Source organism: Thauera terpenica 58Eu (assembly GCF_000443165.1).
In the GTDB taxonomy this organism is placed as follows: Bacteria; Pseudomonadota; Gammaproteobacteria; order Burkholderiales; family Rhodocyclaceae; genus Thauera; species Thauera terpenica.
Window position 1 is genome coordinate 57672 of record NZ_ATJV01000081.1, and the last position, 57671, is coordinate 115342.

Here is a 57671-nt window from a genome sequence, read left to right on the forward strand (position 1 = left end):
CGGGTCGACGGTGGCGAGCAGCAGCGCGCTTTGCAGGTGCGCCTGACCGTGCAGAGCACAGAATGGGAAAGCCGGCACGGTGCGGCTGTCGGTGAGGGCTGGGTTTGAGCTCATCGCTTGCCTCCAGTGTGCGCTCCGTCTTTGCGCTCGATCGCGGGTAGACGCAGACGTAAGGGCTGAGAAGAATCCGGGGCGGGAACTGGTGTGCGCATCAGCGTTTCTCCAGGCTTTGTTCGGCTGCGAGCAGGTGCTGTTCGATGCGGTCGCGATAGTCGCCAGGCGATTGCCACAGCCCGCGCTGCATCGCTTCGAGCAGGCGTTCACACATTTCGAACAAGGCATCGGGGTTGTGGCGCTGGAGAAAGGCGCGGGTGTCAGCGTCTTCCAGATAGGCATCGGCGACACGTGCGTACTGGTCGTCGCGTACCACGCGTGCAGTGGCATCGAAGGCGAACAGGTAATCGACGGTAGCGGCCATCTCGAACGCGCCCTTGTAGCCATGACGCTTGATGCCGGCAATCCACTTCGGGTTCACCACGCGGGAGCGCACGACGCGGCTGATCTCTTCTTGTAGCGAGCGCACCACCGGTGACTGCGGGTTGGCATGGTCACCGAACAGCAGCGCAGGTTGTGTGCCGGACAGATGACGCACAGCTGCCGCCATGCCACCTTGAAACTGGTAGTAGTCGTCGGAGTCGAGCAGGTCGTGTTCGCGGTTGTCCTGGTTGTGCATCACCAGGTCGATACCCGCCAGGCGGCGCGCGAAGGTGTCGCGTGCGTCGCTGCCGTAGTCGTGCTGGCCGTAGGCGTGGCCGCCCCAGTTGAGGTAGGCCGTGGCGAGGTCGGCGTCCTCATTCCAGTTGCGACCGTCGATCAGGCCTTGCAGTCCGGCGCCGTAGGCCCCGGCGCGGGCGCCGAAAATGCGGTGTCCGGCGTTGCGGCGTGCGGCTTCGACCGCCATGCCTTCGGCGACAAGTGCCGCGGTTTCGCGCCCGATGCGGGCGCGAATCGGGTTTACGTCCTCGGCCTCGTCAAGCTCGGAAACAGCTTGCACGGCGGCATCAAACAGGCGAATGACGTTGGAGAAGGCGTCGCGGAAGAAACCGGAAACACGCAGCGTGACGTCGATGCGCGGGCGGTCGAGCAGTGACATCGGCAGAATCTCGAAATCGGCAACACGATGGCTGCCGTCTGCCCACTTCGGTCGTACGCCAAGGAGGGCAAAAGCCTGGGCGATGTCATCGCCGCCAGTGCGCATGGTGGCAGTACCCCACACCGAAAGCCCGATTGCGCGCGGGTAGTCGCCGTGGTCCTGCAGGTAGCGCTCAAGCATCAACGCAGCGGACTTGAGACCCAGCGTCCAGCTTGTTTGTGTGGGAATGGCGCGCGTGTCTACCGAATAGAAGTTGCGTCCGGTCGGCAGCACGTCGGGACGGCCGCGCGAGGGTGCACCGCTCGGCCCGGCAGGCACGAAGCGCCCCGCCAGCCCGCGCGAAAGTTGCAGCAACTCCTGTTCGCCACAGGCCAGCAGCCGTGGGCGCAGGTCGCTCTCGATACGTGCCAGCACGGCGCGGGTAGCGGACCAGTCGTAGCCCGACGGCAGGCCGGATTCAAGCACTTGCAGGGCGAGCAGTTCGAGGCGTTCACGGGTGTCACCCAGATTGCGCCAGCTACCTTCGCCGAGCGTGGCAAGGACGGGCGGCCGTGCGCCTTGCCACGGCAGGCTCCAGTCGGCTGCCAGCGGGTTGAAGTCCGCGCCCAGTTGCAGGTCGGCGGCGAGTGCGTGCACCACGCCGGTCTTGCTGCCGCGGCCATCGCCGACCGGGTGGCGCGCAAGCGCGAGCAAGGTATCGCGCTCCAGACGACCCTGTGGCGACTGGCCGAAGATGTGCAGACCGTCGCGGATCTGCGCTTCTTTCAGTTCGCACAGATAGGCGTCGGTGGAGTTGAGCAGGCGCTGTTCTTCTTCTGCTGTGCGCGGGCGTTCGAAGCCCAGATCGAGATGCAGGTCGTGGCGCAGGATGTGGTCGAGGATCTGACGGCGCAGCAGTTCGGCGCGGCGCGGGTCGAGCATCAAGGCTTCGTAGTATTCATCCACCTGGCGTTCGAGATCGCGGGTGGCGCCATAGCTTTCGGCGCGCGTCAGCGGTGGCATGAGGTGGTCGACGATCACCGCCTGGGTACGGCGCTTGGCCTGGGTGCCTTCACCCGGGTCGTTGACGATGAAGGGGTAGAGATTGGGCATCGGGCCGAGCGCCACATCCGGCCAGCACTCCTCGGACAGCGCCACGCTCTTGCCCGGTAGCCATTCGAGGTTGCCGTGCTTACCGACATGAACGATGGCGTCACAGCGCCAGACCTCGCGCAGCCAGCAGTAGAAAGCGAGATAGTGGTGCGGCGGCACCAGCTCAGGGTCGTGGTAGCTCGCCTGGGCGTCGAGCTCGTAGCCGCGTGCGGGCTGGATGCCAACGAAGGCGCGACCGCAACGGAGGCCGGCGATCATGAATCGGCCTGCGCGCAGCATCGGGTCGGCATCGGGTGTGCCCCAACGCGCGCTGATGGCGGCGCGGTTGGCCTGAGGCAGGCGGTCGAAGAAGCGGAGGTAATCGGCCAGCGCCAGGCTTTGGTAGGCGGGGCGCAATGCCCACTGTGTAGGGTCGTTGGTGATGCCTTGCTTCAGTTGCGTCATCAGCGCGTCGCCGTCAGGCGGGATGGCGTCGATGGCATGGCCGTCGTCGCGCAGGCGCTCGAGGATGGCGATCACCGAGGCGGGGGTGTCCAGCCCCACGCCATTGCCCAGCCGGCCTTCACGCGTCGGATAGTTGGCGAGGATGAGCGCGAGGCGCTTGTCGGTGTTGGCAAGCGTGCGCAGGCGGCACCAGCGCCGTGCCAGCTCGGCGACGAAATCGATGCGCTCGGCGTGGGCCTGGTAGTGCACGACGTCGCACTGGGTATGTGCGCAGCGATGGCCCAGGCCCTTGAAGCTGATGGCGCGGGTGATGATGCGGCCATCGACTTCGGGCATGGCGATGTGCATGGCGATGTCGCGTGGCGCCAGCCCGTGCGGATCGGCACGCCAGTTTTCCTCGTTGCCGCCGGACAACACCAGCTGTAGCACCGGGATGTCGCCGGCGAGGGCGTGGTCGCCCGGCTCATCCAGAGCCGATTGCGAAAATGCGGTGGTGTTGAGGATGAGTGCCACCTCATGCTCGGCGCACAGCTGGTGCAGCGTCTCCACGCACGCCGCATCCTTCAGCGACAGCAGGGCCAGCGGCAGCGGGTTCAGGCCCTTCGAGCGCAGTGTTTCGCATAGATGAGCGAACACGGCGGTGTTACCGGCCTGCAGGTGAGCACGGTAGAACAGCAGCACCACGCAGGGCGCGCCGGCTTGCCAGTCCTTGCGCCAGGCCTCGATCGGGGTGAGCTCATCGGCAGCGGGTTCATGCTGCGGGTGAAAGACGGCTGCGGCAGGCAGGGGCTGTGGTGCTGGCGCTTGCAGGGGCAGCGCGAAGAAGCATGCGCCGATGTAGCGGTAGAAGCTGCGCGCGTTGGTTGTGCCACCTTCGCGCAGATAGCGCCACAGGGCCCGGCAGCTGTCGACGTCCACCGTGCTTTTCATCAGCAGATTGCTGTCTTCAAGGGTGTCGCCGGAAAACATGATGAGGGCAATGCCGCGCGCGCGGCACAGCACGCCGATGCGTTCGGTGCCGTAGGGCCAGTAACTCTCGCCGCCGAGGTGGTCGATGATGATGACGCGGGCGTGCTGCAACACTTCATCGACGTACAGGTCGACCGCGGCCGGCTGACGCAGATACATCAGGTTGGCCAGACGCACCGACGGAAAGCCGTCCGCGTCGCCGCCTGCAGCCGGGCAGGCAGCGGCAAGCAGGGCCAGCGTGGTGTCGGCGGCGCTGAGGATGATGATGTCGGCCGGGTCTTGCGCCATGTGCGTGATGACGCTGCTGTCATCGACGAAGCCACCGGGCTGGGCGGCGAGCAGGTGCATCAGAGGGCTCCGCTGGGGGCCGCCAGGGCGGCGGCTTCAATCGCAGCGGGCGCAAGGGCGGCGCGCAAGGTGTCGGCGCACAGATCGTGGCCGATCAGCACGAGGTGGGTGCGCGGGGTCTCGTCAGCGCGCCAGCGACGGTCGAAATAGCTGTCGAAGCGCCGCCCCACGCCGTGCACGACCAGCCGCATCGGCTTGTCGGGCAGCGCCACGAAGCCCTTGATACGGTAGATGGCATGTTCGCCGGCCAGTGTGTGCAGACGCTCGAGTAGTTGTTCCCGATCCATCAGCCCGAGCTCGATCACCACCGAATCGAACTGCTCGTGATCGTGCTCGTGTTCCTCGCCGTCCTCATTGTCGTGGTGGCTGTGGCGCAGATGGATGCCCTCTTCCGACGCAGCGCCGATGCCAAGCAACAGGTCGAGATCGAGCTGGCCGTGCTCTGCCTTCACCACCTTGACCTGCAGCGGCAGTTCCGCACGCACCAGGGCTTCGACCCGTATGCAGGCGGCGGCATCGACAAGGTCGGTCTTGGACAGCACGACCAGATCAGCGGCCAGCAACTGATCTTCGAACAGCGCGTGCAGCGGCGATTCATGGTCCAGATTGGGGTCGGAACGGCGCTGCGCATCCACTGCCTGTGGGTTGGCGGCGAACTGGCCGGCGGCGGTGGCGGGTACGTCGACGACGGTGATGACTGCGTCCACCGTGCACGCATTGCGAATTTCGGGCCAGTTGAAGGCCTGTACCAGCGGTTTGGGCAGAGCCAGTCCGGAAGTCTCGATCAGGATGTGGTCGATCTCGGCCCGACGCTCGATGAGCTCGCGCATCACCGGGTAGAACTCTTCCTGCACCGTGCAACACAGGCAGCCGTTGGCCAGTTCATAGAGCTGCCCCGGGCGCTCGCTGCCGTCCTCGTCGCAACCGATGCCGCAGCTGCGCAGAATTTCGCCATCGATGCCGAGCTCGCCGAACTCATTGACGATGACGGCGATACGCCGGCCGCCGGCATTGGCGAGAATGTGGCGCAACAGCGTGGTCTTGCCGCTGCCGAGGAAGCCGGTAACGATGGTGGCAGGGATGCGGGATGTGGCCGACATGGTTTCTCCTGGGAAGGCGTTCATTCGATTGGGGCGAGGCGGGTGAGGCGCGCAGCGGGAGCGGGCTGGCCGGGGGGTGGTGTCGTTGGTGAGCTCGAGGTCGGCTCGGGTCGGCAACGCCAGGGCAACACGTAGCGCTGCTGTTCGTGTTCGCCCAACATGGCCTGCACCTGGTAGATGCGCTGCAGATTGGCGGCGGTGAGTACCTTGCGGGTCGTGCCGCAGGCCACCGTTCGGCCGTGCTCGAGGAGCAGCACGCGGTCGCAGAAACGGCTCGCCAGGGTCAGGTCGTGCAGCACCACGACAACGGTCCGACCCAGTTCGCACTGGGCGCGCAGCAGTTCCATCACGCTCAGTTGGTGAAAGGGGTCAAGCGAGGCCACCGGCTCGTCGGCCAGCAGCAGCGGGGCCTCGACGGCGAGTGCACGTGCCAGCCGTGCGCGGGCGCGCTCGCCGCCGGAAAGCTGATCGAGGCGGCGGTGTTGCAATGTCTCGAGGCCCATGTGGCGTATTGCGCCCGACACCGCGTCATCATCAGAGGCGGTGCCGCGCCAGCGCGCACGGTGCGGAAAGCGGCCGAGGGCAACGAAATCGCGCACCGTCAATGGCCACACGGCATGGTCGCCCTGGGCCAGATAGGCCAGCCGGGTGGCGCGCTGACGCGGCGTCAGGCTACCCAGTGCCACACCGTCGAGATGGATCGTGCCTTGATAGGGCAGCAATTGTGCAATCGCGCGCAGCAGGCTGCTCTTGCCCGCGCCATTGGGGCCGATGAGGCCGAAGAGTTCGCCCGCACCCGGACCGTGGTCCTCTCCGACTGTGGCCGACACCTCGTCCACCAGGGTGCTGCGGCCATGGCGTACCTGCACGCGCTCGAGAATCAGTCGTGTCATGCCATCCCCATGCGCTGGCGCAGCACCAGCGCGAAGAAGAACGGTGCGCCGATAAGCGCGGTGACGACGCCGAGCATGAGTTCGAAGCCGCCGCTCACCATGCGCAGCACGATGTCGGCTGCGAGCACGAGCACGGCGCCACCGAGCGCGCTCGATACGAGCAGGCGCGCGGGGTGAAAGCCCACGGCGCGGCGCAGCATGTGTGGCACGACGAGACCGACAAAGCCGATTGCACCGGTTACTGCGACACTGGCGCCGACGCACAGTGCGGTGCCGACGATGATCTGCGCGCGCAGACGAGCGAGATTCACCCCCAGGCTGGCGGCTTCGTCCTCGCCTGCGGACAGGGCGTCGAGCTCGCGCCCGCAAGCGCCAAGCAATGCCAGGCCGGCGATGACGAAGGGCAGGCAGAGGCGGATGTCGTCGAAGCTACGATCAGCCAGTGAGCCCAGCAACCACAGCACGATGTCCTGTACGTCGGTCGGGTTGGGGGCGAGATTGATCGCCAATGAAGTCAGCGCGCTGGCCAGTGCCGAGAGCGCTACGCCGGCGAGAATGAGAGTCAGGTTGCCCGCGCCGCGGCGCGCGATCAGATACAGCACCAGGGTGGCGAGCGCGGCGCAGCCCATCGCTGTAGCCGGCAGCAGCCAGGGGTTGAGCTGTGCGATGCCAAAGTACAGGCACAGCACCGCACCCAGACTGGCGCTGGAACTTACCCCCAGTAGCCCGGGTTCGGCCAGTGGGTTGCGCAGCAGGCCTTGCAGTGCAGCGCCCGACATGCCGAGCGACATGCCTACCAGGATGGCGAGCAGCACACGCGGCAGGCGGATTTCGGCGACGATGGCGCGCTGGCGGACGAGCACATCGCTCAGTCCGGCAGCGCTCGACCCCGCCTCCTTGCCCGGTAGCAAGGCCGCCGCGACTTCGCTCACAGCCAGCTCCACTGGACCGATGGTCAACGACACCAGCGCAAGGGTCAGCAGGATCAGCGCCAGCGCTCCGTTCAGCGCCAGCGCGCGGATACCTGCGGCGCTCATGGCCGCAGTCGCCCGAGTTGGGCTGCGATCTCTTCCGCGGCCTCGATCAGTTGCCAGTTGCTGCAGCCCCAGTCGTTGCCGTCCATGCGTATGAGCGGGCGTTCGGCAAGCAAGGTCTGCATCAGCGCATGGCGGGAAAAGCTGGAGCGGGCGTAAGCGCTGTCGTTGACCATGTTGCTCAGCACGAACACCTCGGGCGGGTCGGCGATCAGGCTCTCCAGCGCCACCCGACCCCAGCCGCTGTGGCCTGCTTCGGCCGCATGGTTGCGCATGCCCGCGGCCTGGAATACGACATCGACGTAAGTCCCTGCCCCCGCGCTGCCACCGTTGGGGCGTAGATACAACGCCCGTGCGTGATGTGGGTTGGTCTGCAGACGGGCAATGCGGGCCTGCACGTCAGCCACCAGCGCATCACCGGCCTCGGCGCGGCCGAGCTGCGCCGCAATGTGTCGCGTGCTGGAAAAGATGCCTTCCCAATCGTTCGGAAACGGCACGGTGAGCACCTCGATGCCGTGGCGTTCGAACAGGCTCGCCTGATGGCGTGCCTGCCAGCGTCGCGACACGAGCACGATGTCCGGCCGCTGCGCGATGACTTCCTCGGCACCGCCATTGTTGCTTGCAAAGCCCTGCGCCAGCGCGTGCAGCGAGGTGCGCCGCGCATCCTGACTCTTGCGCGACACCGAAACGATCTGCGATGGATCGGCCAGGCTCAGTACGAGCACATCAGCGCACAGATTGGTCGACATCACGCGCGGCAAGGCGCGCACGGTGCCATCGACGGACGTAGCCGCGCATGTTGTGGCTGGGAAGAGGAGTGCCAGCAGCACGCCGCCGGTTTTGAAACCTGCTGCCGCGACTCGCCCCAGGCGCGAAATAGCGCTGCCGCCTGAACGCAGGCGGGCACGCAGACAGGCCCGCATGTCAGAAATCGATGCCGGCCTGCGCTTTCACGCCCGCCTTGTAGGCGTGCTTGCGGTCGGCGATCTCGCTGACGGTGTCCGCCAGCTCAAGCAACTCCGGACGGGCTGCACGGCCGGTGACGATCACCGTCTGCAGCGGCGGACGGGCCTGGATGGTGGCTATGACCTGCGCCGTGTCGAGGTAGTTGAACTTGAGCATGTAGGTCAGCTCGTCGAGCACGACCAGGTTCAGCTCAGGGTCCTGCAACATCCCGGCGGCCACTGCCCAGGCTTGGTCGGCTGCGCGTTTGTCAGCGTCCCAGTCCTGGGTGTCCCAGGTGAAACCGGTGGCCATGGCGTGGTATTGAACGGCGCTGTCCAGTCCGTGCTGCTGCAGGAAGATCACCTCGCCGGTGGACTGCATGCCCTTGATGAACTGCACCACGCCGGCGCGATGGCCGTGGCCCAGCGCTCGAAACAGTGTGCCGAACGCCGAGGTGCTCTTGCCCTTGCCATTGCCGGTGATGACGATGACGATGCCGCGCTCGTCCTGCGCGCGCTCGATGGCGCCGTCGACAACGGCCTTCTTGCGCAGCATGCGCTCGTTGTGGTTCTGCTTCTTTTCCTGATCCATGGCTGTGGCTCCGCAAGCGCGACGACGGTGAACATGTGCGGGGAGCGGGTACACGGCGTAGACCGGTGACAAGCGGCAGAAACAGGAATGCCCGGACCGGATCGGACGGCGATCGCCCACACCCCGGGGCATTGACCTTCAATCGACCAGGCCGGTCTTCTGGCTCTCCTTCAAGCGGATTCCGCAGCCTTCCCGGGCAATGCCCAGTGGCGTAGTGCGGATCCGTCAGGATTACAGCAGCGGGGGCTGCGTCGGAATGGCCGTTTGCGCATTGCAGACGGCGTCACCGAACTTCCCGTTTCACCCTGGTTTGCGGTTGCAGCGCAGGGCACCTGGATCGAATGCCCGCGCAGCTTAAGGGACGGTCGAGGGCTTTGCAAGCCGCTCCGTCGGATGGGGCTTTCTAAGCGTGTCTGTTCGGAACGGCTACGTTTACTGCGGAATTTCCATGTTCATCGGTCCATGAAAGCAAAAAACCCAGCCTATGAGCTGGGTTTTTCAAGGTGTTCAGCGCGCCTTGGGAATTGCGGCCGGGAGCAGCTTCTGGCGCTGGCGGCGGCACCGGCCTGCAGTCTTCAGCTCAGCACCTGCCCATGTTCGCGCGTGGCGTGGAAGGTGACCTGCGGCCATTTTTCTGCGGTGACGGCGAGGTTGTAGCGGCTGCTGGCGAGATACACCGGGTTGCCGTCGATGTCCTTGCCCATGCGCATCGCCTGTTCGTACTCGAAGTTGCGCCGCGTGAGCTCGTCCGGATAGCTCAGCCAGCGCGCGGTGTGGATGTCGGCTGACTCGAAGATGGCGTCGACCTTGTATTCGTCCTTCAGGCGCTGGGCGACGATCTCGAACTGCAGCACGCCGACGGCACCGAGCAGCATCTGACCGCCTTCGAGTTCGAACACCTGGATCGCGCCTTCCTCGCCCAGTTCCTGCAGACCTTTCTGCAACTGCTTGGACTTGAGCGGATCGCGCAGACGGGCGACACGGAACATCTCCGGCGAGAAGTACGGAATGCCCTTGAAGCTGAGGCTTTCGCCTTCGGTCAGGGTGTCGCCGATCTGCAGCTGGCCGTGGTTGTGAATGCCGACGATATCGCCAGCAACACCATCGTCCATGATCACGCGTTCATTGGCCATGAATGTGAGCACATTGGCGAGCTTCATGTCGCGCCCCGCGCGCACGTGGCGGACTTTCATGCCGGCACTGTAGCGACCCGAGCAGATGCGAAAGAAGGCGATGCGGTCACGGTGTTTCGGGTCCATGTTGGCCTGGATCTTGAACACGAAGCCGGTGAATGCCGGTTCGGCGGGCTGCACCATGCGCGCGGTGGCGTCGCGCGCTTGCGGTGGCGGCGCCCAGTCGATCAGGGACTGCAGGATTTCCTGTACGCCGAAGTTGTTGATGCCCGAGCCGAAAAACACCGGACTTTGCTGTCCGGCAAGAAAGGCATCGAGGTCGAACGGGGGTGATGCGCCCTCGATGAGCTCCACATCGTCGCGCAATTGGCGGATCTCGAGCGGGAAGCGCTGGTCCAGTTCGGGATTTGCGATGCCCTTGATGATGCCGGCGTGGCTGCGTTTTTCTTCGCCCGGCACGAAGCTCAGGACCTGATCCTGCAGCAGGTGATACACGCCGCGGAAGGTCTTGCCCATGCCGATCGGCCAGGTCACCGGCGCGCAGCTGATCTTGAGCACGTCCTCGATTTCGGCCATGAGCTCGAAGGGGTCACGCACCTCGCGGTCCATCTTGTTGACGAAAGTGATGATCGGCGTATTGCGCAGGCGGCACACATTGAGCAGCTTGATGGTCTGCACTTCAACGCCCTTGGCAGCGTCGATCACCATCACCGCCGCGTCCACTGCGGTCAGCACGCGGTAGGTGTCTTCGGAGAAGTCCTCGTGGCCCGGGGTGTCGAGCAGGTTGATGGTGTGGCCCTGGTACTCGAACTGCATCACCGAGCTGGTCACCGAGATGCCGCGCTGCTTTTCCACTTCCATCCAGTCGGAGGTCGCATGGCGCGCCGACTTGCGCGCCTTCACCGTGCCGGCGAGCTGGATCGCGCCCCCGAACAGCAGCAGCTTTTCGGTCAGCGTGGTCTTGCCGGCGTCGGGGTGGGAAATGATGGCGAAGGTGCGGCGCTTCTCGACGTCACGCAACAATTCGGGCGGGTAGGGGGTGGTCGTCATCAGGACTCGTCAGCGAAAAGAAAACCGCCTGCGCAGGAGTGGGCAAGGCGGGACAAGCGCAATTCTATCAAGGAACTAGCAGGCGGCCGTGCAGCCATTTTCCTTGCACTGCACGCGCAGCTTGTCTCTTGTGCGCTGGCAATGCCGGGGTGTGAACGCGAAGCGGGGCATCGAGGCCGTTTCCGGCCTCGATGCCCCGCTTTCGGGCGGCGCTGATCAGCCTTACTTCTGCTTGCCGATCTGGTCGCCGATGACGCCACCAATGGCTGCACCACCAACGGTACCGAGGATGCCACCGTCAGTGATGACGGCGCCAGCGACTCCGCCGACGGCAGCGCCGGTGGTGGCGCTCTTCTGGCGTGAGGACATGCCGTCCCACGTCGCACAACCGCTTGCGGCGAGGGTGAGCAGGATGGCGGGGATGAGGATCGTTGTTTTCATGTCGTTCTCCTTGATGCCGGACCACAGGGTGCGGGAGCGCCGAGGCGCCGCGCAATGCCTTGATTATGGACAGAATCAGGTGGGAAAGGTCCGGCGCACGGTGACGAGTTGTTTCGCGCCGCAGCTGCAGGCGTGTGTGCCGTGCCGGCTGAAGGTGCACGCCCTTCAGTCGTCCTCGAAGCGGCGGCAGGCGAGCGCCGCAACGACCAGCCGGTTACCGCTGTGGGTGTAGTACAGCGACGCGATGGCGCGTGCGTTCTGCCAGGTTTCGTGCAGCATGAGCGAGCCGCGCAGACCTTCCAGTTCCAGTGCATCAGGTTCAAGCACGGCGAAATCCACGATCCGCAACACCCCCTCCGCATCCCTGGTGGTGTGGATGGCCACCGTGTCGAGCTGCGCCAGATCAGGTGACACATCGCTCCGTGCGGCGTCAAAGCGCCTGGTTTCGGGCTGACCAGGAGTGGACCAGATGAATTCGGGCGTCACGATTTCCAGGTGGCTGATGCGCAGATCTGCGTACCGGTCTCCTCCATGTGCTGCGCTTGCGCCGTCCTCCACCTCCAGTACGGCGCGTGTGAGCTCTGCATCGTCCAGCGCCGAACACACGATCAGCGTGCGCGCGCCCGCGGCCGGGCTGGCTGCAAGCAGTGCGATGCAAGTGAAAACCGCCGCGATTCTGCCCTGTGAGCGGGATCTCATGCGTGCGTGCCTCCCGGGTGCGTCGTGAATGGATGCATTATGCGCGTCCGGCCCCCCAGCCTCCCAGCGTCGCTGTCCGACCAGCGGGTGGCGGCTTGAATTGCACCCTGTGCTGAGCTTAATTGAAGGGGTGCGGACGCTTGCGATGTGCGCTTTCTGAGGGGATGTCACATGTTGATCACACGCGAGGTGCTCACCCGCATGGGTGCGACTGCTGCCAATGCGGATCACTACATCGAGACGCTCAATGCGGCGATGGCCTTGCATGGCATCGACACCACACCGCGCATCACCCACTTCCTCGCGCAGTTGATGCACGAGTCCGGCTGTCTGCGGCTCAGCGTGGAGAATCTCAACTACTCGGTGGACGGCTTGCTGAAGGTCTTCCCGCGCTACTTTCGCTCCCGCGCTGAGGCCGAGGCCTGTGCGCGCAAGCCCGAGCGCATCGGCAATCGCGTCTATGGCGCACGCATGGGCAATGGGCCCGAGGCGAGCGGCGATGGCTATCGCTACCGTGGCCGCGGCCTCATCCAGCTCACCGGCAAGGACAACTATCGTGCCTTTGCGCAATGGTGCGGCGAGGACGTGGTGGCCGATCCTGATCGCGTCGCCACCGAGCTGGCGGTGCATTCGGCGGTGTTCTTCTGGGAGCGCAACAATCTCAATGCTCTCGCCGACATCGACGACCTGAGCGCGATCACGCGCCGCATCAATGGCGGGCTGAACGGCTTTGCCGACCGTCGCGAGCTGCTGGAAAAGGCGCGTCATGCCATGCGTGTGCTTGGCCTTGCCGGCACTTTCGCGCCGCTGGCGGTGGCCTTCGTGCCCACGCACACGGTGCTGCCGCTGCAGCTCAATCTACGCTCTGCGCCGCGGGTGGCATCCTCAACCCTGCTCGCCGCGCTGATGCAGGGCAGCGCAGTCGAAGTCCAGGGCCCTGCGGCTGTTGCGGGCTGGCTGCGGGTGCGGGTGTTGCTGAACGGCGTCCTCCGCGAAGGCGTGGTGGCGGAGCAATACCTTGCACCGCTTGCCCCTCGCCCGCGTACTCGCGCCCGCGCCGCACCGCGCGCGCTGGCCGGTGGCGAAACGCCCCTGCCGGCCTTGCCCGAGGCTCATCTGCAGGGCGAGCGTGCCGACGTCACCCGCGCCCGTGATGGCGGTCGCGCTTACCCACTGGGCGAGGCCGACCGCCCCACACGCACGGCACGTGACGCACCAGGCCGCGCCGCAGCGCTGGGGAAGATCGTCGATTATCTGGGTGTTGCCGATCCCGCGCATCTGCGTTACCAGGCCCGCGCCGGGATGACTTTTTGCAACATCTACGCCACCGACTACGCCTTTCTCGCCAGCGCCTACCTGCCACGGGTGTGGTGGACGGATACCGCGTTGCGGCGTCTGACGCTGGGCGAGACGCTTGAGGCGGTGTATGGGCAGACAGTGCGCGAGCTCAATGCCAACGCGCTGCACGACTGGCTCGATGAGCACGGGGTGGCCTTCGGCTGGGTACGCGAGCTGGATCTCAGCCTGTTGCAGACCGCAGCCAATGGCGGCGAGGTCTGCCTCATCATCGCCCAACGCCGCGACCTCAACCGTTCCGGCCATATCAGCGTGGTCGTACCCGAACAGGGCGCACATCAGGCCCGTCGCAGCGCCGAGGGCGAAGTGCTGCGCCCGCTTGAATCCCAGGCCGGCACGCGCAACTTCGCCCGCGAAGTGTCGGCCAGCGCATGGTGGGCGAGTGAGCGCTTCCAGTCCTTCGCCTTCTGGCGCCACCCCTGAGCAATCGAGGGCAGCGCACCGTGCGCTGGAACGCTGCGCCGCCGATGTTGCGCGCCCATGACAAGATGCACCCTGGCCAAGGTCTGGTTCACCGTGGCCTATCGACGAGGAGAGCAAGATGGCCAAGCCCCGAGGCCCCGCACGCCAGGATCCTGAGCGTCCTGAGTCCCAAGCTTCTGCGTCGCGCCCTGACCAAGTTCGCGCACCCGGCTTGAAGCTGCCGCTGCAGGCCACAGCCTCGTCTGCGACCGCCCTGCCCGCAGCGCTGCGAACCCTGGCCAGCCGCGCCGATGGCAGTGACAGCGCAGCGCTGCTGCCCAACCTGAAAGTGCGACGCACGCTGGAACTGGCGCCTGCCAGCCGCAGCGCCGATGCCCCGGCACAGGAAGTGCTCGGCGCCCGCTCCGGTCTGCTGGCGCTGGAAGCGGCTGACGGCACGACCATCTTCATGCGCGCAGATGCGCTCTCCGAGCAGCTTGCACGCGCGCGCCCGGAACTGATCGATGGCGATGGCCTGATCGACCTCGCCGGCTTTCGCGACAGCCGTGACACCACCCGTGGCGCGCTGGGCTGGATCTGGCGTCGCGTCATCGAGCTCGATCTGGTCGACGATGAACTCACCGCCGCCGCCAAGGACAGGGCGCGCGAGGTGCTGGGCGACAAGGCCGAGGACTGGGCCGCCGCCTGGGCCTCGCGCAAGGGCGCGCAAGCGCTGATGCAGACCATAGAGAGCCGTCTCGGCGGCGCTCCCGGACTCTACCGCTGGAACGGGACCGTGCTGCAGGACAGCGAGTGCTGCACCGCCGACGACCCGCGCCTGAGCAGCGCGGCGCAGGCGGGTGCGCTGCTGGTGTTCATTCACGGTACCGGATCGCACACCCTGGGCGGCTTCGGTGACCTCCCCGCCAGCAGCGCCTGGGGCGTGCTGCAGGCCAGTTTTGGAGAACGCATCTTCGGTTTCGAGCACCGGACCTTCTCTGAGAGTCCGATCGACAACGCCCTGAGCCTGGCCGAGACCCTGCCCGCGGGCGCGCGCCTGTGCCTGGTCACGCATTCGCGTGGCGGCCTGGTCGGTGATCTGATGTGTCTCGACCCGGACGACGCCCTGCTCGAAGAACTCATCGACGCCTGGCGCCCGGCGCCGCGCTTCGACGAGCAGGCGCTGCGCCCCAGCGCGCGCGAACTCGACACGCTGGCCGCCGCCGAGCAGGCCAAGCTGCGCCGCCTGATAGGCCTGCTGCGCGACAAGAAGCTGCGCGTAGAACGCTATGTGCGGGTGGCTGCGCCTGCGCGCGGCACGGCGCTGCTGTCGGACAATCTCGATGTGTTTCTGTCGACCTTGCTCAATCTGGTGCGCCGCTTCGGTGCCTGGGGTGCGGGCGCGGTGGCCGGGGCGCTCGCGTCGCCGCTGGCGGCTGCGGCGGCGCGCAAGCTCGCCAACCGCAGCCTCGCCTTTCTCTCGCGCGTGGTGCTGGAGATCGCCGACAAGCGTTTGCAGCCCGACCTCGTGCCCGGCATCGAGGCCATGCTGCCCGAGTCGCCGATGGGCATGCTGCTCGGGCGGGCTGCGCTTGCGCCTCAGGTGCGCATGGCAATCATCGCCGGCGATATCGAGGGTGGCGGCGCAGGGCTGGTGCAGCGCATCGGCGTGATGTTTGTGGACTGGGCGTTTTTCGAGCGTGCGTGCAACGACCTGGTGGTGGACACTGCCTCCATGTACGGCGGCCTCATCGTCCGCGCCGCGGCGGCGCCCGAGGCAGCACATCGGGTGATCTACGTGCAGGGGCCGGAAGTCAGCCATTTCCGCTACTTCCGCGATGATGTGAAGAGCGCCGGCATCCCGCTGCCCAGTGCGCTGGGCGCGTGGCTGACGCGCGAGGCCCCGGAACACAGCGCACCCTGGCAGCCGCTCGCACTGCCCGCGCTGGAACCCGCCGCCAGCGGCCGCGCCAGCCGTGGCGAGGCCGAAGCTGCCGACAACACGCTGCCGGTGCTGGTTTACCTGCCGGGCATCATGGGCAGCCATCTCGCGGCGGACGGGAACCGCATCTGGCTCGATGCCTTCGATCTCGCCCGCGGTCGCCTGGCGCGCATTGCCATGGACAGCCACAAGACGGTGCGCGAGGACGGTCTCGTCGGCCTCGCCTACGGCAGGCTCGCCGACCACCTCGAAACCAGCCACCGCGTGATTCGCCATGACTACGACTGGCGCCAGCCGATCCAGACCCTGGGCGCTGAGCTCGCCCTGGTGCTGCGCGCAGCCCTGAACACCCACCCCGACCAGCCGCTGCGCATCCTCGCCCACAGCATGGGCGGTCTGCTGGTGCGCGCCGCCTTTGCCGCCGACAAGACGCTGTGGGCCGATATCGTCGCCCGCCCGGGCGGACGCTTGCTGATGCTGGGCACGCCCAATCATGGCTCGCACCTCTTCGTCGAGACCCTGCTTGGCCAGTCGGACACCATCCGCATGCTGGCGCGTCTGGACCTGAGGCAGGGCATGCAGGCCGTGCTCGACATCGTTGCCGGCTTTCCGGGTGCGCTGCATCTGCTGCCCGCGCCCGGTTTCGAGGACGCGGGGGGGCTGGCGGACAAGGACTACTACCGCGCCGAGGCGTGGACCGAGCTGGCGGCGATCAACAACGACTTCTGGTTTGGCAAGACGCTCGCTGGCAAGCCCACCCAGGCCTTGCTCGACCAAGCGCGCGACTTCTGGGGCGCGCTGGCCGATACGCGCTGGGTGGATCTTGCCCCCGAGCGCGTCGCCTACGTTTTTGGTCAGGCGGAGAACACCCCTTGCGGCATCCTGCTGCAGACCGAGGACGGCAAGCCAAAGAGCATCATGATGCGCGGCACGCCCCATGGTGACGGCTCGGTGACCTGGAAGTCGGGGCGCATCCCCAATCTGCCCGATGAGCGCTGCTGGACCATGCCGGCCGACCATATGGGCCTGACCAGCACCGCCAGGTATTTTGCCGATATCGAGGCCTTGCTCAGCCGCGGCGTGCCGCTGCGTCTCGGCCGCCTGCCGGTGAGTCGCGGCGAGCAGGAACGCGCACCTTTGCTGAGCTATCGCGCCGGCCCGCCGCCGGCGTATCCCAGTGACGAGGAAATCGCCTGTCTCGCACTGGGCGGGCGCCTGCGGCCGCTGCCACGACGCAAGCGCGCCACGCTGGCGGTGGCGGTGAAGGCAATGGACTTGCGCTTCGTCCAGGTGCCACTGCTGTGTGGCCACTACCGTGGTGACCCGATTGCCGGCGCGGAAGGTGTGATCGACCGCTGGCTGGTCGGCGGCGCACTCAGCCAGCGCCAGCGCCTGGGCGTGCATTCCGGCGAGCTTGGCCATGCCACCGTGGTGCTCATGCCGCGCAGGCGCGAGGAGCGCCTGCGCGGCAGCGGGCGTGGGGCGGTGGTCGTCGGCCTGGGCGAGATGGGGCACCTGGGCCCAGAAGGCGTGACCGAGGCGGTGCGCGCCGGGGCGCTGCGCTATCTGCTCCATGCCTGTGATCGTGAGAGTGAGGAGGCATGCAAGGCGGCAGACGAGCACGGGCTGCCGCTGCGCCTCGCGAGCTTGCTGGTCGGCACCAATTCGGCCGCGCAGCTCGACGTCGACGACGCGGTAAGGGCGATCGTGCTCGGGGTGCTGCTCGCCAACCGCGACTTCGCCCTGGGTTCGGGCACGGGCGGGCACAAGGGGCCGCGCGGGCGCATCGTCGCGCTCGATCTCATCGAGCTCTACCGCGACACGGCCATCTCGGCCGCCTATGCCGTCAGCGCGCTGGAGCGCACGCTGGCGACCGAGCTCGCACAGCTCGACGCCGAGCTGGAGTTGCCCACTGAACTGCAGCACGGCGAAGGCGTACGCCAGCGCCTGACGGTGACCCCCTTCTCCGATTACTGGCCGCGGCTGGCGGTCACCGACGCCGACCGCGAAGACAGCGACTGTGGCGCCGAATGCTGGACTCCGCGCCTGCACAACCCGATCCCGCCGCAAGCCATGCGCCGTTTGCTGACGCTGTATGGCCATGGCCATGCGGCTGCGGCCGACGCCGTGCCGCTGGTGCAGGGTCTGGACAGCGCCCCCCTGCTGCGTCACGCCGAGCGCCTGCGCTTCACCTACATGGGCGAGAAGGCGCGCGCCGAGGCCGTGGTCCAGCAGCGCCAGCCCGGTCTGATCGAAAAGCTCGCCGCCGAGGCCTTGAATGGCCCCAGCGCCACGCGCTATGCCTCGGGCGAGCACGCGCTCGGGCACATGGTGTTTCAGTTGCTGCTGCCGCTGGAATTCAAGGCGGCGGCGCGCAAGGCACACAATCTGGTGCTCATGGTCGATGAGAGCACCGCCAACCTGCCGTGGGAGTTGCTCGAGGCCGATGGCGAGCCCTTGGTGCGCACGACGCGCATGGTGCGCCAGTTCATGACCAGCCGTTTCCGCCGCGAGATCGTGCGCACCGATGCCTTGAGCGCCTGCGTCATCGCCAACCCCAGCACTGAAGGCTATTTTGCGCAGTTCGGCGGCGCGGGCTGGACGCCACAGCTCGATGCGCAGGGTCAACCACGCCCTGATCGCCTGCCCAGCCTGGATGGTGCTGCGCGCGAAGGCGATGCCGTGGTGCGCATTCTCGAAGGCGCGGGCTACGCTGTCAGCCATTCCCCACCCGATGCGCTCGCCGGCGATGTGTTTGCGCGCCTGTTCGCACGGCCGTGCCGCATCCTGGTCATCGCGGCTCACGGCATCCATGCCAAACGCGCGGCGGACGGACGTTATCGCAGCGGAGTCGTGCTGTCCGACGGGCTGTTGCTGTCGGCGGCCGAGATCGGCCTCATGGAGACGGTGCCCGATCTGGTCTTCCTCAGCTGTTGTCACCTCGGCAAGATCGGCTCCGGCTCCGACGACCAGCGTCTGGCCGCCAGCCTGGCGCGCGAGCTGATCGACATGGGCGTGCGTTGCGTGGTCGCCGCAGGTTGGGAGGTGCGTGACGATGCGGCGCTGAGTTTCTCCGAAACCTTCTTCACCCACATGACGGTGCACGGCGCACACTTTGCCGACGCCATTTTTCTTGCCCGCCGCGCCGCGCTCGACGCTCACCCCGACTGCAACACCTGGGGCGCCTACCAGGCTTATGGCGATCCTGCCTTCCAGCTCCGCCTCAATGCGGGTGCGACCCGCGACGAGGCCCCGCTGCTGGCTGCAGAGGAGTTGCTGGACTGGCTCGAGCAGCTGCGCCTCGACACCCGCCTGCCGGGTGCGAGCAAGGCCGAACGTGACTTTGACGCGCTCAATAAGCGCATCCGTCGCCGTCTCGGGCGCCTGCCACCAAACTGGGCCGAGCGCACCGACGTGCTGCAGGCGCTGGGGCGGCTGTACGCGGAATATGGCGCGGCCGGCTTCGATGCGGCGCGCCTGGCACTGCTGCGCGCGATCGCCGAAGACTCGTCGCAGGGCCTGGTGCCGATCAGCGCGATCGAGCAGCTCATCAATATGGAGGCACGCCAGGCGGAGCGTCTCAGCGTGCCGGGAACGGGACAGGACCTGGCAGCCGCCACAGTGCTGATCGACGATGCACTGGCGCGGGTGCAGGCTCTGAGCACGCTGTCCGGATTGCACCCTGCGGTCAATGCCGCACCGATCGATGCCTTGCGTGCTGACGCTTTGCGCCCGAATACCGAGCGCCAGTCCATCATCGGTTCGGCGTGGAAGCGCAAGGCCTTGATTCTGTTGCGCAGCCCGGAGCCGGAGAAGGACGCGGTGCGCGAGGCCCTGCTGCGTGCGCGTGACGCCTACGCACGTGGCGAGGCCGACGCGCGCGCCACCGACTGGAATCCCTATGCCCGCATCAATCGTCTGCAGCTCGACGCCGTGCTCGGTGAGACGCCAGCGGGTGAGGTCGATGCCAGTGCCTGCGCCGCGGCGGCGCGGGCACGCTTCGAGCAGCGCTTCGAGTTCTGGGATGCGGTGATGGCGGCCGATGCGACGCTGGCCGGCTGGCTGGGTGGAGCTGAGCTGCCGGAAGGGCGTGGCGCTGTCGAGGTGCTGAGCCAGGCCTATCGTGACACCCTTGAAACCGTCGCCGCCTCGCCGCGTGAGCTGGATTCGGCCTTCGCCCAGATCGGCTTGCTGGCGGACTTCCTGCTTCTTCAGGGTGGAAAGGAGCAGCTTGCGCAGGCGAAGGTGTTGAAGGAGGTCATTGCCGTGTTGCAAGCGCCGGCGGAGTGAGCGTCCAGGAGAGTCTGAAGGCCGTCCGGGCGGGCGCAGGTCAGGTGCAGGAGGGCGGCCGCGCCCCTCGCGGGCGCTGCTTGTTGCATGATGAAACATCGCCGTGGTGGAATTTTTGCCCGGCGCGTGCCTCTGACCCCTATCCTGCCGCCTTTGTCGGTATTGCCAGCCACGCCATCTTTCAGGACACTTCCATGTATCGAGATCCGAAGTATTCCGGCCTTTTCAAGCAGTTCGGTGCCCGTGACGGGACGCCACCGACGGTGTTGCAGAAGGTCCTGACCACGCTTGTCACCATTGCGGTGTTCGGCGTGGCGCTGATGTTCTCGGTGGTCTTCTTTGCCGTGATCGTCACTGTCGGTGCCGTGGCCTGGGGCTATCTGTGGTGGAAGACGCGTGCGCTGCGCAAGCACATGCGTGAGCAGGCGTCGATGGGCCAGGGGCAGCGCCAGGGAGAGGGTCGGAGTGGTGCTCAGGGCCTGATCATCGAAGGCGAAGTGATCCGCGAGGTCGACATCGACGAGCGTCCGTCGCGCTGAGTTGTGCGCTCCCGTCCGCGCGCTTGGTGTAGTCTGTCCGTCCGCTGACCGGTGCCCTGCAGAGGCCGGCGGTATAACCCGATTTCAGACTGAGGACAGAACCCATGAGCAATGTGACCCTTGGCGGTAACCCGATCGACGTCGCCGGACGCTTCCCGCAAGCGGGTGATGCCGCCCCCGCCTTCAAGCTGGCAGGCGCTGATCTGGCCGATGTCGGCCTTGACGCCTTTGCCGGCAAGCGCAAGGTATTGAGCATCGTTCCCAGCCTTGACACGCCGGTGTGCGCGGCCTCGGCGCGCAAGTTCAATACCGATGCCAGCGCCCTGGCCGACACCGTGGTGCTGGTCATTTCTGCCGACCTGCCTTTCGCCGCCAAGCGCTTCTGCGAGGCCGAAGGCCTGCAGAATGTGAACACGCTGTCGACCTTCCGTAACCCGGCCTTTGCCCAGGACTACGGTGTCGCCATCACCTCCGGCCCGCTCGCCGGTGTCACCGCACGTGCGGTGGTGGTGCTCGATGCGAACGACAAGGTGCTGTATTCGCAGCTCGTGCCCGAGATCAAGGAAGAGCCCGACTACGCCGCTGCGCTCGCCGCATTGAAGTAATCCCACCTGGAGTGGCGCAAGCGCCGCCCCAGTATTGAAAACGCCCCGTCACGCTTGCGTGCGGGGCGTTTTCAATTGCTTCGTGCAGGGCGTCGGAGGCGTGCTGTGGGCTCAGGCGGGCGATTCGCCATTGTCATTGCTGCCCGCTTCGGCTTCTTCCGGCACCGGGCTGGCCAGCACCTTGTCGATGCGCTTGCCGTCGAGATCGACCACCTCGAAGCGCCAGCCCTCCCATACCGCGATGTCGCCGGTGCTGGGCAGGCGGCCGAGCAGCCACATCATCATGCCGGACAAGGTGTGGTAGCGCCCCTTGTCCTCTTCCGGCACCGCCTTCATGTTCAGGCGATCCTTGAGTTCGAGGATGGGGATGAGACCATCGAGCAGCCAGGAGCCGTCCTCGCGCTGCACGGCCCAGGACTCTTCGGCGTTGTCCGACTGGAACTCGCCGGTCACCGACTCGAGCAGGTCGTGCAGGGTGACCATGCCGAGCACCTCACCGTATTCGTCGATGACGAACACCATGTGCGTGCTGGTGACGCGGAACTGGTCGAGCAGCTCCATGCCGGTCAGCGATTCGGGGACGTAGATCGGGGTCTGCAAGGCCTCGGTGAGGTCGACCGCGTCACCACGCAAGGTCTGGTTGAAGAGCTGCTTTGCGCTGATGATGCCGAGGATTTCGTCCAGGCCGCCACGACATACCGGAAAGCGTGAGTGCGCCGAGCAGGCCATGAGCTGCAGGTTCTCGTCGAGTGCGCGATTGATGTCCAGCCACACGATGTCCGAGCGCGGCACCATCAGCGAGCCAAGCTGGCGTTCGTCGAGGCGGAACACGTTGCGCACCATCTCATGCTCGCTCTTCTCGATGATGCCGGCCACCGAACCCTCGTCGAGCATGGCGCGGATCTCTTCCTCGGTCACGCTCGGGCCATTGACTTCACGCTGACCCATGAGGCGCAGCAGCAGCGCAGTGGAGCTCGACAGCAAGTGCACGAAGGGGCGCGAGGCGATCGACAGGAAGTACATCGGGCGCGCCACCAGGCGTGCGATGCCCTCCGGGTTGATCTGGCCGATGCGCTTGGGCACCAGCTCGCCGACCACGATAGAGACATAGGTGATGACGAGCACGACGAGCACGGTGGAGCCGATCTCGCTCACGCGCTGCTCCATGCCCAGGGTCTGCAGCCAGGAGGCGAGTGGGCCGGCAAGTGCGGCTTCACCGACGATACCGTTGAGGATGCCGATCGAGGTGATGCCGATCTGGATGGTGGACAGGAAGCGCGTGGGCTCTTCGCCGAGCTTGATTGCGATTGCTGCGGCATGGTCACCGTCCTCGGCGAGCCGGGACAGACGCGCCCGACGCGCAGTGATGAGCGCGATCTCGGACATGGCGAACAAGCCGTTGATGACGATGAGGATAACGAGAACGAGAATTTCCATGGGACCAGGGATGCCCGGCTCAGGCGCGTGCGCAGGACTGCCGCAAGGCAGACGTGACACGGACTGGCCGGGGCGACAGGAGATAGGCGCGACGGAGGTCGCACGCGGATGACGTTTGCGTTACGCGGCGGCTGTGCGCGGCCCGCGAAAGTGGGCCTGCAGGCAGAACAGCAGGGTCGGAGAACGTGGCCGCGAACAGCGGGGGTGGGCAAGATCGCCCAGGGGGTTCAGCATCGGATGTGGGCGCGGATTCAGATCCGGCACGGACCGACGCGGCGGTGTTCGACAAGGCGCAACGACTCATATCGCGGAGTAGTTTTTCAACCCCGCCCAACCCTTGATTTGTTTGAAGAAAAATAATCATGCCGCAAGTGTCGGCAATTGTCACCTTTCGTCGTCCAGGTGGCTGTCGTCTTCGAGTGCAAAAACCGCCAGATTCTGGTCGGCCAGGCGCACGGTGGTGGGGCCACGTTCGCCGTGGATGCGCAGGCTGGATTCGGCCATGCGTACCACCACTCCGTCGTGGATCGCGCGTTCGGCATTGACCCGGGCGTGCTGGGCAAGGCTCAGGCGTTGGCGCAGCTGCACTTCCTCGCCACGCAGGGCCTCGATGTCGGCGGACAAGGCGGCAGCGGTCTGTTCTGCGCGCAGACGTACCGCGGGCGCGATACGGTCGGGGTAGCGATCGGAGAAGCTCAGCAGCTTGCCCATTTCCAGCAGTTCGCTTTCCTTGCTGTCGCGCGCTTGTGTGCTCGCCTGCAGTGCGCCAGCGAGCGCCGGGTCGGTGCCGATCTCGAGCTCGGTGCGGATACGGTTCGGTGCACCCAGGGTGCGTGCGTGTATCGACAGCGTGGCGCGCAGCAGCCCACCGATGACCTGGCCGCGGCGATTGAGGCCCAGACGGATGTGATTGGCGGCGGTGAGCTCGCACTTCATCGCCAGGTCGTCGATGAAGATCGAGTCACCCGCCTCGATGCGGGCCTGTTGTGCGTAGATGGCGGAGAAGCTGCCGGTGCAGCGGATGCAGTGGCTGTTGCTGTCCTTTTGCCCGATGCCGCCGAGCACACCGCTCTTGACCACGATGCTGCCGCCGGATTCGAGTGTGGCGGGCTCGACCACGCCACCGATCTCGATGTCGCCGCTGGCGTGAATGCTCATGCCGGCCTTGACGTCTCCGCGCACACGCACTGCACCATCGTAGCGAATGTTGCCGGTCGCCATGTTGACCGTGTCGACGGTGAACACGGGTTCGACCATCATGCCGCCCCTGACCTGTAGCGGCTGGCCGTCGATGGCGGCGACGAGCAGGTCGGGGTCGTCGTCAGCGCTGCGCACGCCTGTCAAGTTGCTGGCAAAGCGCGTGTCCTTGCCAGCCCTGGGTGCGATCGGCTTGCCCAGTACGTCGACGCCCGGCGTGCCGGGGGTGGGCGGGTGACGGCGCATGAGGGCATCGCCTGCGCACACCACCTGGATCTCGCCCAGGTCACGGTAGTCGGTGCGGCCGCAGGCGCGCACATTGGGCACGCGGGCGCGGATCTCGGGCAGCAGGCATTCGAGCACGCCGTCGTCCCCGGCGATGGCTTCGCGCCCGCGGGCAATGACCAGTTCTCGCGCCTGGCCGTCGGCGATGGCGCGGTTGATCTCATCCACCAGCACGCCTTCGTGAATGCCCTTCAGGCTCAGTTGTTCGAGCACTTCGGCCTTGGTCGCTGCGCGCCCGCCCTGCGGCGGCGCAATCGTCAGGCGGGCTTCGAGCGCGTCCGGCGACACCAGCACCTGCAATGCGGCGTCGACACAGTCGGCGATCTCCAGATCGCTCACGGCCTTGCCGGCGTTGTAGTGCGCTAGCAAGCTCCTGACCCCGTCGGTACGTACCTTCATCTCCGAAAAGCCGGCGTCGGCGAGGCGGTCGCGCACCCAGAAGGGGTCGATGCGCGGTACTTGTGCATCGGGCACGAGGCTCGCACGCAGCGAACGGGTCGCGTCGTCGAGCGTGAGTTGAAGTTCCGGTCCTGCCGGCTTGTCGTCGTTCATGCGGGTGTCGCGCCATCCGGCGCCGCTGTCTGGTCTGTTTGCAGTATAGGGGGAGGCATTGCCGGCGTCAGTCGTGTGCGGGCTGCGGGAGCGCTCGGGCGATGAAGTGCCTGGCCACGCGTGAGCGGGGTACGCGTTCATCGAACCACTCGCGCACGTCGGTTTCCAGGCCGATGCCGTGCATGTAATTGTAGAGCGCCTTGTTCAGCGCGCGGCCCAGGCTATCGTGGTCGACGCCGCTGGGGTCGATGAAGCCGACGTCGTTCCTGGCGAAGCTCACCGCTGGCAGCGGCACGAGCCGCACGCCGTATTCCTGTGGATTCATGCCCACCGGTGAATGCACGGTACACGCGAAGCGATGGAAGAAGCCGGACTGGATGCAGCCGGCGGCAAACAACTGGCGCACGTATTCCAGCGCATCCACGGTGTCGTGCACGGTCTGTGTCGGAAAGCCATACATCAGGTAGGCATGGACCAGCACGCCGGCTTCGGTGAAGGCGTGGGTGACACGCGCCACCTGCTCCACCGACACGCCCTTCTTCATCAGCTTGAGCAGGCGGTCGGAGGCCACCTCCAGCCCGCCCGACACCGCGATGCAGCCGCTGTCGGCCAGCAGGTGGCAGAGCTCGGGGGTGAAGGACTTCTCGAAGCGGATGTTGCCCCACCAGCAGATCGCCACCCCGCGGCGCAGCAGCTCGGTGGCGAGCGCCCGCAGGGCCTTGGGCGGTGCAGCCTCGTCGACGAGATGAAAACCGGTCTGCCCGGTTTCGGCGATGATGGCCTCGATGCGGTCCACCAGCAGGCTGGCCGAGGCGCCGTCGTAGCGGCCGATGTAGTCGAGGCTGACGTCGCAGAAGCTGCACTTCTTCCAGTAGCAACCATGCGCCACCGTGAGCTTGTTCCAGCGCCCGTCCGACCACAGGCGGTGCATGGGGTTGAGCATGTCGAGCACCGACAGGTAGCGCTCCAGCGGCAGGCCGTCCCAGGTCGGGGTGCCGACCTCGGCGAAGGGCACGTCGGGTTCGGCGAGGTTGATGTAGCGTACCGCGCCTTCAGCATCGCGCACGAAGCTGCGCACCAGGCGCGACTGGCCGCGTTTGCCCTGCACATGCTCGAGCAGCGCCAGCAGCGGGCGCTCGCCGTCATCGAGGGTGAGGTAATCGAAGTAATCGAACACGCGCGGCTCGGTCAGGGTGCGCAACTCGGTGTTGACGAAGCCGCCGCCGAGCACGGTGACGATCTCCGGGTGTCTGGCCTTGATCGTCTGCGCGATGCGAAAGGCGCCGTACACCGAGCCTGGAAAGGGAACGGAAATCAGCACCACTTGCGGTGCGTGGGTCGCGATCGCTTCCAGACTCAGCGCTTGCAGGTAGTCATCGACCAGGGTCGGTGCGGCGGCGAGCGCGGCGGCCAGAGGTTCGAAAGTGGGCTGGCTCATCGCCAGCGTCTCGGCGTAGCGCACGAACTCGAAGCGCGCATCGACGGCGTCGCGCAGGATGTCGGCGAGCTCGTTGAGGTAGAGGGTGGCGAGATGGCGGGCGCGATCGACCAGACCCAGGGCGCCGAAGGCCCAGGCCAGCGTGTCGCCGTCATCGCCGCCGCCCTCGTTGTTGAGGCTGGCATAGGCCTCGATGGCATCGAAGCGCGGGCCTTCGGGCAGGAAGGTCCGGCTGGCGATGCGGTGGGCAACGGTCGGGTCGCGGCCCTGCAGGAAGGCGATGGTCGGGCCGATGGTGAAGCGGTAGCGCGCGAAGTGCTCGATGAAACCCTGTACCAGGGGCGTGCGCTGCTTGCGCGGCAAGGCCTCGGCGCGGATGAGGATGTCATCGAGTCCGGCGGGTGACAGCAGGCGCAGCACCAGCTTCAGCGCCAGGTCCTCCTGCACCGCGTCCACGCCGCGTGAGCGCAGGAAGCCGGTGAGGTAGGCGGTGGAAGGATAAGGCGTGTTGAGCTGCGTCATCGGCGGGATGACGGAGAGCACCCGTATCGAGCGCGGCTGGGGGGGCGCGGTGGGCGGCATGTGGGTTCAGTGTGGCACGCGACGTGAGAATTCCTGGGCGGCTACTGGAATGCCACTTCGGCAAAGCTGCGCAGCTTGCGGCTGTGCAGGCGATCGATGCCTTGTTCGCGCAGGCTTTCGAGCGCGTGGATGCCGATGCGCAGGTGCTGGTCCACGCGTTCGCGGTAGAACTGGTTGGCCATGCCGGGCAGCTTGATCTCGCCGTGCAGGGGCTTGTCGCTGATGCACAGCAAGGTGCCGTAGGGCACGCGGAAGCGAAAGCCGTTGGCGGCGATCGTCGCCGACTCCATGTCCAGCGCGATGGCGCGGCTCTGGCTGAAGCGGCGCTCCGGGTTGCTGGCCATGCCGTGCGTGGGCAGCAGCTCCCAGTTGCGGTTGTCGGTGCTGGCGACGGTGCCGGTGCGCAGCACGCGCTTGAGCGCGTGGCCGGAGAGCTGGGTGGTTTCCTGCACCGCAGTCTCGAGCGCGATCTGCACCTCTGCCAGGGCTGGAATCGGCACCCACAGCGGCAACTCCTCGTCGAGCACGTGGTCCTCGCGCACATAGCCGTGGGCGAGCACGTAGTCGCCCAGTTGCTGGGTGTTGCGCAGGCCGGCGCAGTGGCCAAGCATGATCCAGACATGGGGGCGCAGCACCGCGATGTGGTCGGTGATGGTCTTGGCGTTGGCCGGGCCGACACCGATGTTGACCATGGTGATGCCGCCGCGATCGGCGCGCACGAGATGGTAGGCCGGCATCTGCGGCAGGTGTGGCGGTGCGCTGCCGAGCGCATCACCGTCCTGCGGCGCCAGGTTGGCGCGACGGGTGATGACGTTGCCGGGCTCGATGAAGGCCTCGTAGCCGTGGCCGGTGTTGGTGTCGGCCATCAGCTCGTGACCGAGCTTGATGAATTCGTCGATGTAGAACTGATAGTTGGTGAACAGGATGAAATTCTGGAAGTGCTCGGGCAGGGTGCCGGTGTAGTGGCGCAGGCGGTGCAGGGAATAGTCCACCCGTGGCGCGGTAAACAGCGCGAGCGGCTGCGGCTGGCCGGGGCCGGGTTCGAAGGTGCCGTTGGCGATGCCGTCATCCATGGCACCGAGATCGGGCAGGTCGAAGCGGTCACGCAGCAGCAGGCGACGTTCGGGGCCAAGCTGGCCTTCCAGGTGGTCGTTCTCGGCGAGGGCGAAATGCACCGGGATGGGCTGGGTGCTGGTGCTGACTTCGAGCGCGACCTGATGGTTGTGCAGCAGCAGCTGAAACTGTTCGAGGTAGTAATCAGCGAACAAGTCGGGGCGCGTGAGCGTTGTTTCGAACACCCCGGGGCCAGCGACGAAGCCGTAGGACAGGCCGGAGCCGGAGCCGACGCGCGCCACGGTTTCGGTGCGTATGCGTACCAGTGGATAACAGGCGCGCACGTGACGGCCTATGTCCTCGCCTGACACGTAGCGTTGCAGCGCATCGCGCAGGTGGGCGACGCCGGCACTGTGGATCTCGCGCACGCGCGCCAGCGCAGCGGTGGCGTCGTCGAAGCGGGCGGGGGCGAAGAAGGGCGCGGTAAGCGGAGTGGCGGGCATGGCGTGGGGACTGAAGGGTCGCTGGGATGAGAGGGGCGCGGCTGGCGCAATCGTGGGGACGGCTATGTGCTTGCTGCGGTGGGCGCAGTCATTCAACGCAGCCCCTGCAGGCTGTCGGGCAGACTCAATTTGCCCGAGTCCGAAAAGCGCACCCCGCCCAGCACACCGCCGGCGAGCCGGCCGCGCACGGTGTAGGGCACGCTGGCGCTGGGTTTGCCATCGAGCACGCCCAAGGCCTGGCGCACCACGGCGATCGCGGACACCGTCACCGGAACGCTCATCACCGCTTCGCCGAAGCGCGCCACGCTGCCGCGCTGGTCGCTGACGCCGGTGGCGAAAGGCGCGTCATTGAGCTCGAGTTCGAGCGCGATACCGTCGAAGTCGATCGCGGTGTCGTTGGGATTCTGCACCCGCAGCTTGACCGCGAAGCGCATCTCCATGCCCTGGCCGGGCAGGGGATCGAGGCCGACGACGTTGATGCGCACCGGTTCGCGCTGGCTCAGGCTGGCGCAGCCGGCGAGCGCGAAGGCGCATAGCAACAACGCCCACAGCCGCAATGGCTGCGAAAGATTTACAAGGCGGGCGGTGTGCATGGATGAGACTCCGTTGAGCGCGGGCGATGCGCGCATTCTAACCGCCCCCCGGTGTGCTGCCTTCAGCGTGGGGTTTCGAGCTGCAGGCGCCCGCGCGCCATGGCCTGCTCAAGCTTCATCGCCGCCACGAAAGGGCTGACGCGCGCTGCGGCGTCGGGCACCAGCAATGTCAGCTCATCGCGCATGCGCGTGCTGGCGACGTAGAAGCGGTTGCTCTCTTCGGTGCGATCGCAGCCGGCGAGCGGGAAACGGCCCTCTTCCAGAAAGGGCAGGATGACCGCGCCGAACTCCTGGCCCTTGGCGGCTTCCACGGTGCACAGCAGCACGGTCTTGCGCTTGCGCAACTCGGCGAGCTTCTCTTCTGCTTCACGCAGCCACTGCGCAAACTCGCGCAAGGGCTTGCCCAGGCGACGCGCGCTGTCGACGAAGCCGGCGATCGAGCGCACCACCACTTCAGCATTGGCGGGGTCGATGAAGATGCGCTGCGCGACCTGCTTCAGATCGAGCGTTTTCACTGCACGCTCGAGCGCCAGGTGTGCGGGCTCGTCGGCGGGTGCGTCACGCAGGATCTCGAGCGCCCTGGCCAGGCGCAGGCGTGCGTACTGCTGCGCGGGCGTCTCCGCCACGGTGTGGGCGGCGCGGTGTTGCTGCGTCAGCAGCAGCCTGACCTCGGCCTCACGCCCCTCGCGGCGCAGGCGGCTGGCCAGGCTCAGCAGTCGATGCGCGGCCTCCTCCTCCTCGTCTGCGGAGAGCGCGGCGGCGGCCTGGTCGGCCAGGGTCTGGGCCTTGAGCAGGCGACCGTGGAGGAAGGCATCGAAGAGCTCGGGCTGGGTGGCGGCGATCTTCAGGTCCTCGACACGGCTCGTTGCCCACGACAGCTCCTGCCACAGCTCGAGCGCCTGCAGGACCTGCAGGCGTTTGCCCGCACCCGGGATCGATTCGTAATCCTCCAGCGCAAAGGCGATCACGCCGCGCAGCATGAGCACCTCGGGACGCAGGAAGTAAGGCTCCAGGCCTTCGACGCGACAGCCGATGCCGGCTTCGAGCAAGGCGTTCTCGATTGCGATCGACTCGTCCGCCGAGCGCAGGATGATGGCGCAGTCGTCCAGCCGCCGCCCGCGCCGCTGCCAGTCGAGCACGCGTGCGAGGGTGCGCTGGGCGGCGTCGGCGTCGTCGACATAGCGCTCGACCGCGATCTGCGCCGCGTGGTCGCGGCCCGACACCACGGCCTTGGCCTTGAAGGCGGCGGTGGCCAGCGCCATCGCCGGGCCGTGGCGGAAGGTCATGGTCAGCGTCAGGCGCTTGACGTTGCGCCAGCCGGCACCGAAGTGGCTGCGGATGAAGCTCACGTCCGCACCCGCCCAGCGGTGGATGACCTGGTCGAAGTCACCCGCGCCCGTGAAGAAGGCCTGGCCTTGGGCCAGCAGCTGTTCCAGGCAGGCGTAGCTGGCGGGGTTCATGTCCTGCAGCTCGTCGACGATCACGACGCGGTATTTCGGCAGCGCGGGCGGCGGCCCTTCCCCAGCGCCGAGCAGACAGGCCAGATCGTAGGTGGCGTCGAAACCGCTGCGCCAGCTGCAGCCGTCTCCATCGCCATCACGCTCTTTCTCGAGCTGACGGTAGAGGGCGAAAGCGCCTTCCGGGATGTCGAGCGCGTCGGCGCGCTCGGCGATGGTTTCGTCCTCTTCCAGGGTCGGGCGCACGAGCTGGGTCTTCAACTGGCGCGCGAGCTTCAGGAAGTCGGCGATCTGCGCGTTGTGTTCGGGCAGCCACAGTTCGCGTGGTGTGGCGCGCAGCGCGTTGAGTCGCTGCAGCTCGGCGACGGCAGCGCGAACGTGCGGCGCCACCGCCTCGAAGGAGTCGAGAAAGGGTGTGTCGCCGCCCTCGATGTCGCGCAGGCTGTCACGGGCGAATTCGTCGAAGGTGGTGCAGCGCACACGGCGCGCGAGGCGAGCTTCCAAGCCGATTTCGATTAATCGGCGCTGCAGCACGCGCGCGGCCTCGGCAGAAAATGTCAGCACCACGATATGTTCGGGCGCCACCCCACGCGTGATCGATTCGGCGATGCGCAGCGCCAGGGTCGTGGTCTTGGCCGCGCCTGCGTTCGCCATCGCGATCACGTGGCGGGCGTTGTTGGTCTGGATCTCGGTCTGCTCGTCGGTCGGGATGAAGCCCTTGGGCTGGAAGCGGGGGCTGGCGCGCGCAGAGTCGGGAGTGGGCAGGGAGGAGCTGCGGATCATGACGGGAGGTCTTGGCGGGCGGCGATGAGGGAGCGGAAACGGAGGTGCCGGATGCGCGCAAGCATAGTCGAATGCGCGCCCCGCGCCGAATTGCGCGCGACCGGGTTCAGCCAGCGCACCCTCCCCGGCACGAGGCGGGTGGACGATAATCACGCATGCGCCGCCAAACTCCCGACCGCCCCGTCTCGCCCCGCCCGCTGTCCGCGCTGCGCGGGCTGAGCCCCTTCTTGCGGCCTTATCGGGCGCGCATCGCGCTCGCCTTCGTGCTGCTGTGTCTGGCCTCGGCGACCATTCTGGTGGTGCCGCTGGCGTTTCGTGATCTGCTCGATGCCGGCTTTGGGGGCGAAGCCGCGGTCAGCGGCGGCTTGTTCGGCGCAGACAATCTGGATGCCCGTTTCGTCGGCCTGTTTGCGCTGGCGGCGCTGTGGGCGCTGACGGTGGCGGCGCGCTACTACACCGTGTCGTGGATCGGCGAGCGCGTGACCGCGGACTTGCGCAGCGCGGTGTATGCACGCGTGCTCGGGCAGTCGCCGCAGTTCTTCGAGACCTTGCAGACCGGTGAGGTGCTGTCGCGCCTGACTGGCGACACCACGCTCATCCAGACCGTGGTCGGCAGCTCGGTGTCCATGGGTCTGCGCAGCCTGTTTCAGTTCGTGGGTGGGATGGTGATGCTGGCGGTCACCAGCGTGCAGCTGTTCGGCCTCATCTTCGGCCTGATGGCGCTGCTGGCCCTGCCCATCGTCGCCATCGGCCGGCGTGTGCGCAAGCTGTCGCGGGAATCTCAGGACCGCATTGCCGACGCCTCGGCGCTGGCGGGCGAGATCCTCAACGCGATGCCGACGGTGCAGGCCTTTACGCAGGAGCACAACGAGGCGCGCCGCTTTGCCGCGCGCAGCGAGACCAGCTTCGTGGCGGCGGTGCGCCGCACCAAGGTGCGTGCCTTGCTCACCGGGCTGATCATCGCTGCGGTGATGGGGACCATCATCTTCGTGCTGTGGATCGGTGCGCAGCAGGTGCAGGCCGGTGTGCTCAGCGTGGGTGAGCTCGGCGCCTTCGTGCTCTATGCGGCGCTGGTCGCGGGCGGGGCGGGCACGCTGGCCGAGGTGTGGGGCGACGTGATGCGCGCGGGCGGCGCCACCGAGCGCCTGCTCGAGCTGCTGCACGCCGAATCCGCCATCCGCGAGGCCGCCATTCCGCAGCGGCCGCAGTGGGGTGAGCAAGTGAGCATCCGTTTCGAGCATGTCGGCTTTTCCTATCCGGCGCGGCCGACGGTGCGCGCGCTCGACGACATCTGCCTCGACATCGCCCCCGGCGAGCGCGTGGCGCTGGTGGGGCCGTCGGGGGCGGGCAAGACCAGCCTGTTGCAGCTGCTGCTGCGTTATTACGAGGCGTCGTCCGGCTGCATCCGCTTCAACGGCCAGGACATTCGTGCCCTGACGCTGCATGAGCTGCGCGCCGCCATCGCCATCGTGCCGCAGGAACCGGTCATCTTCTCCGCCAGCGCGCTGGAGAACATTCGTTACGGTCGCCCATCGGCAAGCGATGCGGAAGTGCTCGCCGCCGCGCAGGCCGCCGCCGCCGACGAGTTCATCGCCCGTCTGCCCGAGGGCTATGCAAGCTTTCTCGGCGAGCGCGGCACACGGCTCTCGGGCGGCCAGCGCCAGCGCATCGCGATCGCGCGCGCGATCCTGAAGGGGGCGCAGGTGCTCCTGCTCGACGAGGCGACCAGTGCGCTCGACGCCGAGTCCGAAGTTCTGGTACAGCAGGGGCTGGCCGCGGCGATGCAGGGGCGCACCACCCTGATCATCGCGCACCGGCTGGCGACCGTGCAGCAGGTGGATCGCATCGTGGTGCTGGAAGAGGGGCGCATCGTCGAGACCGGCACGCCCGCCGATCTTCGCCGTCAGGGGGGGCTGTACGCACGGCTGGCGGCGCTGCAGCTTGATCTGTGACTTAACGCACGGCGCACCGCATACGCGCTTGCCATGAGCGCCGGCGCACGAAATGATGTGCGCTTTGCCGTTCGCGTCGCTGTTCATCCCATGCACACCCTGACCTCTCTCATCACCGAACCCGGGCTGGCCACTGCGCTGTTTTCGAATGCGCGCGAAGGCGTCGTGGTCACCGATGTCGAGGGCCGCATCATCGAGGTCAACCCGGCTTTCACGCGCATCACCGGTTATACCCGCGATGAGGTGCTCGGGCGTACCCCGCGCCTGCTGAGCTCGGGCCGCCATCCGCCTGACTTCTATGAGGCCATGTGGCACAGCCTGCGGAGCAGTGGCCACTGGAGTGGCGAGGTGTGGAACCGGCGCAAGGACAATGAGCTGTTTGCCGAGTTGCTCACCATCAGCGCGGTACGCGACGAAGAAGGACGGCTGCAGCACTACCTCGGGCTGTTCTCGGACATCACCTTGCAGACCGAGCACAAGCGCCAGCTTGAGCATATCGCCCACTATGATGTGCTCACCGCCCTGCCCAATCGCGTGCTGTTCGCCGATCGCTTGCAGCAGGCGATGCTGCGCGCCAACCGCAGCGGCATGCCGCTTGCGGTGGCCTATATCGATCTGGACAGCTTCAAGACCATCAATGACAACCACGGCCACGACGCCGGCGACCAGTTGCTGACTGCGGTCGCGGCGCGCATGCGCAAGGTGTTGCGCGACAGTGACACCCTCGCACGCCTGGGGGGAGACGAGTTTGTAGCCGTGCTGTGCGATCTGCCGGACCAGGCCAGCAGCCGGCCGCTGGTGCAGCGCCTGCTGGCGACGATCGCCGAGCCGGTGGTGGTGGGTGGCCAGACCTTGCAGGTCTCGGGCAGCCTGGGGGTGACGCTGTTTCCCCAGCGCACCGAGATCGAGGCTGATCAATTGCTGCGTCAGGCTGATCAGGCCATGTACCAGGCCAAGCTCGCCGGCAAGAATCGCTACCACCTGTTCGATGCCGAGCACGATGATGATCTGCGCAGCCAGCACGAAAGTCTCGAGCGCATCCGTCTCGGGCTTGATCGGGATGAGTTCGTGCTGCACTACCAGCCCAAGGTCAACATGCGCAGCGGCGAGGTGATCGGCGCCGAGGCGCTGATCCGCTGGCAACACCCCGAGCTCGGACTGCTCGCGCCCGATCGCTTTCTGCCTGTGCTCGAGCATCACCCCCTGGGTGCTGCGCTGGGCGAATGGGTGATCGATGCGGCGCTGGCGCAGATGGCGTGCTGGCAGGAGCTCGGCGTGCGTGTGCCGGTCAGCGTCAATATCGCCGCCAACCACCTGCAGCGCGCCGATTTTGCACGTCGCCTGGAGATTCTGCTTGCGCTCCATCCCGAGGTCGCTCCGTCCATGCTGCAGCTCGAAGTGCTCGAGAGCAGCGCGCTTGAGGACATGAGCCACGTCGCCCGGGTGATGAACACCTGCGTGCGGCTGGGCGTGGGTTTTGCGCTCGACGATTTCGGTACCGGTTATTCCTCGCTCACCTACCTCAAGCGATTGCCGGCCGAGACCTTGAAGATAGACCGCAGCTTCGTGCATGACATGCTGCACGATGCGGACGACCTTGCCATTCTCGATGGCGTGCTGGGGCTGGCGCGGGCCTTTCGTCGTGAAGCCGTTGCCGAGGGTGTCGAGACCGTGGCCCATGGCGAACTCCTGCTGCGCCTGGGTTGCGAGTGTGCGCAGGGCTTTGGCATCGCACGGCCGATGCCGCCCGAGCAGTTGCCGGCGTGGATGAGCTGCTGGAGGCCCCCTGAGCGCTGGACACAGCAGCGTCGCCTGGGCCTGGAGGCCAGGCCCTTGCTCTATGCAAGCGTCGAGCATCGCGGCTGGATCCTTGCCATCGATGCGCACCTGGATGGTGTGCGCGATGAGCCGCCGGCGCTGGACCCGCACCAGTGCGGCTTCGGGCGTTGGCTGGATGGCGCGATCGCCGAGCACCGCGATGGCGGCGACGCGCCTTTGCGGGCGCTCGACCTGCTGCACCAGGAGGTGCATGTGCTGGCCACTGAACTTCTCGCGCTGCACGCTGCGGGGCGACATGAGGCGGCACGCAGCAGTCAGCTTAGACTGCACTTCCTGCGTGACCGTACCATCGAGGCGATCGAGTCCTTTCTGCCGGCGTTCTGAGCGCCTCCCGCGCCGCTGCCGTGACCGGCGCCTCAGGCGGTGGCGACGCGGCGTTCGATGGCGGCTTCGCGAATCGGCAGATTGAGCACCGCGGCCAGCAAGGCCAGCACGATGTCGGCGTACCACATCCAGCGGAAGTCACCGAACTCCACGACCGCCAGTCCGCCCAGCCAGGCGCCGAGAAAGCCGCCGATCTGGTGGGACAGCAGGGTCAGGCCGAACAGGGTGCCAAGGTAGCGCACGCCGAACAGCTTGCCGACCAGGGCCGCCGTGGGCGGCACCGTGCCCAGCCAGGTGAAGCCCAGGCCGGCGGCGAAGACATAGAAGGTCCATTCCGAGGGCGGCGCCAGCAGGTAAGCGGCGACGAGCACTGCGCGCGAGCCGTACATGGCCGCCAGCACGTGCTTGCTGCGGTAGCGTGATACACAGGCGCCGGCATACAGGCTGCCGAAGATGTTCGCCAGGCCGATGATCGCCAGCGACCAACTGGCGACGGTTGGTGGCAAGCCGCACAGCTCCACCTCACCCGGCAGATGGGTGGCGAGAAAGGCGATATGGAAGCCGCAGGCGAAGAAGCCCGCGTGCAGCAGCAGATAGCTGCGGTCCCCGAGCGCGTCGCGCACGGCGCGCAGCACGCCGTGGTCGGTGTCGGTGTGCGCAATCGGTGGCGTTGAGCTCTGCGTGAGCTTGCCGATCAGCGGCAGGGCGGCGAGCGCGGCGATGGCCATCGCCCCCATCGCGCCCATCCAGCCGATGCTCTGGATGAGTTTTTGCAGGATGGGGGCGAACAGGAACTGGCCGAAGGAGCCGCCGGCGTTGATCACGCCCGACGCCGTGCCGCGCGCCTCCACCGGCATGCGCTGGGCGGCGGCACCGATCAGCACCGAGAAGCTCGCCGCGCCCGAGCCCATCGCCGACACCAGGCCGATGGTCAGCACCAGCCCTGGCCCTGAGCTCATGAAAGGGGTCAGCGCGCTGCCCAGCGCCAGCAGCACGAGCGCGCCGATCAGCACCGGACGCGGCCCGTGGCGGTCGGCGATGGCGCCGGCCACCGGCTGGATCGCCCCCCACACGAACTGGGCGACCGCCAGCGCCAGGCTGATGGTGGCGATGCCCAGGCCGGTGCTGGTGTTGAGCGGGCTGACGAACAGGCCCATCGACTGACGGATGCCCATCGTCACCAGCAGGATGCTGGCCGCGGCGAGGGTGGTGACGAGAACGTCCGGGCTGCGAAGTGAACGGAACATGGCGTGCGGCAGGGGTCGATTGAGAGGCAGGGGGTGAGGCGTGAGCCGCGCGCACTATAAGGTCAAACAAGAACAGGGCGAAGCTCACCTTGCCGGGCGCAGGCCATGTTGCGCTCGGCCGCTCAGCGCTGGCGCCGGGGACGGAACTGGCGGCTGTCGGCGTAATAGTCGGCGGACTCATTGGCGGGAGTGAGGCCGGGGATGCCGAGCAGAGGCAGCGGAGAGAAAGCGCGCGTACTGAGGCGGTGGCGAAGTGTGTTCAGTTCCTGAGCCAGCCAGGCGTCGGTGTCGGCCAGGCGGGCGGGTTCATCCAGGGTGTGCCAGTCGGGCGCGACCACGCGATACAAGGCCTTGGCACACAGACCAAAGAAGGGCGCACGCAACTGATCCCAGCTGCCATGGCCGAAGATGAGGAAGCGGGTGCTGTGCTGCAGGGTCTGGCGGCGGCGCCAGAACACCTCCTCCCATTCGTGTGCCGCCAGCAGCGCGGGAATCTCGGGCGCGCTGGAGACGACGACGATGCCGCATTCGTCGAACTGGGTGAGGGCGTCACGGACCGGGCCGCGGCCGCCCAGCCCGGCCGCGCTGCGGGCGTGGATCTCCTCGACATGCAGGCGGTTGCAGCACGCCTTGCTGCGCGGCCAGGCACACCAGGCGAGGGCGTTGAAGGCGTCGTGCCAGTCATGGCTGCGCGTGGGCACTTCGCCGCTGGCGAAGATGTGGGCTTCGTAGCTGGTGATGGCAGGGTCGGGCGCGCTGAAACGGATCGGTGCGCCGCCGCCGCTGCAAGTGGCGGGCGCGACTTCAGCGCGCAGCGTGTTGAGGGCGGCGAGCGCGGGCGGGCCGGCATCCGTGAAACGTGTCAGCCAGGCTGCGATCGATGCAAAGAGCGGCTTGCCGACCAGGGCTGCGGGACTGTCGGTGGTCGCGTGCAGTGGTGTGAGGGTGTGCATCATTTGCAATGGGTTGCGAGGCCTCAGGGGGGCGCGTGCTGCGTTACGTCTCTGTGTCCACGGCGACTTCGGGCTCAGAAGCGCGAGCCTGGCTGGCGCAGGAAGTCTGCCTCTGCGGCCGTGGTTTCGCGCCCGAGCGCCGCGTTGCGGTGAGGGAAGCGGCCAAAGCGTTCGATGATCTCGAGGTGGCGGCGGGCGTAATCCAGGAAGCCGTCGAAAGCCGGGCGCAATTCGCTGCTCACACTGGCTGCGAGGGCGTCGAACAGGCGCACCGCGTGTTGCTGGTCGGCGAGGTTTTCGGAGTGCTCGAGCGGCAGGTAGAGGAACACGCGCTCGATCGGTCGTGCGCGCGTGTCCAACCCGAGCACCAGCGCCTCCTTGGCCCAGCGCAGGGCGAGCACGTCGAAGGCGAAGGCGGCGGCCTGCTCACGCCAGATGTTGCGTGGGAACTGGTCGGTGAGCAGGATCAGCGCCAGTCGGCCGCGCAGCTCGCCCAGCCAGCTGTCGAGTTCGCCGGTGGCGGCGCGCTCCACCAATGGGGCGAAGCGCTTGCGGATCTCTGTGTCCACCGCCGGCTGTTTCTGCCACCACAGCGCGGATTGACTCGCGATCACTTCGGCGTCCTGAGGGCTGGTACCGAACCAGAAGGCGTGAAGGGTGTCGGGCGTATCCATGCTGGGCTCCGGTGCAGGGCGTGAGTGCTGCCAGCATAAACCAGCGCGCCGCTGTGGTCCGCGATGCTTGCACGAGGCGCTGCGCAGGGACCGGCGTGCTGCACCGGTCCTTGCGCAGGCGGCAGGGTGCCGAGTTCCGCGTGCCTCAGGCGGCGCGTGCGCCGAGGCTGAGCGGGAGATCGGCCTGCAGGCGGTTTACCCCGCTGATGATGGCGCGGATGGAGGCGGTGACGATGTTGCCGTCGATGCCCACGCCGTAGCGGTCGCCGCTGCTCCCGGAGTGCGACATCAGCTCCAGAAAGGCGCAGGCCTGAGCGTTGCCGCCCTCCGCACTGGCGCTGATCGAGCGCTCTTCAAAGCTGCGCACCTGGACGTCGATGCCGGCGCCGCGCAAGGCATGCACCGCGGCGTCGATGGGGCCGTTGCCCTCGCCCACGAGCAGGTGGCGGGTGCCGGCAATTTCGACCACGAGGCGGATGCCCTGCGCTTCGCCACGTTCGAACAAGTGATGTTCGACGTAGCGCACCGGTGCGATGGTGTCGAGATAAGTGGTGCTGAAGAGCTGCCAGATGTCCGCCGCGCTCATCTCGCCGCCCGAGCTGTCGGTCACCTGCTGCACCTCGCGTGAGAATTCCACCTGCAGACGGCGCGGCATGGCGATGCCGTATTCGGTCTCGAGCAGATAGGCGATGCCGCCCTTGCCGGACTGGCTGTTGACGCGGATCACCGAGTCGTAGCTGCGGCCGAGATCGGCGGGGTCGATCGGGAGATAGGGTACGTTCCACGGACGGGTTTCCCCGCTGCCAGCCTTTTGAGCGGCAAATCCCTTCTTGATGGCGTCCTGGTGGGAGCCGGAGAAGGCCGTGAACACGAGATCCCCCACATAGGGGTGGCGTGGGTGGATGGGCAACTGGTTGCAGTGCTCGACGGTGCGGGCGACGGCGTTGATGTCGGAGAAGTCGAGGCCGGGCGATACGCCCTGGGTGTACATGTTGAGCGCGAGGGTGACGATGTCCACGTTGCCGGTGCGCTCGCCGTTGCCGAACAGGCAGCCTTCGACACGGTCGGCGCCCGCCATCATGCCGAGCTCGGCGGCGGCCACGCCGGTGCCGCGGTCGTTGTGCGGGTGCAGGCTGAGCACGACGCTGTCGCGGCGGGCGAGATTGCGGTGCATCCACTCCACCTGGTCGGCATAGACGTTGGGTGTGGACACTTCCACCGTGGCGGGGAGGTTGAGGATGACCTTGTTGTCCGGCGTCGCGCCCCATGCTGCGGTGACCGCGTCGCAGACTTCCTTGGCAAAGTCGAGTTCAGTGGCGGAGAAGGTCTCAGGGCTGTATTCGAGTGCGATCTCGGTACCGCAGTCCGCTTTCATCTCGGCGGCGATGTGCTTGATGAGGCGCACTGCCGACACCGCGAGCGCGACCACCTGGGCCTTGTCCATGTTGAACACCACTTCGCGGAAGGTGGGCGAGGTGGCGTTGTACACGTGGATGATGGCGCGGCGCGCACCCCGCACCGATTCCATGGTGCGGCGGATGAGGTCTTCGCGGGCCTGGGTGAGGACCTGGATGGTGACGTCCTGCGGCACGTGTCCACCCGTGACCAGGGTGCGCACGAAGTCGAAGTCGGTCTGCGAGGCGGACGGGAAGCCGACCTCGATTTCCTTGAAGCCGATGTCGCACACGCTGCGGAACATGCGCATCTTGCGCTCGACGTTCATGGGTTCGAACAGCGCCTGGTTGCCGTCGCGCAGGTCGGTGCTCATCCAGATCGGCGCCTTGTCGATGAGCTTGCCCGGCCACTGGCGGTCGGTGAGCATGACGGCGGGAAAGGGACGGTACTTGGTGGCGGGCTGGGGCAACATCATGGCGCGGTCCTCGTGGGCAGGGCGTGATTCGATGGGAAGAAGTTTACGCGCACTGCTGAGACAGACGATTGCGTTGTTGCACTGCGATCGCCTGCTTTTCAGCAACATCATTCACTTTGGTATTGTTTGATGCAAGAATTCACCGATTCATCCAAACAAGGGGGGTGATCATGCAACTCGACCGCTATGACCGCCAGATTCTCGAGGTGCTGCAGCAAGACGGGCGCATCAGCAACCAGGATCTTGCCGACCGCATCAGCCTGTCGCCTTCGTCCTGCCTGCGGCGTCTGCGCGCGCTGGAGGAGTCCGGCCTCATCCGCGGCTACCGTGCCCTGCTCGACGCCAGAAAGCTGGGCCTGTCGCTGATGGCGCTGATCCACATCTCGATGGATCGCCACACGCCCGAGCGCTTCACGCACTTCGAGGGCGAGGTGGAAAAGATTCCCCAGGTGCTGGAATGCCTGCTCATCACCGGCCAGGACGCCGACTATCAGCTCAAGGTGGTGGTCGCCGACATGGACGGCTATCAGGAGCTGCTGCTCAATCGCATCACCCGCATTCCGGGTGTCACCGGGGTGCACTCGAGCTTCGTGCTCAGACGGGTGATAGACAAGACCGCGCTGCCGGTGCCCGGGCTTTGAGAGTGAGTGTCCGGGCCCATCTCCTTGTCAGCTGGCCGAGCATGCTCGGCGGTGCCTTATGCCGTGTGCAAAAGCGCGAGGAGGGTGGGTGAAATCGCGGCCTGCGCGCACATGCTGCGGTGGCGGCTGGATAAATATATTTGTACGCAGGTTTTTACCGCGTTATGGTCTCCCTGAGGTTCCTGATACCTCGTCCATAGGAGGAGAGCATGAAAAAATTCACTGCACTGGCAGCCAGCCTGTCCCTGATCGGCGCCTTGGGCGCCGCCCCCGCGCACGCGCAGCAGCAGTTCGTCACCATCGGCACCGGGGGTGTCACTGGCGTCTACTACGCTGCAGGCGGTGCGATCTGCCGCCTGATGAACAAGGACAGGGCCGAACATGGCATCCGCTGCTCGGTCGAGAGCACTGGCGGCTCGGTCTATAACGTGAACACGATCAAGGCCGAAGAGCTCGACTTTGGCGTTGTGCAATCGGACGTGCAGTACAACGCGGTGAAGGGGGCGGCGCAATTCAAGGAGGTCGGTCCCTTTGGCGACTTGCGCGCGGTGTTCGCCCTGCATGCCGAACCGCTGACCGTCCTTGCGCGCAAGGACGCGAGCGTGACGCGGATGGAGGACTTCAAGGGCAAGCGCTTCAACGTCGGCAACCCCGGCTCGGGCCAGCGCGCCACGGTGGAGATGTTGTTGCCGGCGCTGGGCATGAGCATGGCGGACTTCTCGCTGGCCTCCGAACTCAAGCCTGACGAACACGGCGCGGCGCTGTGCGACAACAAGATCGACGGCTTCGCCTACGTCGTCGGCCACCCGGCAGCGAACATCCAGGACCCGACCACCACCTGCGGCGCGAAGCTGGTTGCGGTGACCGGTGAGGGGGTGGACAAGCTGGTGGCGCAGTATCCCTACTTCGCCAGCGTTTCGGTGCCGGGGGGGCTGTACGCCAACAACCCCGAGCCCACCCCGACCTTCGGCGTGGTCGCCAGCTTCGTCACTTCGGTGAAGGTGGCCGACGACAAGGTGTACACGCTGGTGAAAGCGGTGTTCGACAATTTCGAGGACTTCAAGAAGCTGCATCCCGCGTTCGCCGGGCTCGAGCCCAAGGAAATGATCCGCGGCGGCCTGTCTGCGCCGCTGCATGAGGGTGCGCTGAAGTACTACAAGGAAAAGGGCTGGATGTAAGCTGGCTGTCCGCCCGCGATCCGGCGCATGGGTGCCCGCCACCGATTGCGGTTGGCGGCGCCCATGTGATCAGGATCGAGCCACACGACACCAGCCAGCAACACTCTACGGGGAGCTGTGATGAAATTTGAAACCATCCTCTACGACTTGCGTGAAGGCATTGCCGAAATCCGGCTCAACCGTCCTCAGCGTCTGAATGCCGTCACCCAGCAACTTTATGATGAGTTGAACGTGGCGCTGTCCTGCGCCGAAGCCGAGCGTGAGGCCCGTGTGGTGCTGATCTCGGGCGAGGGGCGGGCGTTTTGTGTCGGCGCTGACCTTAAAGAACACAAGGCCGGGCGTTCGGCCTTCGACCGCCGCCAGTACCTGAAGGGCGAGCAGGACGTGTGTCAGCGCCTCCTGCACCTGAAGAAACCGGTGATCGCTGCGGTCAATGGCTTTGCGCTGGGTGCGGGGGCGGAGATCGCGATTGCGGCGGATTTCGTGCTGATGGCCGAGAGCGCGCAGATCGGTCTGCCCGAGGTCTCGATTGGAAACTTCCTCGGCGGCGGCGTGACCTGGTTGCTGCCACGACTGGTGGGCCTGGCCAAGGCGCGTGAGCTCGCTTTCCTGGGTGAGCGCATCAAGGGCGAGGAGGCGGTGCGTATCGGCTTGGCGAATCGCGTGTTTGCGGACGAGAACTTCCTCGAATCGGCACGCGAATTTGCGCGCAAGCTGGCGAGCAAGGCGCCGTTTTCGATGGAGCTGGCCAAGCAGCAGCTCAACCTGTCGGCCGAGCGCACGCTCGATGCCTGTCTCACTGCCGAACTCGAGGGCATGATGTTCGTGGGCACGACCCGCGACTGGCAGGAGGGCGTGGACGCCTTTGCCGAGAAGCGCACGCCAATCTTCAAGGGGGAATGACATGACCGGGAGCAGCATCACCGCCCCAGCGCGCAGCCGCTTGCATGACTTTCTGGCGCCGGATTCGATCGCCATCATCGGCGCCTCGGCCGACCCCACCAAGCGCGGCTACAAGGCCATGGTGGGCCTGATCAAGGGCAATTACCGCGGCAAGGTCTATCCGATCAACCCCAAGGTGCCCGAGATCCTCGGCGTGCCCACCTATGCCTCGCTCGACGACATTCCCGGGCCGGTGGACCTGGCCCTGGTGTGCACGCCGGCATCCACCCTCACCGCCTTGATGGCGGACTGCGGGCGCAAGGGCGTGAAGGGCGCGGTCATCCTCGCCAGTGGCTTTCGCGAGACCGGCCCCGAAGGCGCGCAGCTCGAGAGCCAGGTGATGGCGGCCGCGCGCGCGGGCGGCGTGCGCATCATCGGTCCCAACACCTCGGGCATGTTCAACCTGCACAAGAACGTGAACCTGCTCGATCTGCGCAACATCAAGGCCGGCGACATCGGCTTCATCTCGCAGTCGGGCAACATGTTGCTGGCGCTCGTGCTCGAAGCCGAGAACAACGGCCATGTCGGCTTTTCCACCTACGTCGGGCCGGGCAACCAGACCGATATCGGCTTCAACGACTACCTGCGCTACCTGGGCGAGGAAGAGAACACTCGCGTCGCCACGCTCTACGTCGAAGGCTTCCGCGATGGCCAGCGCTTCTTGCAGGCCGCGCGCGAGATCACGCCGGTGAAGCCGGTGGTGGTGTACAAGTCGGGCGCCACCGAGCTGGGCAAGAAAGCGGCGAGCTCGCACACCGGTGCGCTCGCGGGCAGCTACGAGATGACGGTGGACCTGCTCAAGCAGGTCGGGGTCAGTGTGGTGCGCCACTCCGACCAGATCCTGCCGGTGGCCGAGGGCCTGGCGCTGATGCAGAAGGCGCGCGGGCGCCGGGTTGCGGTCATCGCCGACGGTGGCGGCCAGGCCACCATCACCTCCGACCGCCTGTCCGACGCCGGGCTGGAGGTGGCCGAGTTGTCCGAGCCCACGCGCAAGCGCCTGGCCGCGATCTTGCTGCCGCAGGCCTCGCTGGCCAACCCGGTGGACGTGGCGGGCACCTCTGACGCCGACCCCGAAGTGCTCGCGCGCTGCATGGAAATCGTCGCCGAGGACGACAATGTCGACGCGGTGTTCCTGGTCGGCATGTTCGGCGGCTATCACACGCGCTTTGCCGAATCCCTGCTCGGCGGTGAAATGCGCGCGGCGGAGGCGATGATCGAGCTCCGCCGGCGCTGCGGCAAGCCGCTGGTGGTGTACAGCCTGTATGCGCCCATCAAGCCGCCACCGCTGCGCCGCCTGCATGAAGCCGGACTGCCGGTGTATGCGTCCATCGAACACGCGGTGAAGGTGTTGCAGGCGCTGGCCGAGCGTGGCCTCTACCTGCAGCGCCAGCATGGTCAGCCGCTGCAGCAGAGCGTGGCGCCGCGTGAGGACATGCTGGCGATGTTTGCGCGCGCCCAGACCGAGGGCCGCGATCTGTTCGAGTTCGAGGCCAAGAACCTGCTGCGTGCGCATGACGTGGCGGTGGCCGAGGAGCGCGTGGTACAGACCGCCGATGAACTGGCGGAAGTGGCGGCGTATTTTGGCGAGCAGGCGCTGGCCATGAAAGTGGTGTCGAAAGACATCCTGCACAAGTCCGACGCTGGCGGGGTGAAGCTCAACCTCAAGGGCGAAACTGCCTTGCGTGCGGCTTTCGAGCACATCCTGAGCAACTGTCGCAGTTATGACGCCAATGCCGATATCCGCGGCGTGCTGGTGGCGCCGATGGCGAAAAAGGGCATCGAAGTCATCGTCGGCGTGGTGCGCGATCCGATCTTCGGCCCGGTGCTGATGTTTGGCCTGGGCGGCATCTTTGTCGAAATCCTCGAAGACGTCGCGTTTCGTGCCATCCCCTTGTCGCGTTTCGATGCCGAGGCCATGGTCGAGCAGCTCAAGGGGCGCAAGATCCTCGCCGGCGTGCGCGGCGAGGCGGCGGCGGACAAGCCGGCGCTGGTCGATCTGCTGCTCAAGGTGTCGAGCATCGTCAGCGCCTATCCGCAACTGTCCGAACTCGATCTGAACCCGGTGATCGCGTACCCCGACGGACTCGCCGTCGTCGATGCGCGCATCATCATCAATCGCGCCATGATGAGCGCTTAGGAGAGCCAACGATGAATCTGCCCCAGCTCAGTGATGCCCTGCTCGTGCTCGACCAGCGCGTCGCCACCCTGACCTTCAATCGTGACGACTTGCGTAACGCCCTCACCGGCTCGGCGTTGATCGACGACATCTGCACCGTGGCGGACTGGGTCAATCACTGCGATGAGGTCTCGGTGCTGGTGATGACCGGCGCCGGCTCGGCTTTTTCGTCCGGCGGCAACGTCAAGGACATGGCCGAGCGCGGTGGCGACTTTGCCGGCGACGTGGCCGAGGTCGCCACCCGCTACCGGCGCGGCATCCAGCGCATTCCGCTGGCGCTGCAGGCGGTGGAGGTGCCTGTCATTGCCGCGGTCAATGGGCCGGCGATCGGTGCCGGCTTCGATCTGGCCAACATGGCCGATATCCGCATCGCGTCGACGAAGGCGAAGTTCGGCGAGACCTTCCTCAATCTGGGCATCATCCCCGGCGATGGCGGCGCCTGGTTCATGCAGCGCCTGATCGGTTACCAGCAGGCTTTCGAGCTCACGCTGTCGGGGCGCATTGTGGACGCGACCGAGGCCAGGACCCTGGGCATCGTGCTCGAGGTGGTCGAGCCCGATCAGCTGCTGGCGCGCGCGCAAGCGTTGGCGGCGCGCTTTGCCGCGCAGCCGCCCAAGGCCCTGCGCCTGACCAAGCGCCTGATGAAGATCGCGCAGCGCACCGAGCTGAAGGATTTCCTCGACTTGTGCGCGGCCTTTCAGGGCATGTGCCACAACGAGCCCGAGCACCTCGAGGCGGTCAATCGCATGCTCGCCGCACAGAAGCGTTGAGGCTGCATAAGTTACTGTTTAAAATGTGAAATTTCGTGAAACAAGGGGGCGGAAGCTGGTTCTTGGAGCGCTGAGCGCGTACAATGCCGCCCCTTGTTAACCTTTTGCTGCACGGAGCGCTCCATGCTCTACCCCACCCGTTTCGATGTCATCGTGGTCGGCGGCGGTCACGCCGGGACCGAGGCTGCGCTGGCCGCGGCGCGCATGGGTGCGCACACGCTGCTGCTGACGCACAACATCGAGACCCTCGGTGCGATGAGCTGCAATCCGTCCATCGGCGGCATCGGCAAGGGTCATCTGGTGAAGGAAGTGGACGCGCTCGGTGGCGCGATGGCGGCGGCCACCGACGAAGCCGGCATCCAGTTCCGCATCCTCAACGCCTCCAAGGGGCCGGCGGTTCGGGCCACGCGCGCCCAGGCTGACCGCGTGCTGTACAAGGCGGCAATCCGCAAGCGCCTGGAAAATCAGCCCAATCTGTGGCTGTTCCAGCAAGGGGTGGATGATCTCACCGTGGTGGGCGATCGCGTCACCGGCGTCGTCACCCAGATCGGGGTGCGCTTCGAGGCGCCCACGGTGGTGCTGACCGCGGGCACTTTTCTCAATGGCCTGGTGCATGTGGGCATGCAGAACCACCCCGCGGGGCGTGCGGGCGATGCGCCGGCGATCTCGCTCGCGGCGCGCTTGAAGGAGCTCAAGCTGCCGCAAGGCCGGCTCAAGACCGGCACGCCGCCGCGGCTCGATGCGCGCACGATCGATTTCTCGGTGATGACGGTGCAGCCGGGTGACGATCCGGTGCCGGTGTTCAGCTTCCTCGGCCGGCGCGCCCAGCATCCGCGCCAGCTGCCGTGCTGGATGACCAGCACCAATGAGCGCACGCACGACGTGATTCGCGCCAACCTCGACCGTTCGCCGATGTACGCCGGTGTGATCGCGGGTGTGGGTCCGCGCTACTGCCCGTCGATCGAGGACAAGATCCACCGCTTTGCCGACAAGGACAGCCACAACATCTTTCTTGAGCCTGAAGGTCTGGAGACGCACGAGATTTACCCGAACGGGATTTCAACCTCCCTGCCCTTCGACGTTCAGCTGCAGGTGGTGCGCAGCATGCGGGGTCTGGAGAATGCGCACATCATGCGCCCCGGCTATGCCATCGAGTACGACTACTTCGACCCGCGCAATCTCAAGTCCAGCCTGGAAACCAAGTCGATCGCGGGGCTCTTCTTTGCCGGCCAGATCAACGGCACCACCGGCTACGAGGAGGCGGCGGCACAAGGTCTTCTGGCCGGCGCCAACGCCGCGCTGCAGGTGCAGGGGCGTGCGCCCTGGTGCCCGCGCCGCGACGAGGCCTATCTGGGCGTGCTGGTGGACGACCTGATCACGCGTGGCGTGTCCGAGCCCTACCGCATGTTCACCTCGCGTGCGGAGTATCGCTTGTCGCTGCGCGAGGACAACGCCGATCTGCGCCTGACCGGGAAGGGGCGCGAGCTGGGTCTGGTCGACGATGAGCGTTGGGCCGCTTTCAGCGCCAAGCGCGAGGCGATCGAGCGTGGCAGTGCGCAGCTGAAGGCGATCTGGGCGCGGCCGCAGGCGATTCCGCAACAGGATCAGGAGCGCGTGCTGGGCAAGGCCCTGGAGCGCGAGCAGCGCTACTTCGAGCTCTTGCGCCGGCCGCAGACGAGCTATGCGACGCTGATGAGCCTGCCGGGGGCGCCGTCAGAGCATGAGACCGATCCCCAGGTCATCGAGCAGATCGAGATTGCCGCCAAGTATCAGGGCTACATCGATCGCCAGCAGGATGAGGTCCTCAGGCAGGCGCAGGCCGAAGCCACCCGTCTGCCTGAAGGGCTGGACTATCTCGAGGTGCGCGGTCTGTCGCGGGAGGTGCAGCAAAAACTCAATCTGCACAAGCCCGAGACCATTGGCCAGGCCAGCCGCATCCAGGGCATGACCCCGGCGGCGATGTCCTTGCTGCTGGTGTGGCTCAAGCGTCGTGACCTGGTGGCGCAAGCCGACAAGGACCTGGGCACGGCGCGCAGGCCGGCGGCATGAGCGGGCGTCTACAGCCCTGCGCCGGGCAACTCGTCGAGGGTATTGCGCAGCTTGGTCTCGCCCTGCCCGCTGAAACGGTCGAGCGCCTGCTGGCCTTCGGCGAGCTGCTGCTGAAGTGGAACAAGGTCTACAACCTGACCGCGATCCGCTCGCCGCAGGAAGTGATCACCCACCACCTGCTCGATTCGCTCGCGGTGCTGCCGCGCCTGGAAGCGGTGGTGCGTGTTGCCGACATCGGCTCCGGCGGTGGCTTGCCGGGCATCGTGTTGGCGATCGTGCGCCCCGGGCTGATCGTGAGCTCGATCGAAACCGTGGGCAAGAAGGCGAGCTTTCAGCAGCAGGCCAAGATCGAGCTCGGGCTGGGCAATTTCAGCGTCTTCAACAAGCGCGTAGAGCAGGTGGAGGCGGACGCCCTGCCCGCCGGTGCGGCCGATGGGGTGATTTCGCGCGCGTTCTCGAGTCTGGCGGATTTCGTCAGGCTCTCCGCCCACCTCCTTGCCGAGGACGGTGCGCTGTACGCGATGAAGGGCGTGCAGCCCGTCGATGAGCTTGCCGCCCTGCCTGCGGGCTGGCGCGTGGCCGAGACCCATGCGCTGCAAGTGCCCGGGCTGGATGCCGAGCGTCATCTGCTCGTCATTCGTCGTGCCTGAAAGCGCAGGCGCGCGCGGGCAATCCGGGCTGCCTGTCTGCTGCAGTGCCGCATTGAACTACACTTCGGACTTCGCACCTCGGGTGCAGTCCCTGTAAATGGAATAGCCTGAATCGACCATGGCCAAGATTTTCTGCGTTGCCAATCAGAAAGGCGGGGTGGGCAAGACCACCACCTGCGTCAACCTCGCTGCGGCCTTGCAGCAGGCCGGCCAGCGCACCTTGCTGATCGACCTCGACCCGCAAGGCAATGCCACCATGGGCAGCGGTATCGACAAGCGCGCTCTGAAAAGCTCGGTCTATCACCTCCTCGTCGGGCTCACTGCGCTCGCAGGCGTGCGCGTCACCTCGCCCACTGGGGGTTATGACGTGCTGCCTGCCAACCGCGATCTGGCCGGGGCCGAGGTCGAGCTGGTCAATCTGGAGCAGCGCGAGAAGCGCTTGCGCAATGCGCTCGCGGCCTTCATGGACGACTACGACTTCATCCTCATCGACTGCCCGCCCTCGCTGTCGATGCTGACGCTCAATGGCCTGTGCTGTGCCACCGGCGTCATCATCCCGATGCAGTGCGAGTACTACGCGCTCGAAGGCCTGTCCGATCTGGTGAACACGATCAAGAAGGTGCATGCCAATCTCAATCAGGATCTCAAGATCATCGGTCTGTTGCGGGTGATGTTCGACCCGCGCGTGACCTTGCAGCAGCAGGTCTCGGCTCAGCTCGAGAGCCACTTCGGCGACAAGGTGTTCCGCGCCATCGTGCCGCGCAATGTTCGCCTGGCCGAAGCGCCCAGTCATGGCATGCCAGGCGTGATCTTCGACAAATCTTCCAAGGGCGCGCAGGCCTATATGGCGTTTGCGCAGGAAATGATCGAACGCGCCAAACTCTTCTGAATTCCCAAAAGACCATGAACAAATCCAGACTCAAAGGGCTCGGCCGCGGACTCGACGCCTTGCTGGCGGCCAACCAGGACGATGAGGGTGACAAGGGCGAGTTGCAGACGCTGCCCACGCACGCGCTGCAGCCGGGCAAGTATCAGCCGCGCACGCGCATGGACCCGGGGTCGCTGGAGGAGTTGGCGGCCTCGATCAAGGCGCAGGGCATCATGCAGCCCATCATGGTGCGCCCGGTGGGGGCGGACACTTACGAGATCATCGCCGGTGAGCGGCGCTGGCGTGCGTCACGGATCGCCGGATTGGTCCAGGTGCCCTGCCTGGTGCGCGAGATCGCCGACGAGGCGGCGCTGGCGATGTCGCTGATCGAGAACATCCAGCGCGAAGACCTCAATCCGCTCGAAGAGGCGGGGGGCATACAGCGCCTGATCGACGAATTCGACATGACCCACCAGCAGGCGGCAGATGCGGTCGGGCGTTCGCGTCCTGCTGCGTCCAATCTGCTGCGTCTGCTCAATCTTGCCAAGCCGGTGCAGGAGCTGTTGATGGCGGGTGACATCGACATGGGTCATGCGCGTGCGCTCTTGCCGCTGGACGGCGCGAGCCAGGTCCAGCTCGCGAACCAGGTTGCCGCCCGACAGCTGTCGGTGCGTGACACCGAGCGTCTGGTGCAGCAGGTGCTCAATCCGCGTCTGAAGAAAACGCCACCCCAGCCCGATCGCGATCTGCTGCGACTGGAAGAAGAGATCGCGGACGTGATCGGGGCCTCGGTCAAAATCAAGGCCAACAAGAAAGGCGCGGGTGAAGTGAGCATTCGCTTCGGCAGCCTGGATCAGCTTGACGGCTTGCTCGGCCGTCTGCGCTGAAACTTCGGCTGGGCTCAGGGCTCGCGAGGGGTGGCGCGTGCCGCGGCGACTCCGCGTGCTTCGTCCATGCCCAGCAGCGGCAGGAGTGCAGCGGCGAACAGGACAATGCAGAACAGGATCGCGCCCTGCAGACCGAACACCCACTGCAGTGCGCCGATGCCAAGGATGCCGAAGATGGCGGCGAGCTTGCTGAACAAGCCCCAGTAGCCGAACAGTTCGGCCGACCTGTGGACGGGAGCGAACATGCCGACCAGCGCCCGCCCGACGGACTGGCTCGAGCCCAGGCTGAGGCCGGACACCAGCCCCGCGAACAGGAACACTTCTTCGGTCAGCAGCGACAGCGCGAAGCCACGGTTCACGAGTGCGGTGAGTTCCTTGACAAAGTAGATCGCCACGATGGCGACGATCCACAGCATCAGCGTCAGCGCATAGCTCAGCCGCCCGCCCAGTCGCGATTGCAGCGCACCGAAGGCAAGTGCCCCCGTCAGTGCGGTCACCTGCACGACCACGAACATCAGCGCCCGCGTCGAGTCGCTCCAGCCGATCACCTGGGCACCATAGATGAACGCGAACGCGATGATGACCTGTACGCCCGCCATCGCGAACAGGATGGACACGAACAGGCGCGTGAGATCGGGGTAGGCACGGACGCGGCCTAAGGTTGCCAGCAGGCGTTGATGGGTCAGGCGCAGGATGCGGGTGCCCGGTGGCGGCGACCGCTCACCTGCAGGCTCCTTCAGCCACAGGAAGCTGGGGATGGCTCCGAGCAGGAAGAAGACCGCGGCGAAAGGTCCGACCCAGCGCACGCGGTCGAAGTTTTCGAGGCTGGTTTCACCCAGCGCCGCGAGCGCAAACCCGGCCGCCACCAGCCCCCCGGCGTAACCGGTCGCCCACCCCAGGCCGGAGATGCGGCCGAGATCCCGGCTGGGGCCGAGAAAGGGGAGGAAGCTGGCGATGATGGATTCGCCGGTCGCATATGCCGCATTCGACACCACGATCAGCAAGAAGCCAAGCCAGAGCGCGCCGGGTTCGACGAAGTAGAGCAATGCGGTGCTGATCACGGTCAGCACGTAGCTCGCAAACAGCATCTTCTTGCGCGTCCGGGTCGCGTCCATGATCGCGCCCAGCACTGGGGCGGTGATCACGACCACGGCGTAGCTCAGGCACAGGGCTGCGCTCCACAGCAGGTTGCCGAGCCGATACTCAGGTGCATCGCCAACGATGATGCGCACGTAGAGGTCGCCGAAAATCACGCTGATGATCAACAGCGTATAGGCTTGATTGGCAAAGTCGAACATGCTCCAGCCGAAGATCTCGCGGCGGCTTGCCTTGCGGGCTTCAATCATGCGGGTGCTCGGCACAAGGTGGGTGAGGGAGGGGTGCAAGCCATCAAGCATCACACTGAATGGTCGTGTTAAACATCTAACTTCTATAAGATATACAACGCGAGTGGAGTCAAATGCTGCAATGCAACTCGAGTTTGACTTTGTTATGGAAAACCCCTAGTATTCGCGGGATTTTTGGGCGGTCGCTGGCTGTGCAACAGGCTGGCGCGACAACCGATGCTTAAAGCCGTTTTATTGCAGTTGGGTGCAACGATCCTCGCAGTGGTGATTGCCGCTGCCGTGTTCGGGATGCGGGGCGCGATATCTGCGGCCGGTGGCGGGTTGGCGTGCATCCTGCCAAGCTGGATGTTCGCTGTTCGTCTTGCTGCGATCACGCGCAAGGCGGGGACAGCTTCAGTGACCGCTTTCGTCGTGGGCGAGTTCTTCAAGATCGCCTCGATTGTCGGACTGTTGGCGCTGGTTTGGGCTCTCTATCCACAGCTCCATTGGGGCGGGATGTTGATCGGTCTGATCCTGGCGCTTAAGGCGAATTTGTTTGCATTTTTGGTAAAGACCTGACCATGGCCACAGAAGAGCACGCTCTAACCGCTTCCGAGTACGTCGTTCATCACCTGACGCACCTCAACAACACCGGCCACGCGCAAGAGAACATCGTGGACTGGAGCGTGATCAACATCGATTCGATGTTTTATTCGATCACGCTCGGTCTGTTGACGATATTCCTGTTGTGGCGAGCCGCGCACAAGGCAACATCCGGCGTCCCCGGTCGCTTCCAGGGTGCGGTCGAAGTGATGGTCGAGATGGTGGCCGACCAGGCCAAGGGTATCGTCCATAGCGCCGAGTCGCGCAAGTTTGTTGCCCCCCTTGCCCTCACCGTGTTTGTCTGGATCTTCCTGATGAACGCGGTTGACCTGGTGCCGGTCGATCTGCTGCCGCGCATCTGGGAAGGTGTCTATGCTGCCGGTGGCGGCGACCCTGCGCACGCCTACATGCGTGTTGTGGCGACCGCGGACTTGTCCGCTGCCCTGGGCATGTCGGTCGGTGTCCTGCTGCTGTGCATCTACTACAACATCAAGATCAAGGGTTTTTCGGGCTGGGTGCATGAGCTCTTCACCGCACCTTTCGGCAGCCACCCGCTGTTGTATCCGGTCAACTTCGCCATGCAGATGATTGAATTCACTGCCAAGACCATCTCCCACGGCATGCGACTGTTCGGCAACATGTATGCCGGTGAGCTGGTTTTCGTGCTGATTGCGCTGCTCGGCAGTACTGCCACCGTGTTCGGCTTCGTGGGCCATGTGTTCGCAGGCACCTTGTGGGCAATCTTCCACATCCTGATCATCACCTTGCAGGCTTTCATCTTCATGATGCTGACCCTGGTGTATGTTGGTCAGGCGCACGAAAGTCACTGAGTTTCACCTTCATCTTCAACGCAGTACCTAGTTTTAAACTTACCTTTCCCCTTAGGAGTCGTCATGGAAAACGTTTTGGGTTTTGTTGCTCTGGCTGCTGGTCTGATCATTGGCCTCGGTGCTTTCGGCGCTTGTATCGGTATCGGCATCATGGGCTCCAAGTACCTCGAAGCCTCGGCGCGTCAGCCTGAGCTGATGAACGCACTGCAGACCAAGATGTTCCTGCTGGCTGGTCTGATCGACGCTGCATTCCTGATTGGTGTCGGTATCGCCATGATGTTTGCGTTCGCCAACCCGTTCCAGCTCTGATCGGTTCGAGTTCATCCTTTTTTGAACCAAACTGAGGGCCAAGAACCGTGAATTTGAACGCAACTCTGATAGCCCAGCTCGTTGTGTTCTTCATTCTGGCGTGGTTCACGATGAAATTCGTGTGGCCGCCCATCGTGAAGGCACTGGACGATCGTGCGAAGAAAATCGCCGACGGGCTGGCAGCTGCGGACAAGGCCAAGGCTGATCTGACGCTCGCCGAGAAGAAGGTCGTCGAGGAACTGCGCAAGGCCCGTGAATCTGCGGGTGATGTGCGTACCTCTGCTGAAAAGCAGGCGAGCCACCTGATCGACGATGCCCGTGCCGAAGCTGGCCGCATCATTGCCGCTGCCCGTGAAGCTGCCGAGGCTGAGGCGGGTGCCGCTGCGCAGCGCGCCAAGGAAACTCTGCGCGACCAAGTCGCACATCTGGCTGTTGCCGGTGCCGAGAAGATTCTGCGCCGCGAGATCAACGCCCAGGTGCACAGCGAGCTGCTTGCCAACCTGAAACAGGAACTGCAATAAGTCATGGCCGAGAACGTCACCATCGCGCGCCCCTATGCCGATGCCGCCTTCGAGCTGGCTCGCGGGGCCGGTGCGCTGGGGCCTTGGTCGGAAGCACTGGATCGGCTCGCCGCCGTGGCGGCCGATCCCGACATGCAGGCGTGCTTCAAGGATCCCAATCTGTCCGCTGACCGGCTCAACAAGCTGGTGCTGGAAGTCAGTGGTGATCTGAACGCCGAGCAGCAGAACTTCGTCCGCGTCCTCGTGGAAAGCGAACGCCTGCAAGTCCTTCCGGAGATCCGTGACCTGTTCGTTGCTTACAAGAACGAACACGAAGGCGTCCTGGAGGCTGAAATTGCCTCTGCCTTCCCGCTCGACGATGCCGCTTTGGCGACTCTGAAGGCCGACCTCGAAGCGCGCTTCAAGGCTCGTCTGAACGTGTCCGTCACACTGGATTCCGCCCTCATCGGTGGAGTCCGCATCGCCATCGGCGACGAAGTCATCGACGCCTCGGTCCGCGGCAAGCTCGCGAACATGGCCGCTGCGCTTAAGAACTAGGAGCATAAAAACTATGCAACTCAACCCCTCTGAAATCAGCGACCTGATTAAGAGCCGGATCCAGAACCTGCAGCTCGCCGCGACTTCGCGTAACGAGGGCACGGTCGTCTCCGTGACCGATGGCATCTGCCGCGTCCATGGCCTGACCGACGTCATGCAGGGCGAAATGCTGGAGTTTCCTGGCAACACCTTCGGGATGGCGCTCAACCTCGAGCGTGACTCCGTCGGTGTCGTGGTGCTCGGCGAATACGAGCACATCACCGAAGGCGACACCGTCAAGGCCACTGGCCGCATTCTCGAAGTGCCGGTCGGCCCCGAGCTGATTGGCCGCGTCGTCAATGCGCTGGGTCAGCCGATCGACGGCAAGGGCCCGATCAACGCCAAGCTTACCGACAAGATCGAAAAGGTTGCGCCCGGCGTCATCGCCCGCCAGTCCGTTTCGCAGCCGGTGCAGACCGGCCTGAAGTCGGTTGACGCCATGGTGCCGATCGGCCGTGGCCAGCGCGAGCTGATCATCGGCGACCGTCAGACCGGCAAGACCGCGGTTGCGGTGGATGCGATCATCAACCAGAAAGGCCAGGGCATGTACTGCGTGTACGTCGCCATCGGCCAGAAGGCTTCGACCGTAGCCAACGTCGTGCGCAAGCTCGAGGAGCACGGCGCGATGGAGTTCACCATCGTCGTCGCCGCGACCGCCTCCGAGTCTGCCGCCATGCAGTACCTGGCAGCCTACTCCGGTTGCACCATGGGCGAGTACTTCCGCGACCGTGGCTTGGACGCCCTCATCGTTTATGACGACCTGACCAAGCAGGCCTGGGCCTACCGTCAGGTCTCGCTGCTGCTGCGCCGCCCGCCGGGTCGCGAAGCCTACCCGGGTGACGTGTTCTACCTGCACTCGCGTCTGCTTGAGCGTGCCGCACGTGTGAACGCCGACTACGTGGAAAAGTTCACCAACGGTGAAGTCAAGGGCCAGACCGGCTCGCTGACCGCGTTGCCGATCATTGAAACGCAGGCCGGCGACGTTTCCGCCTTCGTTCCGACCAACGTGATCTCGATTACCGACGGCCAGATCTTCCTCGAAACCGACCTCTTCAACGCCGGTGTCCGTCCTGCGATCAACGCCGGTATCTCGGTGTCGCGCGTCGGTGGTGCTGCACAGACCAAGGTCATCAAGAAGTTGTCCGGTGGTATCCGTACCGACCTCGCACAGTATCGCGAGCTCGCAGCCTTCGCTCAGTTTGCCTCCGACCTCGACGATGCCACCCGCAAGCAGCTCGAGCGTGGTCGCCGCGTGACCGAGCTCATGAAGCAGGCTCAGTATTCACCGATGTCGATTGCCGAAATGGCGATCGTGCTGTACGCGGTGAACAATGCTTACTTCGACGATGTCGATGTGGCCCGTGTGCTGCCTTTTGAAGCTGCGATGCTGCAGTTCGTGAAGACCAAGCAGCCTGCCCTGATGTCCGCGATTCTGGACAAGAAGGAGCTCGACGCCGAAGGCGAGAAGACCCTGGCTGCGGTGATCGCTGAGTTCAAGAAGAGCTGGGCGTAAGGCCGGCGAGGGAGACGGAATATGGCAAGCGGTAAGGAAATCCGAACCAAGATCAAGAGCGTGCAGAACACGCGCAAGATCACCAAGGCCATGGAGATGGTGGCCGCATCCAAGATGCGCAAGGCGCAGGAGCGGATGCGTGCTGCTCGCCCCTTTGCCGAGAAAATCCGCCGACTCGCCGCGAACCTGTCCCAGGCCAATGTGACCGACTACAAGCACCCCTTCCTGGTCCACAAGGACCAGGTGAAAAGGGTGGGGCTGATCCTGGTGACCACCGACAAGGGATTGTGCGGTGGCCTCAACACCAACGTCCAGCGCGTGGCGCTGACCGCGATGAAAGAGTGGGACGAGAGTGGCGTCTCCGAGATCCGTGCCAGCTGCATCGGCAACAAGGGTCTGGGTTTCATGCAGCGCATGGGCGCCAAGGTGGTGTCGAACGTCACCCATATCGGTGACACGCCGCACCTGGAAAAGCTCATCGGTCCGGTCAAGGTGATGCTCGACGCTTTCCATGCCGGCGAGCTCGATGCGGTTTACGTGGCTTACACCCGCTTCATCAACACGATGAAGCAGGAGCCAGTGCTCGAACAGCTGCTCCCGCTCACCGGTGAGCAACTCGGCACCCCTGACAGCTCGTGGGATTACCTCTATGAGCCGGATCCGCAGTCCGTCATCGACGAGCTGCTGGTGCGCTACGTCGAGGCTCTGGTGTATCAGGCGGTGGCCGAGAACATGGCGTCCGAACAGAGCGCGCGCATGGTGGCAATGAAGGCCGCCTCCGACAATGCCAAGACCGTGATTGGCGATCTGCAGCTGGTCTATAACAAGACCCGCCAGGCCGCGATCACGAAGGAACTCTCGGAAATCGTCGGCGGCGCCGCTGCGGTGTAACGGATTATTGATTTAAGGAAACGACGATGAGTCAAGGTACGATCGTTCAGTGCATCGGCGCGGTGGTGGACATTCAGTTCCCGCGCGACTCGCTGCCCAAGGTGTATGACGCCCTGAAGCTTGAGGACGTTGCCGACTCTTTCGCCGAGGCGGGGCTGACCTTCGAGGTCCAGCAGCAACTCGGTGACGGGGTGGTGCGTACCATCGCGATGGGTTCTTCCGACGGCTTGCGCCGCGGTATGAAGGTTGCCAACACCGGGAATCAGATCTCGGTGCCGGTCGGCATGGGTACGCTGGGCCGGATCATGGACGTGTTGGGTCGTCCGATCGACGATGCAGGGCCGGTCGAGACTGATGAGTTGCGCCCGATTCACCAGAAGGCGCCGAAGTTCGACGAGCTCTCGCCCTCGGTGGAGCTGCTCGAGACCGGGATCAAGGTTATCGATCTGATCTGCCCGTTCGCCAAGGGTGGCAAGGTGGGTCTGTTTGGTGGCGCCGGCGTCGGCAAGACCGTGAACATGATGGAGTTGATCAACAACATCGCCAAGCAGCACGCCGGTCTGTCGGTGTTCGCTGGGGTGGGAGAGCGTACCCGCGAGGGCAACGACTTCTACCACGAGATGAAGGACTCCAACGTTCTGGACAAGGTGGCGATGGTGTTCGGTCAGATGAACGAACCCCCGGGCAACCGACTGCGCGTTGCGCTGACCGGTCTGACCATGGCCGAGCGTTTCCGTGATGAAGGCCGCGACATCCTGTTCTTCGTCGATAACATCTACCGTTACACCCTGGCCGGAACGGAAGTCTCCGCGCTGCTGGGGCGTATGCCGTCGGCGGTGGGTTATCAGCCCACGCTGGCGGAAGAGATGGGTCGTCTGCAGGAGCGCATCACCTCCACCAAGGTGGGTTCGATCACCTCCATCCAGGCCGTGTATGTGCCTGCGGATGACTTGACCGACCCCTCGCCTGCAACCACCTTCCTCCACCTCGACTCCACCGTCGTGCTGTCGCGTGACATTGCCGCGCTGGGTATCTACCCCGCCGTCGATCCGCTCGACTCCACCAGCCGCCAGCTCGATCCGCTGGTTGTGGGTGAGGAGCACTACGGCGTGGCGCGTGACGTGCAGATGACCTTGCAGAAGTACAAGGAATTGCGCGACATCATCGCAATTCTGGG

Annotated in this window: 44 protein-coding genes and 1 riboswitch (2 of these 45 cut by a window edge); of the genes, 23 read left to right on the forward strand and 21 right to left on the reverse strand. The window is 65.7% G+C overall.

Features of this window, described 5'->3' with window-relative positions; translation table 11 throughout:
• The 10 genes from M622_RS35195 to M622_RS35240 form a co-directional block, all read right to left on the reverse strand.
• Positions 1-114, reverse strand: the start of a protein-coding gene (locus tag M622_RS35195; protein ID WP_021250414.1) for a magnesium chelatase ATPase subunit I. 1008 nt of this gene lie to the left of the window's left edge; only the first 114 of its 1122 coding nucleotides appear in the window; its start codon is at positions 112-114; its stop codon lies off the left edge, out of view.
• Positions 115-211: 97 nt separating this feature from the next.
• Positions 212-4006, reverse strand: coding sequence for a cobaltochelatase subunit CobN (gene cobN, locus M622_RS35200; RefSeq protein ID WP_021250415.1), 3795 nt, complete (start codon positions 4004-4006; stop codon positions 212-214).
• Positions 4006-5106, reverse strand: a complete 1101-nt coding sequence (gene cobW / locus M622_RS35205; protein ID WP_021250416.1) for a cobalamin biosynthesis protein CobW — start codon at positions 5104-5106, stop codon at positions 4006-4008. Before cobW ends, cobN begins: the two co-directional genes overlap by 1 nt.
• 20 nt (positions 5107-5126) lie before the next feature.
• Entirely contained in the window at positions 5127-5999 is an 873-nt protein-coding gene (locus tag M622_RS35210; protein WP_021250417.1) for an ABC transporter ATP-binding protein, read from the reverse strand.
• The gene (locus tag M622_RS35215; protein WP_021250418.1) at positions 5996-7036 is read right to left on the reverse strand and encodes a FecCD family ABC transporter permease; all 1041 of its coding nucleotides are present in this window, start codon (positions 7034-7036) and stop codon (positions 5996-5998) included. The genes M622_RS35210 and M622_RS35215 overlap by 4 nt, the downstream gene beginning before the upstream one ends.
• Positions 7033-7956, reverse strand: a complete 924-nt coding sequence (locus M622_RS35220) for an ABC transporter substrate-binding protein (RefSeq protein ID WP_021250419.1) — start codon at positions 7954-7956, stop codon at positions 7033-7035. The genes M622_RS35215 and M622_RS35220 overlap by 4 nt, the downstream gene beginning before the upstream one ends.
• Position 7957: 1 nt before the next feature.
• Positions 7958-8569, reverse strand: coding sequence for a cob(I)yrinic acid a,c-diamide adenosyltransferase (gene cobO, locus M622_RS35225; RefSeq protein ID WP_021250420.1), 612 nt, complete (start codon positions 8567-8569; stop codon positions 7958-7960).
• A gap of 132 nt (positions 8570-8701) precedes the next feature.
• Positions 8702-8921: riboswitch (cobalamin riboswitch) on the reverse strand.
• A 223-nt stretch (positions 8922-9144) separates the two neighbouring features.
• Positions 9145-10752: a peptide chain release factor 3 gene (locus M622_RS35230; RefSeq protein ID WP_021250421.1), complete on the reverse strand. Its 1608-nt coding sequence runs from the start codon at positions 10750-10752 to the stop codon at positions 9145-9147.
• Positions 10753-10974: 222 nt separating this feature from the next.
• Positions 10975-11193: a YMGG-like glycine zipper-containing protein gene (locus M622_RS35235; RefSeq protein ID WP_021250422.1), complete on the reverse strand. Its 219-nt coding sequence runs from the start codon at positions 11191-11193 to the stop codon at positions 10975-10977.
• A 165-nt stretch (positions 11194-11358) separates the two neighbouring features.
• Positions 11359-11892 (reverse strand): hypothetical protein, encoded by a 534-nt coding sequence (locus M622_RS35240; protein WP_021250423.1) that lies wholly within the window; start codon positions 11890-11892, stop codon positions 11359-11361.
• A gap of 171 nt (positions 11893-12063) precedes the next feature.
• On the opposite strand from M622_RS35240, the gene M622_RS35245 reads away from it, so the two are divergent.
• The 4 genes from M622_RS35245 to tpx all read left to right on the forward strand — a co-directional run bounded on the left by M622_RS35245 (position 12064) and on the right by tpx (position 21026).
• The gene (locus M622_RS35245; RefSeq protein ID WP_021250424.1) at positions 12064-13671 is read left to right on the forward strand and encodes a glycoside hydrolase family 19 protein; all 1608 of its coding nucleotides are present in this window, start codon (positions 12064-12066) and stop codon (positions 13669-13671) included.
• 118 nt (positions 13672-13789) lie between these two features.
• On the forward strand, positions 13790-19882 hold the full coding sequence (locus M622_RS35250) for a DUF7379 domain-containing protein (protein ID WP_052028740.1): 6093 nt from the start codon (positions 13790-13792) through the stop codon (positions 19880-19882).
• A gap of 194 nt (positions 19883-20076) precedes the next feature.
• On the forward strand, positions 20077-20421 hold the full coding sequence (locus M622_RS0120540; protein WP_031347387.1) for a hypothetical protein: 345 nt from the start codon (positions 20077-20079) through the stop codon (positions 20419-20421).
• 104 nt (positions 20422-20525) lie between these two features.
• Complete coding sequence (gene tpx / locus M622_RS35255; RefSeq protein ID WP_021250427.1) at positions 20526-21026, forward strand: thiol peroxidase; 501 nt, start codon at positions 20526-20528, stop codon at positions 21024-21026.
• Positions 21027-21137: 111 nt separating this feature from the next.
• Here tpx and M622_RS35260 read toward each other — a convergent pair whose 3' ends face one another.
• From M622_RS35260 to M622_RS35285, 6 genes are all read right to left on the reverse strand, one after another.
• On the reverse strand, positions 21138-22463 hold the full coding sequence (locus M622_RS35260; RefSeq protein WP_021250428.1) for a hemolysin family protein: 1326 nt from the start codon (positions 22461-22463) through the stop codon (positions 21138-21140).
• A gap of 384 nt (positions 22464-22847) precedes the next feature.
• Positions 22848-24497 (reverse strand): flagellar assembly protein A, encoded by a 1650-nt coding sequence (locus tag M622_RS35265; protein WP_021250429.1) that lies wholly within the window; start codon positions 24495-24497, stop codon positions 22848-22850.
• A 67-nt stretch (positions 24498-24564) separates the two neighbouring features.
• Positions 24565-26517, reverse strand: coding sequence for a B12-binding domain-containing radical SAM protein (locus tag M622_RS35270; RefSeq protein ID WP_021250430.1), 1953 nt, complete (start codon positions 26515-26517; stop codon positions 24565-24567).
• Between the two features lie 41 nt (positions 26518-26558).
• Positions 26559-28073, reverse strand: coding sequence for an AMP nucleosidase (locus M622_RS35275; RefSeq protein WP_021250431.1), 1515 nt, complete (start codon positions 28071-28073; stop codon positions 26559-26561).
• A gap of 92 nt (positions 28074-28165) precedes the next feature.
• A complete protein-coding gene (locus tag M622_RS35280; protein ID WP_021250432.1) occupies positions 28166-28666 on the reverse strand; it encodes an LEA/WHy family protein in 501 nt (166 codons plus the stop codon).
• Between the two features lie 62 nt (positions 28667-28728).
• A complete protein-coding gene (locus M622_RS35285; RefSeq protein ID WP_021250433.1) occupies positions 28729-30906 on the reverse strand; it encodes a UvrD-helicase domain-containing protein in 2178 nt (725 codons plus the stop codon).
• A 155-nt stretch (positions 30907-31061) separates the two neighbouring features.
• Here M622_RS35285 and M622_RS35290 point away from each other — a divergent pair, with 155 nt between their 5' ends.
• Both M622_RS35290 and M622_RS35295 read left to right on the forward strand, forming a co-directional pair.
• Complete coding sequence (locus M622_RS35290; RefSeq protein WP_021250434.1) at positions 31062-32858, forward strand: ABC transporter transmembrane domain-containing protein; 1797 nt, start codon at positions 31062-31064, stop codon at positions 32856-32858.
• 90 nt (positions 32859-32948) lie between these two features.
• Positions 32949-35021, forward strand: a complete 2073-nt coding sequence (locus M622_RS35295) for an EAL domain-containing protein (protein WP_021250435.1) — start codon at positions 32949-32951, stop codon at positions 35019-35021.
• A 32-nt stretch (positions 35022-35053) separates the two neighbouring features.
• On the opposite strand, the gene M622_RS35300 is transcribed toward M622_RS35295, so the two are convergent.
• The 4 genes from M622_RS35300 to leuA all read right to left on the reverse strand — a co-directional run bounded on the left by M622_RS35300 (position 35054) and on the right by leuA (position 39765).
• A complete protein-coding gene (locus M622_RS35300; protein WP_021250436.1) occupies positions 35054-36268 on the reverse strand; it encodes an MFS transporter in 1215 nt (404 codons plus the stop codon).
• Between the two features lie 122 nt (positions 36269-36390).
• A complete protein-coding gene (locus tag M622_RS35305; RefSeq protein WP_021250437.1) occupies positions 36391-37224 on the reverse strand; it encodes a DUF3025 domain-containing protein in 834 nt (277 codons plus the stop codon).
• Positions 37225-37295: 71 nt separating this feature from the next.
• Complete coding sequence (locus M622_RS35310; protein ID WP_021250438.1) at positions 37296-37895, reverse strand: DUF924 family protein; 600 nt, start codon at positions 37893-37895, stop codon at positions 37296-37298.
• A 145-nt stretch (positions 37896-38040) separates the two neighbouring features.
• Complete coding sequence (gene leuA / locus M622_RS35315) at positions 38041-39765, reverse strand: 2-isopropylmalate synthase (protein ID WP_031347392.1); 1725 nt, start codon at positions 39763-39765, stop codon at positions 38041-38043.
• 170 nt (positions 39766-39935) lie between these two features.
• Here leuA and M622_RS35320 point away from each other — a divergent pair, with 170 nt between their 5' ends.
• The 9 genes from M622_RS35320 (at position 39936) to M622_RS35360 (ending at position 49926) form a co-directional block, all read left to right on the forward strand.
• Entirely contained in the window at positions 39936-40406 is a 471-nt protein-coding gene (locus tag M622_RS35320) for an Lrp/AsnC family transcriptional regulator (protein ID WP_031347393.1), read from the forward strand.
• A 209-nt stretch (positions 40407-40615) separates the two neighbouring features.
• Positions 40616-41584, forward strand: a complete 969-nt coding sequence (locus M622_RS35325; protein WP_021250441.1) for a TAXI family TRAP transporter solute-binding subunit — start codon at positions 40616-40618, stop codon at positions 41582-41584.
• Between the two features lie 120 nt (positions 41585-41704).
• Positions 41705-42487 carry an enoyl-CoA hydratase/isomerase family protein gene (locus tag M622_RS35330; protein ID WP_021250442.1) on the forward strand — a complete coding sequence of 261 codons (783 nt, stop codon included), beginning with the start codon at positions 41705-41707 and terminating at the stop codon, positions 42485-42487.
• A gap of 1 nt (position 42488) precedes the next feature.
• Positions 42489-44663: an acetate--CoA ligase family protein gene (locus tag M622_RS35335; protein ID WP_021250443.1), complete on the forward strand. Its 2175-nt coding sequence runs from the start codon at positions 42489-42491 to the stop codon at positions 44661-44663.
• Between the two features lie 11 nt (positions 44664-44674).
• Entirely contained in the window at positions 44675-45472 is a 798-nt protein-coding gene (locus M622_RS35340; protein WP_021250444.1) for an enoyl-CoA hydratase-related protein, read from the forward strand.
• Positions 45473-45595: 123 nt separating this feature from the next.
• The gene (mnmG, locus tag M622_RS35345; protein WP_021250445.1) at positions 45596-47521 is read left to right on the forward strand and encodes a tRNA uridine-5-carboxymethylaminomethyl(34) synthesis enzyme MnmG; all 1926 of its coding nucleotides are present in this window, start codon (positions 45596-45598) and stop codon (positions 47519-47521) included.
• The gene (rsmG, locus tag M622_RS35350; protein ID WP_021250446.1) at positions 47518-48171 is read left to right on the forward strand and encodes a 16S rRNA (guanine(527)-N(7))-methyltransferase RsmG; all 654 of its coding nucleotides are present in this window, start codon (positions 47518-47520) and stop codon (positions 48169-48171) included. The genes mnmG and rsmG overlap by 4 nt, the downstream gene beginning before the upstream one ends.
• A 118-nt stretch (positions 48172-48289) precedes the next feature.
• The gene (locus tag M622_RS35355) at positions 48290-49060 is read left to right on the forward strand and encodes a ParA family protein (RefSeq protein ID WP_021250447.1); all 771 of its coding nucleotides are present in this window, start codon (positions 48290-48292) and stop codon (positions 49058-49060) included.
• A gap of 14 nt (positions 49061-49074) precedes the next feature.
• Positions 49075-49926 (forward strand): ParB/RepB/Spo0J family partition protein, encoded by an 852-nt coding sequence (locus M622_RS35360; protein WP_021250448.1) that lies wholly within the window; start codon positions 49075-49077, stop codon positions 49924-49926.
• Positions 49927-49940: 14 nt separating this feature from the next.
• Here M622_RS35360 and M622_RS35365 read toward each other — a convergent pair whose 3' ends face one another.
• Entirely contained in the window at positions 49941-51272 is a 1332-nt protein-coding gene (locus tag M622_RS35365) for an MFS transporter (RefSeq protein ID WP_031347394.1), read from the reverse strand.
• A gap of 216 nt (positions 51273-51488) precedes the next feature.
• Between M622_RS35365 and M622_RS35370 the strand changes: the two genes are divergently transcribed.
• The 8 genes from M622_RS35370 to atpD form a co-directional block, all read left to right on the forward strand.
• The gene (locus tag M622_RS35370) at positions 51489-51830 is read left to right on the forward strand and encodes an ATP synthase subunit I (RefSeq protein WP_021250450.1); all 342 of its coding nucleotides are present in this window, start codon (positions 51489-51491) and stop codon (positions 51828-51830) included.
• Positions 51831-51832: 2 nt separating this feature from the next.
• On the forward strand, positions 51833-52684 hold the full coding sequence (atpB, locus tag M622_RS35375; protein WP_021250451.1) for a F0F1 ATP synthase subunit A: 852 nt from the start codon (positions 51833-51835) through the stop codon (positions 52682-52684).
• 63 nt (positions 52685-52747) lie between these two features.
• Positions 52748-52993, forward strand: a complete 246-nt coding sequence (gene atpE, locus M622_RS35380) for a F0F1 ATP synthase subunit C (protein WP_021250452.1) — start codon at positions 52748-52750, stop codon at positions 52991-52993.
• A gap of 47 nt (positions 52994-53040) precedes the next feature.
• Positions 53041-53514: a F0F1 ATP synthase subunit B gene (locus tag M622_RS35385; RefSeq protein WP_031347395.1), complete on the forward strand. Its 474-nt coding sequence runs from the start codon at positions 53041-53043 to the stop codon at positions 53512-53514.
• 3 nt (positions 53515-53517) lie between these two features.
• A complete protein-coding gene (locus M622_RS35390) occupies positions 53518-54051 on the forward strand; it encodes a F0F1 ATP synthase subunit delta (protein WP_021250454.1) in 534 nt (177 codons plus the stop codon).
• A 13-nt stretch (positions 54052-54064) separates the two neighbouring features.
• Complete coding sequence (gene atpA / locus M622_RS35395; protein WP_021250455.1) at positions 54065-55603, forward strand: F0F1 ATP synthase subunit alpha; 1539 nt, start codon at positions 54065-54067, stop codon at positions 55601-55603.
• Positions 55604-55624: 21 nt separating this feature from the next.
• Positions 55625-56494, forward strand: coding sequence for a F0F1 ATP synthase subunit gamma (gene atpG / locus M622_RS35400; protein ID WP_021250456.1), 870 nt, complete (start codon positions 55625-55627; stop codon positions 56492-56494).
• 26 nt (positions 56495-56520) lie between these two features.
• Positions 56521-57671, forward strand: partial view of a F0F1 ATP synthase subunit beta gene (atpD, locus tag M622_RS35405; protein WP_021250457.1) — the 5' portion only. It continues 247 nt past the right edge of the window; only the first 1151 of its 1398 coding nucleotides appear in the window; the start codon lies at positions 56521-56523; its stop codon lies beyond the right edge, outside the window.

Coding starts and splice junctions, on each gene's coding strand:
- cobN (WP_021250415.1), bottom strand. CDS start 4,006: ATGCACCTGCTCGCCGCCCAGCCCGGTGGCTTCGTCGATGACAGCAGC.
- cobW (WP_021250416.1), bottom strand. CDS start 5,106: ATGTCGGCCACATCCCGCATCCCTGCCACCATCGTTACCGGCTTCCTC.
- M622_RS35210 (WP_021250417.1), bottom strand. CDS start 5,999: ATGACACGACTGATTCTCGAGCGCGTGCAGGTACGCCATGGCCGCAGC.
- M622_RS35215 (WP_021250418.1), bottom strand. CDS start 7,036: ATGAGCGCCGCAGGTATCCGCGCGCTGGCGCTGAACGGAGCGCTGGCG.
- M622_RS35220 (WP_021250419.1), bottom strand. CDS start 7,956: ATGCGGGCCTGTCTGCGTGCCCGCCTGCGTTCAGGCGGCAGCGCTATT.
- cobO (WP_021250420.1), bottom strand. CDS start 8,569: ATGGATCAGGAAAAGAAGCAGAACCACAACGAGCGCATGCTGCGCAAG.
- M622_RS35230 (WP_021250421.1), bottom strand. CDS start 10,752: ATGACGACCACCCCCTACCCGCCCGAATTGTTGCGTGACGTCGAGAAG.
- M622_RS35235 (WP_021250422.1), bottom strand. CDS start 11,193: ATGAAAACAACGATCCTCATCCCCGCCATCCTGCTCACCCTCGCCGCA.
- M622_RS35240 (WP_021250423.1), bottom strand. CDS start 11,892: ATGAGATCCCGCTCACAGGGCAGAATCGCGGCGGTTTTCACTTGCATC.
- M622_RS35245 (WP_021250424.1), top strand. CDS start 12,064: ATGTTGATCACACGCGAGGTGCTCACCCGCATGGGTGCGACTGCTGCC.
- M622_RS35250 (WP_052028740.1), top strand. CDS start 13,790: ATGGCCAAGCCCCGAGGCCCCGCACGCCAGGATCCTGAGCGTCCTGAG.
- M622_RS0120540 (WP_031347387.1), top strand. CDS start 20,077: ATGTATCGAGATCCGAAGTATTCCGGCCTTTTCAAGCAGTTCGGTGCC.
- tpx (WP_021250427.1), top strand. CDS start 20,526: ATGAGCAATGTGACCCTTGGCGGTAACCCGATCGACGTCGCCGGACGC.
- M622_RS35260 (WP_021250428.1), bottom strand. CDS start 22,463: ATGGAAATTCTCGTTCTCGTTATCCTCATCGTCATCAACGGCTTGTTC.
- M622_RS35265 (WP_021250429.1), bottom strand. CDS start 24,497: ATGAACGACGACAAGCCGGCAGGACCGGAACTTCAACTCACGCTCGAC.
- M622_RS35270 (WP_021250430.1), bottom strand. CDS start 26,517: ATGCCGCCCACCGCGCCCCCCCAGCCGCGCTCGATACGGGTGCTCTCC.
- M622_RS35275 (WP_021250431.1), bottom strand. CDS start 28,073: ATGCCCGCCACTCCGCTTACCGCGCCCTTCTTCGCCCCCGCCCGCTTC.
- M622_RS35280 (WP_021250432.1), bottom strand. CDS start 28,666: ATGCACACCGCCCGCCTTGTAAATCTTTCGCAGCCATTGCGGCTGTGG.
- M622_RS35285 (WP_021250433.1), bottom strand. CDS start 30,906: ATGATCCGCAGCTCCTCCCTGCCCACTCCCGACTCTGCGCGCGCCAGC.
- M622_RS35290 (WP_021250434.1), top strand. CDS start 31,062: ATGCGCCGCCAAACTCCCGACCGCCCCGTCTCGCCCCGCCCGCTGTCC.
- M622_RS35295 (WP_021250435.1), top strand. CDS start 32,949: ATGCACACCCTGACCTCTCTCATCACCGAACCCGGGCTGGCCACTGCG.
- M622_RS35300 (WP_021250436.1), bottom strand. CDS start 36,268: ATGTTCCGTTCACTTCGCAGCCCGGACGTTCTCGTCACCACCCTCGCC.
- M622_RS35305 (WP_021250437.1), bottom strand. CDS start 37,224: ATGATGCACACCCTCACACCACTGCACGCGACCACCGACAGTCCCGCA.
- M622_RS35310 (WP_021250438.1), bottom strand. CDS start 37,895: ATGGATACGCCCGACACCCTTCACGCCTTCTGGTTCGGTACCAGCCCT.
- leuA (WP_031347392.1), bottom strand. CDS start 39,765: ATGATGTTGCCCCAGCCCGCCACCAAGTACCGTCCCTTTCCCGCCGTC.
- M622_RS35320 (WP_031347393.1), top strand. CDS start 39,936: ATGCAACTCGACCGCTATGACCGCCAGATTCTCGAGGTGCTGCAGCAA.
- M622_RS35325 (WP_021250441.1), top strand. CDS start 40,616: ATGAAAAAATTCACTGCACTGGCAGCCAGCCTGTCCCTGATCGGCGCC.
- M622_RS35330 (WP_021250442.1), top strand. CDS start 41,705: ATGAAATTTGAAACCATCCTCTACGACTTGCGTGAAGGCATTGCCGAA.
- M622_RS35335 (WP_021250443.1), top strand. CDS start 42,489: ATGACCGGGAGCAGCATCACCGCCCCAGCGCGCAGCCGCTTGCATGAC.
- M622_RS35340 (WP_021250444.1), top strand. CDS start 44,675: ATGAATCTGCCCCAGCTCAGTGATGCCCTGCTCGTGCTCGACCAGCGC.
- mnmG (WP_021250445.1), top strand. CDS start 45,596: ATGCTCTACCCCACCCGTTTCGATGTCATCGTGGTCGGCGGCGGTCAC.
- rsmG (WP_021250446.1), top strand. CDS start 47,518: ATGAGCGGGCGTCTACAGCCCTGCGCCGGGCAACTCGTCGAGGGTATT.
- M622_RS35355 (WP_021250447.1), top strand. CDS start 48,290: ATGGCCAAGATTTTCTGCGTTGCCAATCAGAAAGGCGGGGTGGGCAAG.
- M622_RS35360 (WP_021250448.1), top strand. CDS start 49,075: ATGAACAAATCCAGACTCAAAGGGCTCGGCCGCGGACTCGACGCCTTG.
- M622_RS35365 (WP_031347394.1), bottom strand. CDS start 51,272: ATGATTGAAGCCCGCAAGGCAAGCCGCCGCGAGATCTTCGGCTGGAGC.
- M622_RS35370 (WP_021250450.1), top strand. CDS start 51,489: ATGCTTAAAGCCGTTTTATTGCAGTTGGGTGCAACGATCCTCGCAGTG.
- atpB (WP_021250451.1), top strand. CDS start 51,833: ATGGCCACAGAAGAGCACGCTCTAACCGCTTCCGAGTACGTCGTTCAT.
- atpE (WP_021250452.1), top strand. CDS start 52,748: ATGGAAAACGTTTTGGGTTTTGTTGCTCTGGCTGCTGGTCTGATCATT.
- M622_RS35390 (WP_021250454.1), top strand. CDS start 53,518: ATGGCCGAGAACGTCACCATCGCGCGCCCCTATGCCGATGCCGCCTTC.
- atpA (WP_021250455.1), top strand. CDS start 54,065: ATGCAACTCAACCCCTCTGAAATCAGCGACCTGATTAAGAGCCGGATC.
- atpG (WP_021250456.1), top strand. CDS start 55,625: ATGGCAAGCGGTAAGGAAATCCGAACCAAGATCAAGAGCGTGCAGAAC.